The organism is Cohnella ginsengisoli, from assembly GCF_029525555.1.
GTDB lineage: Bacteria > Bacillota > Bacilli > Paenibacillales > Paenibacillaceae > Cohnella > Cohnella ginsengisoli.
In genome coordinates this window covers 150,460-208,130 of sequence record NZ_JAPDHZ010000002.1, presented here as the reverse complement: position 1 = coordinate 208,130, position 57,671 = coordinate 150,460, and the positions used below count along the sequence as shown (strand labels likewise).

48 protein-coding genes and 6 pseudogenes (2 of these 54 only partly in view) are annotated in these 57,671 nt (G+C 61.0%); 45 read left to right on the top strand and 9 right to left on the bottom strand.

The features are described 5' to 3' along the window. A protein-coding gene (locus OMP38_RS01020; protein ID WP_277563517.1) for a bifunctional diguanylate cyclase/phosphodiesterase crosses the window boundary here: on the top strand, positions 1 to 2,401 show its 3' portion. The gene continues 47 nt to the left of window position 1, outside the view; the window shows 2,401 of its 2,448 coding nt (coding positions 48-2,448); its start codon lies beyond the left edge, outside the window; it ends in the stop codon at positions 2,399 to 2,401. Between the two features lie 56 nt (positions 2,402 to 2,457). Here OMP38_RS01020 and OMP38_RS01015 read toward each other — a convergent pair whose 3' ends face one another. Together OMP38_RS01015 and OMP38_RS01010 are read right to left on the bottom strand one after the other, a co-directional pair. Beyond that, positions 2,458 to 2,748 (bottom strand): DUF2653 family protein, encoded by a 291-nt coding sequence (locus OMP38_RS01015; RefSeq protein ID WP_277563516.1) that lies wholly within the window; start codon positions 2,746 to 2,748, stop codon positions 2,458 to 2,460. A 6-nt stretch (positions 2,749 to 2,754) separates the two neighbouring features. Beyond that, a complete protein-coding gene (locus tag OMP38_RS01010) occupies positions 2,755 to 3,189 on the bottom strand; it encodes a hypothetical protein (RefSeq protein ID WP_277565128.1) in 435 nt (144 codons plus the stop codon). A gap of 147 nt (positions 3,190 to 3,336) precedes the next feature. Between OMP38_RS01010 and OMP38_RS01005 the strand changes: the two genes are divergently transcribed. After that, the gene (locus OMP38_RS01005; protein ID WP_277563515.1) at positions 3,337 to 3,891 is read left to right on the top strand and encodes a DUF309 domain-containing protein; all 555 of its coding nucleotides are present in this window, start codon (positions 3,337 to 3,339) and stop codon (positions 3,889 to 3,891) included. Here the strand turns inward: OMP38_RS01005 and OMP38_RS01000 are convergent. Further along, the gene (locus OMP38_RS01000) at positions 3,888 to 4,487 is read right to left on the bottom strand and encodes a beta-class carbonic anhydrase (protein ID WP_277563514.1); all 600 of its coding nucleotides are present in this window, start codon (positions 4,485 to 4,487) and stop codon (positions 3,888 to 3,890) included. The genes OMP38_RS01005 and OMP38_RS01000 overlap by 4 nt on opposite strands. Positions 4,488 to 4,502: 15 nt before the next feature. Then, positions 4,503 to 4,850: an iron-sulfur cluster biosynthesis family protein gene (locus OMP38_RS00995; RefSeq protein WP_277563513.1), complete on the bottom strand. Its 348-nt coding sequence runs from the start codon at positions 4,848 to 4,850 to the stop codon at positions 4,503 to 4,505. 116 nt (positions 4,851 to 4,966) lie between these two features. Between OMP38_RS00995 and OMP38_RS00990 the strand changes: the two genes are divergently transcribed. Continuing rightward, entirely contained in the window at positions 4,967 to 6,496 is a 1,530-nt protein-coding gene (locus tag OMP38_RS00990) for a carboxypeptidase M32 (protein WP_277563512.1), read from the top strand. Between the two features lie 79 nt (positions 6,497 to 6,575). On the opposite strand, the gene OMP38_RS00985 is transcribed toward OMP38_RS00990, so the two are convergent. Continuing rightward, positions 6,576 to 6,836: a helix-turn-helix transcriptional regulator gene (locus tag OMP38_RS00985; protein ID WP_277563511.1), complete on the bottom strand. Its 261-nt coding sequence runs from the start codon at positions 6,834 to 6,836 to the stop codon at positions 6,576 to 6,578. Further along, the gene (locus OMP38_RS00980) at positions 6,821 to 7,468 is read right to left on the bottom strand and encodes a cupin domain-containing protein (protein WP_277563510.1); all 648 of its coding nucleotides are present in this window, start codon (positions 7,466 to 7,468) and stop codon (positions 6,821 to 6,823) included. Before OMP38_RS00980 ends, OMP38_RS00985 begins: the two co-directional genes overlap by 16 nt. Before the next feature lie 118 nt (positions 7,469 to 7,586). Between OMP38_RS00980 and OMP38_RS00975 the strand changes: the two genes are divergently transcribed. The 20 genes and pseudogenes from OMP38_RS00975 to glnA all read left to right on the top strand — a co-directional run bounded on the left by OMP38_RS00975 (position 7,587) and on the right by glnA (position 31,197). Beyond that, positions 7,587 to 8,369 (top strand): phytanoyl-CoA dioxygenase family protein, encoded by a 783-nt coding sequence (locus OMP38_RS00975; protein WP_277563509.1) that lies wholly within the window; start codon positions 7,587 to 7,589, stop codon positions 8,367 to 8,369. Between the two features lie 136 nt (positions 8,370 to 8,505). Further along, positions 8,506 to 9,495 carry an aromatic acid exporter family protein gene (locus tag OMP38_RS00970; RefSeq protein ID WP_277563508.1) on the top strand — a complete coding sequence of 330 codons (990 nt, stop codon included), beginning with the start codon at positions 8,506 to 8,508 and terminating at the stop codon, positions 9,493 to 9,495. Positions 9,496 to 9,614: 119 nt separating this feature from the next. Further along, the gene (locus tag OMP38_RS00965) at positions 9,615 to 10,172 is read left to right on the top strand and encodes an outer spore coat protein CotE (protein WP_090112635.1); all 558 of its coding nucleotides are present in this window, start codon (positions 9,615 to 9,617) and stop codon (positions 10,170 to 10,172) included. Positions 10,173 to 11,070: 898 nt separating this feature from the next. Further along, positions 11,071 to 11,952, top strand: coding sequence for a putative amidoligase domain-containing protein (locus tag OMP38_RS00960; protein WP_277563507.1), 882 nt, complete (start codon positions 11,071 to 11,073; stop codon positions 11,950 to 11,952). A gap of 526 nt (positions 11,953 to 12,478) precedes the next feature. After that, a complete protein-coding gene (gene mutS / locus OMP38_RS00955; RefSeq protein ID WP_277563506.1) occupies positions 12,479 to 15,211 on the top strand; it encodes a DNA mismatch repair protein MutS in 2,733 nt (910 codons plus the stop codon). A gap of 2 nt (positions 15,212 to 15,213) precedes the next feature. Next, positions 15,214 to 16,650, top strand: coding sequence for a S41 family peptidase (locus OMP38_RS00950; protein WP_277563505.1), 1,437 nt, complete (start codon positions 15,214 to 15,216; stop codon positions 16,648 to 16,650). Positions 16,651 to 16,685: 35 nt separating this feature from the next. Continuing rightward, positions 16,686 to 18,765 (top strand): annotated as a pseudogene (gene mutL, locus OMP38_RS00945) (DNA mismatch repair endonuclease MutL). A 2-nt stretch (positions 18,766 to 18,767) separates the two neighbouring features. Then, positions 18,768 to 19,544, top strand: coding sequence for a class I SAM-dependent methyltransferase (locus OMP38_RS00940; RefSeq protein WP_277565127.1), 777 nt, complete (start codon positions 18,768 to 18,770; stop codon positions 19,542 to 19,544). Next, complete coding sequence (gene miaA / locus OMP38_RS00935) at positions 19,541 to 20,494, top strand: tRNA (adenosine(37)-N6)-dimethylallyltransferase MiaA (RefSeq protein WP_277563504.1); 954 nt, start codon at positions 19,541 to 19,543, stop codon at positions 20,492 to 20,494. The genes OMP38_RS00940 and miaA overlap by 4 nt, the downstream gene beginning before the upstream one ends. 52 nt (positions 20,495 to 20,546) lie before the next feature. Continuing rightward, a complete protein-coding gene (gene hfq / locus OMP38_RS00930; RefSeq protein WP_090112621.1) occupies positions 20,547 to 20,789 on the top strand; it encodes an RNA chaperone Hfq in 243 nt (80 codons plus the stop codon). A 432-nt stretch (positions 20,790 to 21,221) separates the two neighbouring features. Continuing rightward, a pseudogene (locus tag OMP38_RS34355) lies at positions 21,222 to 22,776 on the top strand (transglycosylase domain-containing protein); the annotation flags it as partial. A 492-nt stretch (positions 22,777 to 23,268) separates the two neighbouring features. Next, a complete protein-coding gene (locus tag OMP38_RS00915) occupies positions 23,269 to 23,646 on the top strand; it encodes a hypothetical protein (RefSeq protein WP_277565240.1) in 378 nt (125 codons plus the stop codon). A gap of 38 nt (positions 23,647 to 23,684) precedes the next feature. Next, positions 23,685 to 24,125 (top strand): GNAT family N-acetyltransferase, encoded by a 441-nt coding sequence (locus OMP38_RS00910; RefSeq protein ID WP_277563503.1) that lies wholly within the window; start codon positions 23,685 to 23,687, stop codon positions 24,123 to 24,125. Positions 24,126 to 24,247: 122 nt separating this feature from the next. Beyond that, positions 24,248 to 24,807 (top strand): annotated as a pseudogene (locus tag OMP38_RS00905) (ribonuclease FAU-1 family protein). Continuing rightward, a complete protein-coding gene (locus tag OMP38_RS00900; protein WP_277563502.1) occupies positions 24,804 to 25,460 on the top strand; it encodes a YdcF family protein in 657 nt (218 codons plus the stop codon). Before OMP38_RS00905 ends, OMP38_RS00900 begins: the two are co-directional and overlap by 4 nt. An 88-nt stretch (positions 25,461 to 25,548) precedes the next feature. Next, positions 25,549 to 26,568 (top strand): AAA family ATPase, encoded by a 1,020-nt coding sequence (locus tag OMP38_RS00895; RefSeq protein WP_277563501.1) that lies wholly within the window; start codon positions 25,549 to 25,551, stop codon positions 26,566 to 26,568. A gap of 62 nt (positions 26,569 to 26,630) precedes the next feature. Next, positions 26,631 to 27,933, top strand: a pseudogene (gene hflX, locus OMP38_RS00890) (GTPase HflX). 46 nt (positions 27,934 to 27,979) lie between these two features. Continuing rightward, positions 27,980 to 29,278, top strand: a complete 1,299-nt coding sequence (locus OMP38_RS00885; protein ID WP_277563500.1) for a methionine gamma-lyase family protein — start codon at positions 27,980 to 27,982, stop codon at positions 29,276 to 29,278. Positions 29,279 to 29,404: 126 nt separating this feature from the next. Further along, a complete protein-coding gene (locus OMP38_RS00880; RefSeq protein ID WP_090112609.1) occupies positions 29,405 to 29,824 on the top strand; it encodes a MerR family transcriptional regulator in 420 nt (139 codons plus the stop codon). Positions 29,825 to 29,868: 44 nt separating this feature from the next. Then, positions 29,869 to 31,197, top strand: a complete 1,329-nt coding sequence (glnA, locus tag OMP38_RS00875; RefSeq protein WP_277563499.1) for a type I glutamate--ammonia ligase — start codon at positions 29,869 to 29,871, stop codon at positions 31,195 to 31,197. A gap of 85 nt (positions 31,198 to 31,282) precedes the next feature. Here glnA and lexA read toward each other — a convergent pair whose 3' ends face one another. Continuing rightward, positions 31,283 to 31,906: a transcriptional repressor LexA gene (gene lexA, locus OMP38_RS00870; protein WP_090112606.1), complete on the bottom strand. Its 624-nt coding sequence runs from the start codon at positions 31,904 to 31,906 to the stop codon at positions 31,283 to 31,285. Between the two features lie 305 nt (positions 31,907 to 32,211). On the opposite strand from lexA, the gene OMP38_RS00865 reads away from it, so the two are divergent. The 4 genes and pseudogenes from OMP38_RS00865 (at position 32,212) to OMP38_RS00850 (ending at position 34,393) form a co-directional block, all read left to right on the top strand. Then, positions 32,212 to 32,520, top strand: coding sequence for a LysM peptidoglycan-binding domain-containing protein (locus OMP38_RS00865; protein ID WP_277563498.1), 309 nt, complete (start codon positions 32,212 to 32,214; stop codon positions 32,518 to 32,520). Positions 32,521 to 32,679: 159 nt separating this feature from the next. Continuing rightward, positions 32,680 to 32,877 (top strand): DUF896 domain-containing protein, encoded by a 198-nt coding sequence (locus OMP38_RS00860; protein ID WP_277563497.1) that lies wholly within the window; start codon positions 32,680 to 32,682, stop codon positions 32,875 to 32,877. 202 nt (positions 32,878 to 33,079) lie between these two features. Next, positions 33,080 to 33,517 (top strand): hypothetical protein, encoded by a 438-nt coding sequence (locus tag OMP38_RS00855; RefSeq protein ID WP_277563496.1) that lies wholly within the window; start codon positions 33,080 to 33,082, stop codon positions 33,515 to 33,517. A 74-nt stretch (positions 33,518 to 33,591) separates the two neighbouring features. Further along, positions 33,592 to 34,393: pseudogene (locus OMP38_RS00850) on the top strand (HAD family hydrolase). A 61-nt stretch (positions 34,394 to 34,454) separates the two neighbouring features. Here OMP38_RS00850 and OMP38_RS00845 read toward each other — a convergent pair. Continuing rightward, complete coding sequence (locus OMP38_RS00845) at positions 34,455 to 34,994, bottom strand: cupin domain-containing protein (protein WP_277563495.1); 540 nt, start codon at positions 34,992 to 34,994, stop codon at positions 34,455 to 34,457. 176 nt (positions 34,995 to 35,170) lie between these two features. Between OMP38_RS00845 and metH the strand changes: the two genes are divergently transcribed. From metH to OMP38_RS00780, 13 genes and pseudogenes are all read left to right on the top strand, one after another. Further along, positions 35,171 to 38,620 (top strand): methionine synthase, encoded by a 3,450-nt coding sequence (metH, locus tag OMP38_RS00840; protein WP_277563494.1) that lies wholly within the window; start codon positions 35,171 to 35,173, stop codon positions 38,618 to 38,620. A gap of 400 nt (positions 38,621 to 39,020) precedes the next feature. Then, positions 39,021 to 41,315, top strand: a complete 2,295-nt coding sequence (locus tag OMP38_RS00835) for a DEAD/DEAH box helicase (protein ID WP_277563493.1) — start codon at positions 39,021 to 39,023, stop codon at positions 41,313 to 41,315. Further along, the gene (locus OMP38_RS00830; RefSeq protein WP_277563492.1) at positions 41,312 to 42,769 is read left to right on the top strand and encodes a ribonuclease H-like domain-containing protein; all 1,458 of its coding nucleotides are present in this window, start codon (positions 41,312 to 41,314) and stop codon (positions 42,767 to 42,769) included. Before OMP38_RS00835 ends, OMP38_RS00830 begins: the two co-directional genes overlap by 4 nt. Positions 42,770 to 42,901: 132 nt before the next feature. After that, the gene (locus OMP38_RS00825; RefSeq protein ID WP_277563491.1) at positions 42,902 to 43,780 is read left to right on the top strand and encodes an HAD-IIA family hydrolase; all 879 of its coding nucleotides are present in this window, start codon (positions 42,902 to 42,904) and stop codon (positions 43,778 to 43,780) included. Positions 43,781 to 43,855: 75 nt separating this feature from the next. After that, complete coding sequence (locus tag OMP38_RS00820; protein ID WP_338130377.1) at positions 43,856 to 44,689, top strand: Fpg/Nei family DNA glycosylase; 834 nt, start codon at positions 43,856 to 43,858, stop codon at positions 44,687 to 44,689. Further along, complete coding sequence (locus OMP38_RS00815) at positions 44,677 to 45,519, top strand: deoxyribonuclease IV (protein WP_277563490.1); 843 nt, start codon at positions 44,677 to 44,679, stop codon at positions 45,517 to 45,519. The genes OMP38_RS00820 and OMP38_RS00815 overlap by 13 nt, the downstream gene beginning before the upstream one ends. Position 45,520: 1 nt before the next feature. Then, positions 45,521 to 45,880, top strand: a complete 360-nt coding sequence (locus OMP38_RS00810; RefSeq protein ID WP_277563489.1) for a cyclic-phosphate processing receiver domain-containing protein — start codon at positions 45,521 to 45,523, stop codon at positions 45,878 to 45,880. Continuing rightward, positions 45,877 to 46,209 carry a thioredoxin family protein gene (locus OMP38_RS00805; RefSeq protein ID WP_277563488.1) on the top strand — a complete coding sequence of 111 codons (333 nt, stop codon included), beginning with the start codon at positions 45,877 to 45,879 and terminating at the stop codon, positions 46,207 to 46,209. The genes OMP38_RS00810 and OMP38_RS00805 overlap by 4 nt, the downstream gene beginning before the upstream one ends. Next, complete coding sequence (locus tag OMP38_RS00800; RefSeq protein WP_277563487.1) at positions 46,206 to 46,979, top strand: ABC transporter ATP-binding protein; 774 nt, start codon at positions 46,206 to 46,208, stop codon at positions 46,977 to 46,979. The genes OMP38_RS00805 and OMP38_RS00800 overlap by 4 nt, the downstream gene beginning before the upstream one ends. 1 nt (position 46,980) lies before the next feature. Further along, positions 46,981 to 48,072, top strand: coding sequence for an SAM-dependent methyltransferase (locus tag OMP38_RS00795; RefSeq protein WP_277563486.1), 1,092 nt, complete (start codon positions 46,981 to 46,983; stop codon positions 48,070 to 48,072). Between the two features lie 123 nt (positions 48,073 to 48,195). After that, the gene (locus OMP38_RS00790; protein WP_277563485.1) at positions 48,196 to 49,809 is read left to right on the top strand and encodes a serine/threonine-protein kinase; all 1,614 of its coding nucleotides are present in this window, start codon (positions 48,196 to 48,198) and stop codon (positions 49,807 to 49,809) included. Positions 49,810 to 49,993: 184 nt separating this feature from the next. Continuing rightward, positions 49,994 to 50,690: pseudogene (locus tag OMP38_RS00785) on the top strand (response regulator transcription factor). Beyond that, complete coding sequence (locus OMP38_RS00780) at positions 50,687 to 52,123, top strand: sensor histidine kinase (RefSeq protein WP_477100066.1); 1,437 nt, start codon at positions 50,687 to 50,689, stop codon at positions 52,121 to 52,123. The pseudogene OMP38_RS00785 and the gene OMP38_RS00780 overlap by 4 nt, the downstream one beginning before the upstream one ends. A 19-nt stretch (positions 52,124 to 52,142) precedes the next feature. Here the strand turns inward: OMP38_RS00780 and OMP38_RS00770 are convergent, their stop codons facing one another. Continuing rightward, positions 52,143 to 52,637, bottom strand: coding sequence for a C40 family peptidase (locus OMP38_RS00770; RefSeq protein WP_277565125.1), 495 nt, complete (start codon positions 52,635 to 52,637; stop codon positions 52,143 to 52,145). A gap of 240 nt (positions 52,638 to 52,877) precedes the next feature. Here OMP38_RS00770 and OMP38_RS00765 point away from each other — a divergent pair, with 240 nt between their 5' ends. The 5 genes from OMP38_RS00765 to OMP38_RS00745 all read left to right on the top strand — a co-directional run. Beyond that, positions 52,878 to 53,744, top strand: coding sequence for a carbon-nitrogen hydrolase family protein (locus OMP38_RS00765; RefSeq protein WP_277563484.1), 867 nt, complete (start codon positions 52,878 to 52,880; stop codon positions 53,742 to 53,744). Positions 53,745 to 53,759: 15 nt separating this feature from the next. Then, positions 53,760 to 54,419: a GNAT family N-acetyltransferase gene (locus OMP38_RS00760; RefSeq protein ID WP_277563483.1), complete on the top strand. Its 660-nt coding sequence runs from the start codon at positions 53,760 to 53,762 to the stop codon at positions 54,417 to 54,419. A 207-nt stretch (positions 54,420 to 54,626) separates the two neighbouring features. Then, a complete protein-coding gene (locus tag OMP38_RS00755; protein WP_277563482.1) occupies positions 54,627 to 55,391 on the top strand; it encodes a hypothetical protein in 765 nt (254 codons plus the stop codon). Further along, positions 55,324 to 56,526 carry a DUF2961 domain-containing protein gene (locus tag OMP38_RS00750; RefSeq protein ID WP_277563481.1) on the top strand — a complete coding sequence of 401 codons (1,203 nt, stop codon included), beginning with the start codon at positions 55,324 to 55,326 and terminating at the stop codon, positions 56,524 to 56,526. Before OMP38_RS00755 ends, OMP38_RS00750 begins: the two co-directional genes overlap by 68 nt. Before the next feature lie 221 nt (positions 56,527 to 56,747). Then, positions 56,748 to 57,671, top strand: partial view of a response regulator transcription factor gene (locus tag OMP38_RS00745; protein ID WP_277563480.1) — the 5' portion only. It continues 696 nt past the right edge of the window; only the first 924 of its 1,620 coding nucleotides appear in the window; its start codon is at positions 56,748 to 56,750; its stop codon lies beyond the right edge, outside the window.

The following is a 57,671-nucleotide window of genomic DNA, read 5'->3' as shown; positions in this document are numbered from 1 at the left end:
CTATTTGATCGCCGTGCTCGCCTCGTATACGACGCTAGATCTCGCCGGCCGCATCGGCAAGGCGAGTTCAGGCTACAGAACGCTATGGATCGGCTTCAGCTCGGCGATCATGGGCATGGGCATCTGGTCGATGCACTTCGTCGGGATGCTGGCCCTGCGCCTGCCGATGACCGTCAAGTATGACGGCACGCTCGTATTCATATCCGCCGCAGCCGCGATCGCAGGCTGCTTCGTCGCGCTTAACCTGGCGGCCAAGCCCCGTTTGGGATATCGCCGTCTCTTGCTGGCGGGCGTTTTTCTCGCCTCCGGCATCTGCGCGATGCACTATACCGGCATGGACGCCATGAAGATGCAAATCGTCTATTCGCCGGCGATCGTGACGCTGTCGGTCGTCATCGCGCTTCTTGCCTCAGTCGCCGCGCTATGGCTCGCGTTCGTCTATCATCGCCAGCAGAAGCGATACGCGATTCGCAAGAAGCTGGCGAGCGGGCTGATCATGGGCGCAGCGGTCGCCGGCATGCACTATACGGGCATGAGCGCGGCCGCCTTCGAAATGGACCATTCGATGATGCATGGCAGCATGGACATGTTTTCCAACCAGCGGATGATGGCATATGGCGTCGTTATCGGCACGCTCCTGACGCTCGGCTTGTCGCTCGCAGGCATCGTCATCGCCAAGCGGTTCGCCGCCAAGCAGCTGCGGATCGAAGAGAGCCAAAATTGGTACAAAGCGATCTACGACAGCATGACCGACGGGATCATCACGCTCAGCCTCGATAGGAAAATCACGGGCCTGAATCCTTCTGCTGAACGAATCGTCGGCGTGGAGCAGTCCGCGCTGCTCGGCATGCCGCTTGAGGAGCTTCTGCGCGTCGCGGTTTCCGAACGTACCGACGAGCTGGAAAACATTCTCGCTTTGGCCAAAGACGGCAAGCGCCAGCAGTACGAGTCGACCGTCGTCAACGCCAAGGGAGAAAGGTTGAGCCTGAAAGTATCGATCGCGACCGTTCGCTCCGGCGACGGAGCCGTCGGCATGTATATGAAGCTGCGGGACGTTACGGAGGACAAATCGAAAGAAGAGCATATTCGCAAAATGGCGTACGAGGACGATCTGACGGGCTTGCCGAACCGCCGCATGTGGCAGGAGCGATTGGCCGAGACCGCGTCCGAGCTGGGCAGGAATCGCAGCTGCTTCGCCGTCATGGTGCTCGATATCGACCGGTTCAAGCTGATCAACGATTCGCTCGGTCATCAGTACGGCGACCAGTTCCTGAAGGACGTGTCGGAGCGGATCGCGCTTGCGTTAGCGGGCAGCGGCGCGGAGCTCGCGCGGCTTGGCGGAGACGAGTTCGCGATCCTCGTGATGGATGCTTGCAGCAGGGAAGAGCTGTCCTCGCTTGCCGAAGAGATCGTGCTTCAGATCCAGCGGCCCTACCCGCTGCATCACCAGGACTACTACGTGACGGCCAGCATCGGCATCGCCGTATGCCCGGAGCACGGCGAACAGCCCGACCAGCTGCTGCGGCACGCGGACCTGGCGATGTACGAGATCAAAAAGCAGGGGAAAAACGGATATCGCTTTTACCAGCCCGAGCTGAACGACAAGCTGGCCGAGAAGCTCGAGCTCGAACGCGACTTCAGGCAGGCGCTGCCTCGCAACGAGCTCGAGCTCTTTTACCAGCCGCAGGTACGTTCTTCGGACGGCGTGATGATCGGCGTGGAGGCGCTCGTACGCTGGAACCATCCCCGCAAAGGCATGATCTCTCCGGGCGTGTTCATTCCGCTCGCGGAGGAGATCGCGCTCGTCGGACCGCTTGGGGATTGGGTGCTGCGCGAGGCTTGCCGCCAGATGCGCGAGTGGCACCTGGCGGGAGGGCCGCTCGTGCCGGTATCCGTCAATCTGTCCTCGCAGCAATTTTATCAGTCCAACTTGGACGAGCACATTGCGAACATCTTGTCGGAGTCCGGACTAGAGCCGCATTATCTCGACCTGGAAATTACCGAGAGCATGATGATGGACGTGGAGGTGTCGACGGCGATCCTGAACCGGCTCAGCGCGCTCGGCGTACGCATCAGCCTGGACGATTTCGGGACGGGCTACAGCTCGCTCAGCTACCTGAAGCATTTTCCGATCCACAAGCTTAAGATCGACCGTTCCTTCATACGGGATATTACGGTGAGCGAGAGCGATCGGGCGATCGTCGCGACGATCATCTCGATGGCCGAGCATTTGAAGCTGGACATCATTGCCGAGGGGATCGAGACGAAGGAGCAGCTCGACATCCTGCGCGAACAGTCCTGCAGAGAGATTCAAGGCTACTACTTCAGCAAGCCGATTCCGGCTGGCGAGATCGAGCGGAGCTTTTTCGAGCCGCTGCGCGAAGGCAAGCTGAGGGCTTGAAGCAAACGACAGAAGGGCAGGCGGTCTACGACCGCCTGCCCTTCTTGTATAACCCGCTATTCTTCGATGACGTCCGCGAAAATTTCTTCAAGCGCTTCGTCCGCCACCATCGTGATGGACGAGGGATAGACGCGGCGTCCGTACTCGGTCAGCATATATCGAACGATCGATTCCTTGAGATTAGCTTCGACCAGGTAGCGGCTGCGCCCTTCGACCCACACTTCCGCCGTGAAGCCTTGCTCTTCGTCCCACGAGAGCTCGACTTCAACGGAAGTGACGGGTATCTGCTGCCGCTCCGACGTATGCAGGCATACGGCGTTTACGATCTCGTCCGTCGTTAGCCGCATAGCGGATTACCAGCGGCGATGGGAATCGTTCGGACCTTGCGGCTGATGCTGTCTGCGACGGCGCAAGGAATTCACGATGCCCATGATCAGGACGACGACGAAGAAGAGGGCGGCCAGATTGACGAGCAGGCCCAGGATGTCTCCGAAGAAGCCCATGCCGCCGAACATGCCGCCGAACAGCATGCCGGCGATGCCGCCGATCATGAGGCCTTTCATGAAGCTGCCTCCGCTCGTAAATCCGCGCTTAGGCGTCGTCGCGCCGGCCCCCGCCGTCGTTCCGGGACTTTTGTTCGTGCTGCTGGATACGTTGTCCTGCGCCTTGGCCGGCGTCTTGGTGTAAGAACGCTTGCTGGAGCTGAACCCCTTGCGCGCGGCGTCCGCTGCGTCGGCCGGAATGACGACGGCCGCCGTGAAGGCGAACAGCGTGAACACGAGCAACATTTTTTCCACATACGCTGCGATTCCTCCTGTGTATATGAGATGCGTTCGGTAATACGGCGAAAATCGTGCGCGGTTTCATTTTTCTGCTTTTTTTCGTATGCTTGTTGCTGACGGAAGCCGAATGGAAGGAAGGAGCGCGCAATCGCCATGATGTCATTATTCCCGATTCCCGAACCGTTCGTACATTATTTGGCACAATATCACGGCACCCGCGATTACTTCGAGTGTCACGAGATCATGGAGGAATATTGGAAGGAAAAAAAAGAAGCCGCCTATGAAGGCAGCTGGCTGGTGTTAATCCGAATCGCCGTGATGCAGTACCATGCGCGCAGGGGCAACGGCAGCGGAGCCCTGAAGCTGCTCGCGAAGGCCGATTCGGAGATCGAGCCGGACCGCATGGACGAGCTTGGCCTGGACGGCCGGCAGCTCAAGCGGATGCTGGGACAGCGAAGGGATCGCTGGATCGACGCGGACTGCGTCGTCTACGACGATTTCAATCTCCCGATCGCGGACCCCGCGCTGCTGGAGGCTGCCGTACGCAAGACCGAGACGCTCGGCGCCATATGGTTGTCCCCGGGAGTGACTGCGGATGCGAATGTCGTTCACCGTCATCTCGTTAGAGACCGGACGGAAGTCGTTGTGGCGAGAGAAGTCTCGATCCGCAGCCGGCAAAAGGAACGGAGTTCCGAAATGACCGATTAGTCGAGCAGCGAGCTTGCATCGGTCTGTGCCGACAGATAGGCATAACCGTCCGTAACAAGCTCGAGTTCGCCAGTTACCGGGTCGATGATCAGGCCGTGGACCGGTGTGCCGGGCGGCAGAAGCGGATGGTTGCGGACGATTTCGACGCTATTTTCCACGCTGCTTTTGACGTTTTCGAAGCCGGTCAGCCAGCGGGTAAAGTCGACGCCGGAGTTGTGGAGCATGCGAATCGTGTCCTGGCGGATGCCGCGCTTCATCATATGGCCGACGACGACTTTCGGATCGATGCCCGTCATGCCGCAGTCCTTGTGGCCGATGATCATGACTTCGTCGCCCTTGAGCTCGTAGAGCGCGACGATGACGCTGCGCATGATGTTGCCGAACGGCGCGGTGATGATGGCGCCCGCGTTTTTAATGATCTTGGCGTCGCCGTTGCGAATGTTGAGCGCCTTCGGGAGCAGCTCCGTCAGTCGCGTATCCATGCACGTGACGACGACGAGACGCCGGTCCGGCGCGTTGTTGTTGGTGTACTTTTCGTATTCGTTGTTGGCGACGAACTCACGGTTGTAGCTAAGTACTTCATCCAATTTGGTCATCTTGAGTGGCTCCTATCAGCGAGTATGAGTGCTTGCGGAAGTTCTCAGGTCGACGGTGCCCAGCGAATTCGTGTAAATCTGGCCGTCGCTCGACAGCTTGAAGCTGCGGTTCGCGCCGTCGTAGGAGATGCGCAGAACATCGTCGAAATAAACCGCGTGACGCGGCTCGTACCATAGCTCGATCGGCTCGCCGTCCGCGCGAAGGTCGCCGGGGGCCGGCTCGTCGACCGCCCATAAAAACGGCACGCCGTTCACGGCGCAGCCGCAGCCTTCGTTGTCCGATACCAGCTTCCAGACGCGGACCGGCGGGTCGAACTTCGCTTGCAGCGCGGCGGCCGCCTCGATCGTCCATTCGATTCTCATCGCTCTTCGCTCCTTTCGGCTAGCGTCATAAGACCGTTATGTTGATTATAGAGATCGCGGCAGGTATGATCAAGGGGGTCTGCTATTTAATTGGAAATGGAAGGGATGAGATCGGAATGAGCGAAAATGCCGCAACGAAGGATTCGGCGATCGTCCGGTTTCGTGCGCTGACGACCCAGATCAAGCATTACGAGGAGCTGCTCGGCGTCGTCTATTGGGACATGCGGACAGGGGCGCCGCGTAAGGGCATCGCCCAGCGCTCTGAGGCCGTCGGTACGCTTTCCTCGGAGATGTTCAGGCTGTCCACGTCCGCGGAGATGGGCGAATTGCTGGACGAGCTGGACGGGGCTGGCGCGGACGGCGAACTGACCGACGTCGACCGCAAGCTGATCAAAGAGACGCGCAAGGAGTATGAGCGGAACCTGAAAATTCCGCCGGAGCTTTACCGCGAATACGTCGTGCTCACTTCCCAGGCAGAGACGGAATGGGAAGAAGCCAAGGCTAAAAGCGACTTTAAAGGCTTCCTTCCCTATTTGAAGCAAATCATCGACTATAACCGCCGCTTTATCGCGCTCTGGGGCGTGAAGGGAACGCCGTACGACACGCTGCTGGACATGTATGAGCCGGGGACGACGACGGCGGACCTGGACCGCCTGTTCGGCGAGCTTCGCCATCGGCTCGTGCCGCTCGCGGCGGACATCGCGCAGCGCGGAGACAAGCCGGATACGGCATTTTTGCAGGGCAAGTTCGACAAGGCCGCGCAAAAGCGCTTCAGCCTCTATACGCTCGGACAGATGGGCTACGACTTCGAAGCGGGCAGGCTAGACGAGAGCGTGCATCCGTTCGCGACCGGCCTAAGCACCGGCGACGTTCGGATCACGACGCGATATCTGGAGGACGATCTGACGAGCGCGCTGTTCGGCACGATCCACGAGTGCGGGCATGCCTTGTACGAGCAAAACGTCGATCCCAAGCTGAACGGCACGCCGCTGTGCGGCGGCACGTCCATGGGCATACATGAATCGCAATCGCGCTTGTGGGAAAATATGATCGGACGCAGCCGCGGATTTTGGGAGCGTTATTTGCCGGAGCTCAAGAAGGAGTTCCCCGCGCAGCTCGAAGGCATCGAAGCAGAGGCGTTCTACCGCGGCATCAACGTCGTCGAGCCTTCGCTGATCCGCATCGAGGCGGACGAACTGACTTACAACCTCCATATCATGATCCGTTACGAGATCGAGAAGATGCTGTTCAATGAGGACCTTGAACCCGAACGGCTCGAAGAAGTATGGAACGCCAAGTACAAGGAAGCGCTCGGCATCGAGCCTTCGAACGCGGGCGAAGGCGTCCTTCAGGACGTCCACTGGTCGGGCGGCATGTTCGGCTACTTCCCTTCGTATTCGCTCGGCAACATGTATGCGGCGCAAATGCTGAAGACGGCGGAGCGCGAGCTGCCGACGCTTTTCGAGGATATCGCAGCAGGACGCCTGCTGCCGCTCAAGGAGTGGCTCACCGAGAAGGTGTACCGCCACGGCAAGATGCTCGAGCCGGGGGAGATCATCGAGCGGATCACCGGGGAGCCGCTGCGATCGGATTATCTGTGCGACTACCTGGAAGAGAAATATAAAGCGATCTACCGGCTTGGTTGATCATCGGTATGCGCAAAAAGGGATGAACGGGGTTATCCTGTTCATCCCTTTTTTGCGTTGCAGGACTCAAGGCGCGGACTTACTCGCCGACAGGCAATGTCGCCTTGCGATACTCGGCGGGCGGCATGCCGAAGCGATCTGAAAATACGCGCGTGAAATAGTGAACGGACTGATAACCCGTGAGGTCCGCGACTTCCTTGACGTTGAAGAGCGTCGTCTTGAGCAATCCTTCCGCGGTGAGCATTCGTTCCCGGGTGACGTAGTCCACGAGCGATTGGCCGAGCTCTTCTTTGAAAATGCGGGATAAATGGCGCGCGGATATGTTCAGGTAGCCGGACACTTCCGCGAGTCCCAGCGAGCCCGAGAGATTGTCGCGTATATAGCGCTTAGCCAGCTGGACGAGATGCGTGCGGGAGCGGGAGGATGCCTTCGCCTTCGTTGCGGGCGTTCCGTCCTGCCGCCGAACGTTCCCTGAAACGATCGAAGCAGCATCGCGCACAAGCTGTTCGTTTGCGGCTCGCCGTCAGCCTGATGCTTCAGAACATGCCGGTACAGCGCTCGCCATAGCAGCGCGGTCACGCCTTCCGGATCCGCGACGACCGGCGAAGGGCTGCCAAGCAGCTCGTCCTCATACTGCTTGGCTTCGGGCGCCGCCGCTGCGGCGACGACCTCGAAGGCGACAAAAAACAGCTTCAGGCCGGTTTGGCTGCGGATTTGGTGCCAATGCCCGGGCAGCGAAGCGAAGAGGGAGCCGTTTTCTAGTTTGTAGGTAATCTCGTCGTCCTCATATTCGCCATCGCCTTCCAGCACATAGCAAATTTCATGAAAAGAATGCCGGTGAACGGGATTGTCGTAATGCTGCCACGCGAGTCCCCAGTTGTAAATTTGAAAGTCGAAGCCGTCCCCGCCGGTGCATCTTCTGTAGTTCTCGTTCAAGATCCGGGTCACGAAAAGGAAGTTTTCTTCGGTCAACGCAGTCACCTCTTGGCGTGATTGTGCAAACGGACGTCCGGCTTTTGCAAATACAGGCGGCCGATAATTCCCTATACTGATCGCATTCTAAGCGTTTACGCCAAAGGAGGAATTTCGAGTGGATAAGCCGATTAAATCAGAAGACGTACAATTTTACAAGGATAACGGGTACTTGCTCGTCCGCGGCGTCTTTTCGTCGGCGGAGGTGGAAGAGATGCGAGGTGCCCTGAACGGCATTATCGATCGTGCCGCCAAGTCGAAGTACGACGGCAACGCAACCTGGCAGGGCGACTATCTGCCGCCTGAGGAACTGAAGAAGCTGGTGCTCAAAGGCTTCCACGACGTTCATTATCACGACGCCTCGTTCACCCGCGCAGCCATTCATCCGAACATGACGTCCGTGTTGTCGCAGCTGATCGGTCCGAACGTTCAGCTTCACCACAGCAAGATGCTGGTCAAGCCGCCCGAGAAAGGCGCCGCCTTCCCGCTGCATCAGGACACGCCTTATTTTCCGCATGCGGACCACACGATGCTCGCGGCCAGCGTCCATCTGGACGATTCGGATATGGAGAACGGCTGTCTGTGCGTCATTCCGGGCTCCCACAAACAAGGGCTGCTGCCGCATGTCGGCCGCTATTATCTGGATCATCGCGAATATCCATTATCCGCTGCGACCCCATGTCCGGCATCGGCGGGCGACGTGCTGTTTTTCAATTACTTGACGATCCACGGTTCCGACGTGAACCGCAGTACGCGCAATCGGCGCAACGTCCTGTTCCAGTACCGCGATCCGATGGACCTGCCGACCGAAGACGTTCACGTGAACTGGGGTCAGGGATTGATGGTATGCGGGGAAAATCCCATATATAAGGCTTACCAGCCCGAATACCAATTAAAATAGTACGTCGCCGACGCGTCGAACGGACGCGAATAATCGGACCTGAAGTCCTTTAAGGGGGCGGAGGGTCTGTTTTTTATGCGAAAAAAACGGGTACGATGGAGGAAACAAGCATACGCGCGACATCGGAGGAAATGGCATGGACGTTACGAAAGGGGCGCGCGCGCTTTACCGCCTAGTCGGCTTGCGCGTCATGAAAACGGCGCTCGCCACGGTAGCGGCGATCTACATCGCGATGCTGCTGCATGTGGACAATCCGCAGGCGGCTGGCGTCCTCGCCATCCTGGGCGTCGATACGACCCGCTGGCGCGGCATCATGACGGTATACGCACGATTCGCGGCTTCCCTCATCGGACTGGCCGTCGCATCGGCGGTGTTCGTCTTGGCCGGATTTTACGTGTGGACGCTGGCGCTCTATATTCTGATCGCGTTCCCGCTGCTCACGCGCTTTAAGATGAAGGAAGGCATCGTGACCGGAGCGGTCATCGTCTTCCATCTGTTCCACAGCGAGGTCGTTTCTTGGCATACGATCCGCACGGAGTTGGCGCTGCTCGCGATCGGACTCGGGTCGGCGACGGCGTTCAACCTCGCGTACATGCCGAAGCAGCGCAAGTCGCTTGAGTCGCTTCGGCAGACGACCGAGGACATGTTCGTCGCAACGCTGGGCGAATTGGCCAAATTTTTGCGCGATCCGGCGACCGTATGGAACGGCGACGAGCTGCTCCGGGCGGAGGCGGCGATCGAGGAAGGCTTGCAGGCGGCGAAGCGTTCGCAGGAAAACCGCCTCAGCCGGCAGGACGAACCGTGGCTGTCGTACTTCGCCATGCGGCGCGAGCAGCTCGACATGATCCAGCTCATGATGGAGAACATCGCCTTCGTATCGTCGAGCGTGCCGCAGTCCGAAGCGATCGCGTCGCTGCTCGACCGTCTGATCCAGGACGTGCGGTCCGAATTTTACGAGGGCAAGGCCGAACGGGCGCTGGACGCGCTGGAGCGGGAGTTCAAGGCGATGCCGCTGCCCGCGACGCGGGAGGAGTTCGAGATCCGGGCGGCGCTGCTGCATCTGTGCAGGGAGCTCCGCCGGTATTTGACCGTGGGCCGAAGAGGAAAAATGCGCAGGTCTTCATGAACAAGGACCGGCATACAATCATAGAGACGAAGCGTCCATGCAAGGATACGTTTTTGTCACTCTAGACGAATGTCCTGCATAGACTTTAATTGAATTGATTGTATGGAGGAGGTCATTGCATGACGCTCGCGGATAAACGGCTGCAGCGAAGGGAAATCATCACGAAGGCAGTCTGCGGCAAGGGCCGCAAATTCTCGACGATAACCCATTCGGTCACGCCGCCGCACCATCCCACCAGCATTCTCGGGGCATGGATCATCAATCACCAGTACGAAGCGGTTCGTTCGGGTGACGGCATCGAAGTGGTCGGGTCTTACGATATCAATATCTGGTATTCGTACGACAAAAACTCCCAGACCGACGTCGCCAAGGAGACGGTCTCGTACTCGGAGCTCGTGCCGCTCTCGTATGTAGACCCCCGTCATCGGAGCTCCACGGAAGAGGTCTCTGCGGATGCGACGCAGGAACCGAATTGCGTGGAAGCGTTGATCGGCGGAGGCGGTACTTCCGTGCTTATTCGCGTGGAGCGCGAATACGCGGTCGAGATGGTCGCGGAAACCAAAGTTTGCGTGGTCGTGGATCCGAACTACTTCGAAGACGGCAAGGACGCGGACTTTGCATTGGACGACGGCGATTACGAAGACCTCGATGCCGACCTGCTTGAAGACGATCTGTAAGCGGCCCGCCGCGGCCGATACTTATGTCTATGCAGAAGCGATGGAAGTGTCGAGGGCGGATGCCTGCTTCGTTCGGTAAAATCGTCTTGATGCCGGTAAAATCGCGCGGATCGCTCGGGCTTCGGCCCGTACGCGGTTCCGGCGGCGGTCCCGGCGCGGGGACAGGGACAGAATCAGGGAAGGGTCATCCGGTTTCGACGTACAACCGTCGGCGGGACGGCCCTTCCCGTGTTGTTCGGGGGGACGGCGATGAGTGAATCCGGCTCGAAGTACGGCATGAACGCGGCAAGATCCTTTGAAAACGGTGGTTGGGCGGCTGGCGAAGGGCACGTCAATAGCCGTCAGGCGGCGCGAGGGGCGGTATGGGTCGACGGCAAGGGCGCGGTCGGCGCGCTGCTCGCGGCGGCCGGACTGAAGCGTCTAGGCGCCGACAGCCGGCCGGGTCCTTCTGACGTGATCGTGCGCTTGTCGGGCGAAAGGACGGGCTTCGCGCGTTCGAAGGGAGCCGCGGATGCGGGACATGCCGGGACTTGGACCTGGAACGCGGCGGCCGGCGAGGTCGGTTCTCTGTCGGCCGCGGAGCTCGAACGGCGGCTCGCGCGCGAGGGTCTGGCCGCGGCGCTTCAAAGCGGCGGCGCGAACGGCGGGAGCGCAGGCTGGCGCCGGCGCGTCGGCGCGCCGGGGACGCTTAGCGCTCCGTCGCAAACGTACGTCGTCACCGTCTTCGGCCTGGAGGCGCCCATTGTCCGGCCGGAGCCGGGGGAGCATGCGTCCGGACGAGTGCTTGCCCGCCGGCTGGGCAGAGCTTCCGCTCGCGCGATCTATGCGCTCGGGCTCGAGCTCGGTACGGTGACCTGGCAGATCGACGGGGCGGGGCGCCGAGGGGGTCATCGTCGGCTTGGACATAGCGATCGGAGAACCCGACGAGGGGGGGGCGCGCAGTCTGGCCGAGGCGGCGTCCGCATTCGCGGCGCGATGGGCGGAAGAGGCGGCGGGCGGCACGCCGGAAGCGCTCATCGGCGCGGATCCGGAATTCGTCATGCTCACGGGCGCGGGAAGGGTCGTGCCGGCATCACGGTACTTCGGTCCGGGGGAGCGGACCGGCAGCGACTCGGTCGTCGTGCGGGGCGTGCAGCGATGGCCGCTTGCCGAGCTGCGGCCCAGGCCGTCGCGGGACCCCGCCGCGCTCGCGCAGCGCATCCGGCGCCTGCTTCAGGAAGCGTCCGCGCGGACGGCCGGCGCCGGACTGCGCTGGCGCGCGGGCGCCGCGCCGGTCAAGGGCTTGCCGCTGGGCGGGCACCTGCACTTCAGCGGCATTGCCCTTACGGCCGAGCGCCTGCGGGCGCTCGACAACGCGCTCGCGCTGCCGCTGCGCCTGCTCGAGCCGAACGGCGCCGGACGTCGTCGGCCGCGCTACGGCGCGCTCGGCGACGTCCGGACGAAGTCGCACGGCGGCTTCGAATACCGGACGCCGCCGAGCTGGCTCGTGTCGCCGCGGCTCGCGCTCGGCGTATTGTCGCTCGCGAAGCTGGCCGTGGAGCACTCGCGCGAGCTAAGGGGCAGCCGCCCGCTCGATGACGACGCGCTGCGCGACGCCTTCTACGAAGGGCGGCTGGCGCCGCTGCGGCGGGCGGCCGCAACGGTCCGCGGCGCGCTCGAATCGCTGCCGGCTTACGCGAGGCACGGCGAGGCGATCGGCTTTCTTTTCGACGCGATCGAGGCCGGCAAAGTATGGGACGAGAGCGAGGATATCCGGCGCAGGTGGCGGATTCTGGAGTGAAGGCATGACCTTGCATGGCTAAGTTCGTCGAAAGGATTGGCCATCGTCCGCGTCATGCAGTCCTCAAATCGTAAGCGCTTGGATTTCAAACTTGCACAGCATGCGTCTTGCCGATCGATAGGCTTTTTGCCAGTATGAAACCGAAGAGGGATTTCTATCGTGCGTAAGTACATGATCGAGCTAAGCTCTCTCTTCGCTCCGCCTATCGCGCAATCGTGCAGGATTTTCACCCGAAACGAACAGGCTCTCGCTCTTAGGGGAACGCTGCCATGCACTTTTGCGCGATAGATCGCAAAAACCCGCCATATTCGGTCTTGGATAGTGTACTTTTGCAGGGCAGCACTTGCTAGAATGCGTTTGGGCATCGCTAAAGCGGCAGGCGGCCGGCGGGCGCGCGGCCGCTTTTTTCGATGCGTGCAAAGCCTGTCGCCCCTAGTTTCTGCCAGTTTCCGTGCCGACCACGACGAACCTCGCAAAGCTTGGTATAATAGATGGATGAGTTCAGTGCGACAAATTGGAGGATTCTATGGCCGGCTATACCCCGATGATGCAGCAGTATTTGTCCGTGAAGGAAGAGGCGAAGGATGCCCTTTTGTTTTTCCGCCTGGGCGATTTCTATGAAATGTTTTTCGAAGACGCGCTTACGGCGTCCCGCGAGCTGGAGATTACGCTGACCGGCAGGGGGGCGGGGCAGGAAGAGCGCATTCCGATGTGCGGCGTCCCCCATCATTCGGCAGAAGGTTACATAGCAAGGCTGGTTGACAAAGGCTACAAGGTCGCGATTTGCGAGCAAGTGGAGGATCCCAAGGCGGCCAAGGGCGTCGTGAGGCGCGAGATCGTGCGCATCGTCACGCCCGGCACCGTGATGGAGACGAAGTCGCTCGCGAGCGGCGCGAACAACTTTATCGTCGGCGCCGCCGAGCTCGCAGGCCGATTCGGACTCGCGGCATGCGATCTGACGACCGGCGAGATGTACGTGACTTCGTTCGCAGCTTCCGCGGAGCCGGTTAAAAACGAGCTGAACGTCTATCGGCCCTCCGAGGCCGTCGGCGACGAGCGGGCGCTCGCTATTTTGGAAGAGGCGTCCCGTGCGTCGGGCAGAGCGCTGGTGACGACGGTCAGGTCGCAGGCGCAAGAGCCGGGCGAACGATTAGCCGAACAGTTCCCCGAAGAGCGGTGGGACAGGCACGAGCCGGTGAGAAAGCTGGCCGTCGCTCGCCTCGCCGAATATCTCGGCGAGACGCAAAAGCGGTCGCTTGCCCACGTGCGGGCGGTCAAAAGCTACGATCCGCAGCAATTCATGGCGCTCGACGCCTTCACGCGGCGCAACCTCGAGCTGACCGAAACGGTGCGGGACCGCGCGCGCAAGGGCTCGCTGCTGTGGCTGCTCGACCGCACGCGCACGGCGATGGGCGCGCGCCAGCTGAAGCGGTGGATCGATCAGCCGCTGCTCGACCGGGATGCGGCTGACGAGCGGCTTGACGCCGTCGAGGCGCTGCACGGCAACTGGATGCTGCGCGAGGACCTGCGCGCCGCGCTGTCGGAGATTTACGACCTGGAGCGGCTGGTCGGACGGATCGCCTACGGCACGGCCAACGCGCGCGACCTGAACGCGCTCGGGGCGTCGCTCTCGCGCATTCCGGCGCTCAAGGCCATTTGCGCGGAGCTAGGCTCCGGACCGCTATCCGCCTTGTCGCGGTCGCTCGATGCCTGCGAGGATCTGGCGCTTTCGATCGCGGACGCGATCGCGGCAGAGCCGCCGGTGTCGGTGCGCGAGGGCGGACTGATTCGGCCCGGTTTCCACGAGCGGCTTGACGAGCTTCGCGAGGCGAGCAAGAACGGGAAGACCTGGATCGCCGAGCTCGAGCGGCGGGAGCGCGAGGCGACGGGCATCAAGTCGCTTAAGATCGGCTTCAACAAAGTGTTCGGGTACTACCTCGAGGTAACGCGCGCCAATCTCGGCACGCTGCCCGAGGGCCGGTACGAGCGCAAGCAGACGCTGGCCAACGCCGAGCGCTACGTCACGCCGGAACTGAAGGAGAAGGAATCGCTCATCCTCGAGGCTGAGGAGCGTATGGTGGACCTGGAGTACGAACTGTTCGCCGCCCTGCGCGACGAGATCGCCCTTCATATCCCCAGGCTGCAGCAGCTGGCCGAACGCGTGGCGAGCCTCGATGTCCTGCAGTCGCTTGCAGAGGTCAGCGCGGAGCGGCGTTACGTCAGGCCGACCTGGAGCGAAGGCTACGATCTGAACGTATCGGGCGGCCGGCATCCCGTCGTGGAAGCCGTCACCGAAGGGAGCGCCTACATCTTGAACGACGCTTCGCTTACGCGCGAAGGCGGTCCGATCCTGCTCATCACGGGTCCGAACATGGCGGGCAAGAGCACGTATATGCGGCAGGTCGCGATGATCTGCATCATGGCCCAGATCGGCTGCTTCGTCCCTGCGGCCCGCGCCGAGCTGCCGATGGTCGACCGCATCTTCACGCGGATCGGCGCGGCCGACGATCTCGTTGGCGGGCAGAGCACGTTCATGGTGGAAATGAAAGACATCCAGATCATGACCGAACAGGCAACGGAGCGCAGCTTGGTTATCATCGACGAGCTCGGCCGAGGCACTTCTACGGACGAGGGCATGGCGATCGCCCAATCCGTCATCGAATACGTGCACGACCGGATCGGCTGCAAGGCGCTCGTCTCCACGCATTACCACGAGCTGGCCCACCTGGAAGAGACGCTCGGCGGTCTTCGCAACGGCTGCATGGCCGTCAAGGAAAGCGCGGACGGCGTCACGTTCCTTCGCAAGCTCGTGGCCGGCGCGGCGGATTCCAGCTATGGCATTTACTGCGCGCAGCTCGCCGGCTTGCCGGATTCGATCGTCCAGAGAGCGTACGGATTGCTCGAAGCCGCCGGCGCGACGCCGAGCCGAACGGAGAGCGCGCCCGACGGCGCCGTTCCTTCGCCGGCTTCGGTCCCGACGTATGCCGCGGCAGCGTCGCTGCCGGCGCAAGCGGCCCCTGCGTCTGTCGCCGAGCGCGAGCCGACCGAATTGACGGCAGCGGTCGCGGGCATCCAACAGCTGTCGATGTTCGAAGAAGCCGCTGCCGCGGCCGAAGCGAAGTCGGCGAAGGCGAGGCCGTCCGAGGCCGACAAGCTGCTCGACAAGATGCGCAAGCTCGACGTCATGCGCATGACGCCGCTGCAGGCGCTGGAATGGCTGAACGACGCGCGCAATCAACTGATCGGAAAAGGGGATTGAATTTGAGAAAACAAAAAGGAACGGCGGGCAAGCTGCTCAAGACGGCTTTGTGTCTGGCATTGTCCGTCCTATGGCTGCCGGCCGTCGCCGGCGCCGCTACCCAGGACCAAGTAAACGAAGTGCGCCAGCTGCTGGAAGAGTACCATATCAGCAAGCCTACGGACGATAAACTGAACGAGTCCGGGATCGAAGCGATGATCGGCTCGCTTGACGATCCGTACACGCAATATTTTTCCCCGGAAGAGCTGCAAAGCTTCTCCAACGCGATCAACCAGTCGTTCGTCGGCATCGGCATCGTCATGTCGCAGGACGACGGGATCACGTACCTGGAGGACGTCGTGCCGGACAGCCCGGCCTTCAAGGCCGGACTGATGCCGGGCGACGCGCTCGTCTCGATCGACGGCGCGCCGACCGCCGGCAAGTCGATCGACGCGATCCAGGTCATGGCCGCAGGCAAGGAAGGCACGACCGTTAACGTCGGCGTCAAGCGAGGGATGGTCAAGCTGCAGTTTTTGGTCTCGAGGACTTCGATGCAGCTGCCGGTCGCGACGTCGCGCCTGATGGGCGCCGGCGTCGGCTACCTGCGCTTGGATTCGTTCTCCGCAGATGCCGCCGCCAAGTTCAAAACGCAGCTGCAATTTCTTGAAGGGCAGGGAATGACTTCCCTCGTCGTCGACCTGCGCGGCAACGGTGGCGGCTACGTGGACCAGGCCCAGCAGATCGGCGCGCTGTTCGTCGCCGACGGCATCCTGGCGCACGTGGCCGACCGCGACGGCAAGGACACGCCGATCGAGCTGCACGGCGAGAAGCGCGGCTATCCCGTATATATTCTCGTCGACGGCGGCAGCGCGAGCGCGACGGAGCTGCTGTCCGGCGCGCTGCAGGAATATGGCGTCGCGAAGCTGGTCGGCACGAAGACGTACGGCAAAGGCGTCATCCAGCAGCTCATCCCCGTCGCGTCGGGCGGCACGCTCAAGGTGACCGTGCAAGAGTACAAGACACCGGGCGGCAAAAAGGTGGACAAGGTCGGACTGACGCCCGACGTGGCCGTCACGGGAAGTCTCCAGCAGCTGCTTGCGGCTTATCGGCTTGCCGGAGGCGGGGACGTCAGGCTGACCGTCGGGAGAGGCGCGCTCGTTGTCAACGGCATTCGCACGGCCGACGCCGGCTCCGTCATCAAGAAAAACGGCGTCTGGTACATTAGCTCGAAGCTGGGGGCCGTCGCCTCCGAAGCGAAGCTGAGCTACGATGCCAAAGCCCGTCAGATCGTGCTCGACAAGGCCGGAACGACGCATCGGCTTAACGCTTCGGACAGCCACGTCATCGTCAAAAACGGCGTCAGCTACATCGACGTGCGGCTGCTGTCCAAGTGGTTCGCCAATCTGACCTGGGCGGCAGTAGGCGACGGCACGGTCACGCTGTACGATTCCGCGGCTTAACGACCGCTGCCTAAAGCAAGGAAGGGGGGACGAATATGGGGATCATCATTCAGCTGGACGAGCATCTATCGAATCAGATCGCGGCGGGCGAGGTCGTCGAGCGTCCGGCTTCCGTGCTCAAGGAGCTGATCGAAAACGCGGTGGACGCCGGCGCCAAGCACGTCGACATTACCGCGGAGGAGGGCGGTCTATCGTTGATTCGGGTCGTGGACGACGGGGCGGGCATCCAATCGGACGACCTGCTCGTCGCCTTCCAGCGCCACGCAACGAGCAAGATCGCGAGCGGACGAGACCTGTTCCAGATCTCGACGCTCGGCTTCCGGGGCGAAGCCCTGCCGAGTATCGCGTCCGTCGCCAAAGTCCGCTGCCTGAGCGCCTCCGAATCGGGCGGCCTCGGCCGGCTGCTCGAGATCGAGGGCGGTACGGTCAAGCGCCACGAGGACGCGGCCTCCCCGAAAGGCACGGACATGTCCGTCAAGGAGCTTTTTTTACAACACGCCGGCCCGGCTCAAATACATGCGCACGATCCAGACGGAGCTGTCGCATTTGTCCGATGTCGTTTACAGGCAGGCGCTCGCGCGTCCGGACGTCGCGTTTACGTTCTCGCACAATGGCACCGTCCTTTTACGGACGCCGGGGAACGGCGATCTGCGGCAGGTCGTCGCCGCCATCTACGGCACGGGACCCGCCAAGGCGATGCTGGAGGTTCAGGCTGACGGCCCCGATTTTTCGCTGTCCGGCCTTACCGCCATGCCGATCGAGACGCGCGCGAGCCGAACCGCGGTGACGATCATCGTCAACGGAAGGTTTGTGCGCAGTCCGGCCGTCGTCCAGCCGCTGCTTCAGGCCTATCATACGCTGCTGCCGATCAATCGTTATCCGTTGTCCGTGCTGCACCTGCGGATGCATCCGTCTCTTCTTGACGTGAACGTTCACCCCGCCAAGCTCGAGGTCCGCTTCAGCAAAGAAACCGAGTTGCGCGCGTTCGTCGAGGCGGCCGTCAAGCAGGCGCTCGAGACCTACGCCTATATCCCTTCGGGCACGGCCGTTCGCAAGCCGAAGCCCGAGACCTGGCAGCAGGAGCAGATCCGGTTCCAGCTACCGCCTGTCGAAGCGAAACCCGCGGCGCATCAGAGCGATTCGCGTACGGACGCCGAACAAACGCAGGCAGCCCGACCGGAGGCTTCTGCGAGCAGCGAGGCAAACGGGACCGGTCCGAATTGGCCTGCAGAGGGCCGTCAGACGCTCGAATCGTCCGCATTAATAATAGATGCGGATTCAACTTTATCCGGATACGGGGAAAGAAAACGGGACAGCGCCGCCAGCCGACCGCCGTACGCTCCGCCCTCCGTTGCTCCTTCTCCCGGCCCGCGCCAGAATGCGGTTCGCGAATCGCGTCCGGCCGACGGCGGCTATGCCGCGCCGGTGCGCGATCCATGGAACGACAGGAGCAGGGGGCAGCAGCCGGGCAAGCTCCCCGATCAAGTGTGGCGGGCGGCGTTCGGCGCCGCCGCCGCGGATACGAAGCCCGAGTTTCCCGAGCTCTATTGGATCGGCCAGCTGCACGGCACGTACATCGTCGCCCAGAACGACGGCGGCTTGTACCTGATCGATCAGCATGCCGCGCACGAGCGCATCCATTACGAGATCTATTACGAGAAATTCGGCGATCCGGCGGCCGCGAGCCAGGAGCTGCTGCTCCCGGTCACGCTGTCGTTCGCGCCGGACGAGTATGCGGCCATCCGAGGCAAGCTCCCCTGGTTCGAACTCGCGGGCGTATATCTCGAAGACTTCGGGGGCAATACCTTTATCGTACGGGCCGTGCCGCACTGGCTCCCGGAAGGGGACGAGGCGGACATCGTGCGGGAGATGGCGGAGTGGATCTTGAAGGAGCGGGGCATCGATCTTCACAAGATCCGCGAGAAAGCGGCGATCCTGTGCTCCTGCAAAGCTTCGATCAAGGCCAACCAGGCGCTGACGCGCGAAGCAGGCGAGACGCTGCTTCGCAGGCTGGCCGCTTGCAAGCAGCCGTATACCTGTCCGCACGGTCGGCCCATCGTCGTCAGCTTCACGACGTACGAGCTCGAGAAAATGTTCAAGCGGGTGATGTCTTGATCGTGACGACCGCGGAAAAGCCGGACGCGGCGCTGGGCGCATACGCTCGCGGGCTGGCGGACGAGCTCGGCTGCCGCTTCGCCGACCGGCGCCGCGAGACGCTGGCAGGGCTCGCCCGCAAGTACCCGGATGCCGCCAGCGGCATCCTTGTCGCGGGGCCGCAAGGCTTGCGGTTCGCGGCGGACGGCGCGGAGCCGCTCTTCTACCATCCGAGCATGGCGCAGATCAGGGTCAAGCGGCTGCTCGAGGGCGGCGGCGACGCGCTCGTCGAAGCGTCGGGCGTGAGGCGGGGCGACGTCGTCGTCGATTGCACGGCGGGTCTCGGCGCCGACGCGCTCGTTCTGTCATACGCCGCCGGCGCGGATGGCAACGTGACGGCCATCGAAGCGTCGCGCATTCTGTTCATGATCGTTAGAGAAGGGCTGAAGTCGTACGAAAGCGGAATGCCCGAGCTCGACGAGGCCATGCGCAGGGTGAACGTGATGCATGGCGAGCACTTGCAGGCGCTGCGCGTCATGCAAGACTGCAGCGCGGACATCGTATACTTCGACCCGATGTTCGCGAAGCCCGTTCTCGGTTCGGCTTCTTTAAGACCGCTCCGGGCTTACGCGGAGGACAGGTCCCTCGCCGCGGAGGCGATCGCGGAGGCTCGGCGGGTAGCCCGCCGAGCTGTCGTGCTGAAGGACCACAAGACGAGCGGCGAATTCGAACGGCACGGGTTCCGGCGCGTACGGACTTCCTATTCGGCCGTTGACTATGGAGTGATCGGGATTCAATGACGAACAATAAGCCTCCGCTGATCGCGCTGGTCGGACCGACGGCCGTCGGCAAGACGGCGGCGAGCCTCGCGATCGCCAAGACGTTCGATTGCGAGATTATCAGCGGGGATTCAATGCAGGTATACAAGGGGATGGATATCGGGACGGCCAAGCTGCCGCTTGCCGAGCGCGAGGGCGTCCCTCACCATCTGATCGACATCAAGGATCCGGCCGAGCCTTTCTCGGCGGCGAACTTCCAGGCGGCCTGCGGGGAGGCGATCCGGGACATTCAGGGCCGCGGACGCATTCCCTTTATCGTCGGCGGCACGGGATTGTACGTCGAGTCGGTCTGCTACGGGTTCGGCTTTCAGCCGTCGGGCAGCGATCCCGCATTCCGCGCGTCGATGCAGGCGGTCGCCGATACGGATGGCGCCGAAGCGCTGCACGCGAAGCTATCGGCCGTCGATCCGGCGACCGCGGCCAGACTCCATCCGAACGACGTCCGGCGCGTCATCCGCGCGCTTGAGATTCAGAGGACGACAGGACGTCCAGCGTCGGAGCAGCTTGGCGAGGCGCGCGGAGACCGCAAGGAATCGCCCTATAACCTCGTGCTGCTCGGACTCCATATGGAACGGGCCAAGCTGTACGCGCGCATCGACCAACGGGTAGACGACATGCTGGCGCATGGACTCGAGGAGGAAGTGCGAGGGTTGCTGGCGGAAGGACTGTCCTCGTCGTCCGTTGCCATGCAGGCGCTCGGCTACAAGGAGATGGCCGCCTACCTCGAAGGCCGCATCGCGTACGAAGACGCGGTAACGATGCTCAAGCGGGATACGCGGCGATTCGCCAAGCGCCAGCTCTCCTGGTTCCGCCACATGCAGGACTTGGTTTGGATCGACGCGGACGGCGCCGCAAAAATCTCCGATCTTTATCCAATGATCTATGCTATAATAGCAGGAAAGTTAAAATGAGCTTTGAATATAATCTTACACAAGAAATTAATGGCGATGGGGGATACCGGTAATGAACAAGTCCATAAACATCCAGGATACGTTTCTGAATCAACTGCGCAAGGATAGCGTGCCCGTCACCGTTTACTTGACCAACGGCTTTCAGATTCGCGGCGTCGTCCGCGCCTTCGACAACTTCACGATCGTCATCGACAGCGACGGCCGGCAGCAGATGGTGTACAAGCATGCCATCAGCACGTTCATGCCGCAGCGCAACGTATCCCTTCAGCAGCAGGACGCCGGGGCCAACGCTTGACGCGTGCGCAGCTCCGTTAACGAAACCTTTCGCCCCCCTTCAGCGTCTAATTGAATAGCCAGGCCACAGGGCAACCCAACACTTGGGTTGTTCTTCTTTTTGAGCGGGTATGGTATAGACAGAGAAAAATCGTACTGTAAAAGGGGAGAAAGCCATTGGCTCAGTCAGCACCGAAACCGTCCCGCAGCGGGAAAGGCGGCAAGCCCCCCGCGCAAGCGCGGGCGGGGCAAAGTCGCTCTAATTTGGATCATCTGCATCGCCGTCTTGGCTGTTCTTGCCGCGGCGGTCGCGTACTTGCTCGTCATTTTGAACGGCGAACGCGTATTGTCGGCCAACCTCAACAAGCTCGATCTCGACCGTTCGACGATCGTAGCCGACGCAAACGGCAACCAAATCGCCAAAATATCGATCGCTGGCGGCAACCGCGAATACGTGCAATACAAAGATATTCCGCAAGCCGTCCGCGATGCCTTCGTCGCGGTCGAGGACAAACGGTTCTACGAGCACGGCGGCGTCGACTTGTTCGGCATCGGCCGGGCGCTCGCGAAGGACGTCGTCGCCCGCAGCATGGTCGAAGGCGCCAGCACGATCACCCAGCAGCTCGCCCGCAACCTGTTCCTGAACGCGGACAAGACGTGGTTCCGCAAAGGCACGGAGGCATCGATCGCGCTCGCGCTCGAACGGCACAAGACGAAGGAAGAGATTCTGGAGCTATACTTGAACCGGATCTACTTCGGCAACGGGCAATACGGCATCAAGACGGCGGCGAAGTTTTACTTCGGCGTCGGCGATCTCGACCAGCTGAAGACCTGGCAGATCGCCACGCTGGCCGCGATTCCGAAGGGACCGAGCATCTACAATCCTTACAAGCATCCGGACAACTCCATGGAGCGCCGCGGCGTCGTGCTGCGTCTCATGACGGATCAAGGCCTCATCACGGAGCAAGAGCGCGAGGATGCCGCGGCGATCGTCTATAAGCCTTCGATGGCGATGACGAATACGAGCAAGTTCGCCAGCTACACGGATTATGCGATCGACGAAGCGCTCGAGAAGCTGAATCTGACGGAGGAAGAGCTGCTGTCGGGCGGCTATACGATCTATACGACGATCGACACGGCTGCCCAAAGCGCGATGGAAAGCGAATTTTCCAAGGACGCCAACTTCGAAAAAAGCGAGGACGACACGCCGATCCAGGGTGCGATGGTCATCATGGACCAGCACGACGGCTCGCTCAAGGCGATGGTCGGCGGCCGAGACTACCAGAAGAGCGGGCTCAACCGGGTGGAGAGCCAGCGGCAGCCGGGTTCCTCGTTCAAGCCGATCGTCTCCTACGGACCGGCGCTCGAGACCGGGAAATTCACGCCCGATTCGACGCTGCGCGACGACAAGATCTGTTACAACAACGGCAAATATTGCCCGAAGGATTCGAACAAGAACCCTTATGTCGGGGCCATCGCGATGAAGGATGCGATCAAAGGCTCGATCAACCAGCCGGCCGTCTGGCTGCTTAACGAGATCGGCGTGTCCACTGGCGTCAAGTTCGCCGCCAAGCTCGGCATCGATCTCGACAAGGACGACCGCAACCTCGCGATCGCGCTCGGGGGGGCTGACCAAAGGCGTGACGCCTGTGCAGATGGCCCGCGCCTACGGTACGTTCGCCAACGGCGGACAACTGCAGGACGCGCACGCCGTGCTGAAGATCACCGACGCCTCCGGCAAGCCGGTTTATACGTTCAAGGCGCCGGGCGACAATCAAGTGATCAAGCCGATGACCGCGTATTACGTGACCGAGATCATGAAGGGCGTCGTCAGCGGCGGCACGGGAACGAAGGCGCAGATCGGCGGCCGGACCGTCGCCGGCAAGACCGGCACGACGCAGCTCGGGCTCAAAGGCGTCAGCTCCAGCGGCAACCGCGACGTCTGGTTCGTCGGCTATACGCCGGAATACACGGCGGCGGTCTGGATGGGCTACGACAAGACCGATACGAAGCATTATGTCAAAAAGAGCAGCGGTCAGGCCGCAGCGCTATTCTCCAAAGTTATGAAGAAGGCGCTCGAGGGCAAAGCGAAGCAATCGTTCCCCGTGCCGGATCAAGCGAAGGAGCAGCCTACTCCGACGCCGACGGAGAACGCGGCGATTACCGATCTGACCGGCGTATACGACTCCCAGCAGGTATCGGTAGCCTTGAACTGGACCGCCGTACCGGGCGACGATATCACGTACAAGATTTATCGCCAGGCGAGCGGAGAGAACGAGTTCAAGCTGCTGGTCGAGTCCGTGACGCCGTCGGCCGAGGATCTGTCGATCATGCCGGATACGACATACACGTATTACGTGAAACCGTACGATCCGAAAAACGGAACGGAGGGCGCCGAGTCGAATCGCGTCACAGTCGAGGTGACGTCCGAGCTCGAGCCGACGCCAACGCCGACGCCGACCCCAGGCGAGCCGACGGAGACGCCATCGGACGGCACGGACGTGCCGGATGAAGGAGACGGCGGCGATCAAGGCGAGCCGACGCCGGACGGCGGGCTACCGACGAACACGGAGCAGCCTTCTTCGACGCCGACAGCGACGCCTACATCAACGCCGACGCCAACGCCGACGCCTCAGGCGACGGAGTCGACAGGCCCTGTCGCCCGCGCGACAACCTCGCCGACGGTGCTGCCGACGAGTACGGCGACCGCCGACCCGAAGGTCAAAAAAAGAGAAGAAGAAAAAAGACGAAGCCGGGGCGGCAACCGATGCCGCGACCGGCACTGCGGATCAGGTCGCTCCTTAAATCCGTATCGACCCCGCTCTGCTTCAGACAAGCGCGTCCGCGCTTGTCTTTTTTTCGTTTATTGTACAAAATAGGTTCATTGCAGAGAGAGATGAAGCGGGAGGAATCGCGAGTGGAATGCAAATTGGTAACCGAGCAAAGCGAATTGGAACAATGTTTGGCCGTAAGGACGGAAGTATTCGTGCAGGAACAAGGCGTTTCGCCCGAGGAAGAGGTCGACGAATACGATGCGTCCCCCTCCGCCTGCAGACACTTTCTGGCGACGGACCACGGAAAACCCTTAGCGGCCGCCCGCTGGAAAACGTTTGAACCCGGAATAGCCAAGCTGCAGCGCATCGCCGTCAGGCTTCACTACCGCGGCCGTTCGATCGGCCGTCTGATCGTGACGGCGATGGAGCGGGATGCGGCGGAGATGGGGTACGAGCGCGCCATCCTGGACGCGCAATGCAGCGCCGAGCCTTTTTACGCGAAGCTAGGCTACGCCACGATTTCCGAGGAACCTTTCTATGACGCCGGCATTTTGCATGTCAGGATGAGCAAGGCGCTGCGGTAATTTTGCCGATTGTCGGAGATCCCGCAATAGCTTCAGTGGCGCAGGGAGGGCTTAACTGGTTCAAGAAGGCAAGTTGTGGTAAGCTTTGTGTAAACCTGATTATCGTGAACGAGAGAGGATTTATGAAACGAAAATTTTCCGACCGGGCCAATTGGCGCCGCATCTTGAAAAAAAATTATGCATGCATCCCCATGGACGAACCTTATTTCCGCGGGTTTGTGACGCTCTACCGGATTCAAGACCTGCGCGATCCGCTCTGGAAAGAGTATAACGGCAAGCGGATGTGCCTGGCGGACAAGGGATATTTGTGGACGCAGCATTATCCGCGGGGGAGCACTTCGTCGTGACGACGATGTTCGACCAGCGCGGCCAGGTCGTTCAATGGTATATCGATATTTGCAAGACGCAAGGTCTGACCGACCAGCAGGTGCCTTGGTTCGACGATCTGTATCTGGACATCGTCGTGCTCCCGACCGGAGAGACGCTATTGTTGGACGAGGACGAGCTGGAGGATGCGCTGGGCGACGGCCATATTACGCCCCGCGACTCGGCCATGGCGCATCGGACCGCGCAGCGGCTCTTGTCGCTGATTCGTCAGAAAAAGTTTCCTTATTTCGATATGAGCCTTAAACACCGCAAGCTGTTTCTCGAACGTCTCGGCTGGGAGAACGTTACGCCGTGAGCGGGGCCGCGAATCGCGAACGAAGCGCGGCCGGATCTGTCGTCCGTCTGCGCCGAAAGCGTCTTCGAGCGGCCGCCTATGTAGTGAGCGCCGGCATGCTGGCGCTTTTTCTTTGGTGCGGCAGTCTGTTTGTCGTCATCGGGCGATTCGAAGGCGAACCTGCTAAAGGGTTGCCTGCAACCTCGGACGTCGGAATCGTGCTTGGCGCGTCGTTGTGGGACAACAAGCCGAGTCCGGGCTTGCAGGAGCGTCTCGACCAAGCGATGACGCTCTACCGGGCGGACGTGTTCAGCCGCTTTATCGTCACGGGCGGACTGGACGCCGGAGGCGCCGTGCTCACCGAAGCGGAAGGCATGCGCGATTATTTGCTGCAGCGGGGCGTACCCGCTTCGGCGATTTTGATCGAGCCCAAGGCGACGAGCACGTACGAAAACCTGAAGTTTTCGAAGGCGATCATGGAGGCGCATGGGTGGCGTACCGCTGTCATCGTAACGCATCAATATCACGGGTCCAGATCGCTTGACATCGCCGAGGCGCTTGATTACGAGCGGCCGCAAGTGAGCGTGACGGATTCGAAGGTCATGAACATGGCTTATCACCGGACTCGCGAAGTGCTGGCCTACACGAAGTGGCTGCTTCAGAAGTGGCGCTGAGCTTGCAGTTGCATGATGCCTGACCGGCCCGAATAGACTGATAATGCGGCGTTCGCGCCGACTTTCGTCTGCGGGGTGTGAGCCAGTCATGAATGCTAGAGCGCAGGGCGAGCGGGATAGCGCCGCCGCGGCGAGGCCCGCCAGACAAATCAACGTGGTGCTTCGCAGCCAGGACGCGGCGCCGGCCGGTGCCGCGTCCAGTCCGGAGGCGCTCGCCGCGGGACGCGGTCTGCCATCCACAGGTCCTTGGGCCATGTGGCAGCAGGAGCTTGAGCGCATGGTCGGACTCGACAACGTCAAGGAGCTCGTCTATGAGATTTATGCGCTGCTGCAGATCGCCCAGTACCGGGGCGATGCGGGGCTTCATAGCCAGTCGCACGTATACCATATGATTTTCAGAGGCAATCCGGGTACCGGCAAGACAACCGTCGCCCGGCTGCTCGCCAAGCTTTTTCAGAGCATGGGTCTGCTGACCAAAGGTCATTTGGTCGAGGTCGAACGCGCCGACCTGGTCGGCGAGTATATCGGCCATACCGCGCAGAAGACGCGGGATCTCGTGAAAAAGGCGCTCGGCGGCGTATTGTTCGTCGACGAGGCCTATTCGCTCGCCCGGGGCGGGGAAAAGGATTTCGGCAAGGAAGCGATCGATACGCTCGTCAAGGCGATGGAGGACCATCGCAATCAGTTCGTGCTCATCCTGGCAGGTTATCCGCTCGAGATCGACATGTTCATGATGACGAACCCGGGGCTCCCGTCCCGGTTCCCGATCCAGATGGATTTTCCCGATTTTACCGTGGACCAGCTGCTGCAGATCGCCGAAGGGATGGCGAGAGAACGCGATTACGTGCTGCTGCCCCAAGCGGTCGCCAAGCTGAAGCAGAACGTGCTTCAGGAAAAAGAAGCGGCGGGACATCCGTTCAGCAACGCCCGGTACGTGCGCAATATGCTGGAACGCGCGATTCGCAACCAAGCGGTGCGGCTGCTCCAGCAATATCCGTCCGCGTCGCCGTCGAGGCAGGAGCTGGTCGGCATACGCCCGGAAGATTTGAAGCCGCTGCCCGCGGCCGGGACGCCGGCGGGACCCGCGTTCGGCTGGGGCTTCAATTAGAGCGCGGCAATGCGGGTATAGTATAAGGTGACGATTCGAAGCACTGGAGGCAGCCGATAGAGATGAAGCCTAATACTTACGATACGGGTGCCGATCGAGGCGAGCGCGCGCTGCTCGTCAGCCTGGTTACCGAAGCCGTGCGACAATCGGGCGCGGATCCGGCGCATTCGATGGACGAACTCGCGAATCTGGCGGATACCGCGGGCGTCGAAGTCGTCGGCCGCATGATGCAGAACAGGGACGTGCCGGACGCGAGATGGTTCGTCGGCAAGGGCAAAGCCCAAGAAATCAAGGCGATGATTGCCGAAGAAGCGGCGACGACGGCGATCTTCGATCAGGAGCTGTCCGGCGTGCAAGTGCGCAACCTCGAAGAAGAGCTGGACGTCAAGATCATCGACCGCACCCAGCTCATCCTCGATATTTTCGCGGGCAGAGCCAAGACGAGAGAAGGCATCCTGCAAGTCGAGCTGGCCCAACTGTCGTATCTGCTGCCGAGATTGTCCGGGCAGGGCAAAAATCTGTCCCGGCTCGGCGGCGGCATCGGGACGCGGGGACCGGGCGAGACGAAGCTCGAGACGGACCGCCGTCACATTCGAGGACGGATAACCGAGCTGAAGCGCCAGCTCGAGGGCGTGATGGCGCACCGCAAGCTGCATCGGGAACGCCGCAAAAAAAACGGCGTCGTCCAGGTCGCGCTCGTCGGCTATACGAACGCCGGGAAGTCGACGCTGCTGCGGCAGCTCACGAGCGCCGACGTATTTGCGGAGAATAAGCTTTTCGCCACGCTCGATCCGACCTCCCGCGCGCTGTCGCTGCCCAGCGGCAAGGAAGTGCTGCTCACCGATACGGTCGGCTTCATTCAGAACCTGCCGCACGATCTCGTGGCGGCGTTCCGGGCGACGCTCGAAGAGGTCAACGAAGCGGACCTGCTGCTGCATGTCGTGGACGCCTCGTCCCCGATGCGGGACCGGCAGCGGGCTGTCGTGGACGAGGTGCTGTCAGAGCTGGGCGCCGGCGGCCAGCCTTCGCTGCTCGTGTACAACAAGATCGACGAATGCCCGCCCGCGGCGATCGGACTGCTCGCGGGAGGCCCTGACGCGCTGCGCGTCAGCGCGTTCAGCGCGCGGGACATGGACTCGCTCGTGCGGCGCATCGAGGACAAGCTTCTGGGCGACGTCCGGCTGCTGTCGCTCCCCCGCGGAACGCGGCGAGTTGGCCGCGCTTGCCTACCGCGTAGGCGAAGTGCTCGAACAGGGGACGGACGAGGATCGTTTGCTGCTTAAGCTTCGCATCAATCCGGCGGACCTGGAAAAGTACGGACGGCCGCTTGAGCATTATTTTGTAGAAAACATGAATTCGGTCTAATCGTAAGCGCGAACCGGTTCGGAAATGGGAGCAAGGAATGATGAGGATGAACGACGGCAAGGACAACCTGCAATCGGAGCAGGAATGGCAGCGGCTGGCCGACCGGGCGGAGAAGCTCGCGGCCGGTCGGTTCGCGGAGACGGACCGCATCGCAGAACGGAACAACTGGAAGGTCATCCGCGCTTTTCGCAAGCATAAAGTGAGCGATTACCATTTCGCCTCATCGACGGGCTACGGCTATAACGACAGGGGACGCGAGGTGCTCGATCTCGTATACGCAGAAGTATTCGGAGCGGAGGCCGCACTGGTGCGTCCTCATTTTGCTTCGGGCACGCACACGATCTCGACGGCGCTGTTCGGCGTGCTGCGTCCGGGCGACGAGATACTGTTCGTGACCGGCGAGCCGTACGATACGCTGCGCAAGGTCGTAGGCAAGCCGGGGGACGGGATCGGCTCGCTTGCCGACTGGGGCATTAAGGCGAAGTCGATTCCGCTGCAGGCGGACGGCGGCGTTGACTTTGCCGCGGTCGCCGCTGCCGTGACGCCCCGCACGCGCGTATTCGCGATCCAGCGCTCCCGCGGCTACGAATGGCGGTCTTCGTTCACGATCGACCGGATCGCGGAAATGGTGCGCATGCTGCGGGAATTGAAGCCCGATGCCATTATTTTCGCGGACAATTGCTACGGCGAGTTTACGGAAGACCGCGAGCCGTGCGAGGTCGGCGTCGATCTGATCGCCGGCTCGCTCATTAAAAATCCGGGCGGCGGACTCGCCGCGAGCGGCGGATATATCGCGGGCAAGACGGAGCTCGTCGAGCAGGCCGCCTTCCGCATGACCGCGCCCGGCATCGGCGCGGAAGTCGGCGCCATGCTCGGCACGACGCGGTCGATTTACCAAGGGCTGTTCCTGGCGCCGCTGCTCGTCTCCCAGGCGGTTCGCGGCAGCATCTTCGCGGCGGCCGTTTTCGAGCAGCTCGGCTTCGAGACGAAGCCCGCATGGGACGAGCCCCGTACCGACCTTATCCAGGCGATCGCCTTCGGCTCGGAGGCGCCGCTGATCGCTTTCGTCCAAGCGGTGCAGCGCGCGGCCGCGGTGGACGCCCATGTCGTCCCCGAGCCGTGGGACATGCCCGGCTACGAGCATCCGGTCATTATGGCGGCGGGCACCTTCATTCAAGGCGGCAGTCTGGAGCTGTCCGCGGACGCTCCGATCCGGGAGCCTTATATCGCCTATATGCAGGGCGGCTTGACCTACGCGCACGTGAAACTGGCGGTGAGGGAAGCATGGGAGACGCTGCGGGATCGCGGCATGCTCGCAGGGATGTCAGTTCGGCGGGATCAATAACCGAGCCTGCAGACGGCCGCGTATGCTCATTGGAATTAAACCTTACATTCCTTGACACGTTTTGCGGCCCGGGGTTACAATGGAAGAGGTTGCAAATTCCGCGCCCAGATGGAAGGTTGATACGAAATGGCTGGCGACGAAATACGCAGAAATATGGCGCTGTTCCCGATTGGCATTGTCATGAAGCTGACCGATCTGACCGCCCGGCAAATACGATATTACGAACAACATGAATTGATTCAGCCCGCGCGGACTGCCGGCAATCAGCGTCTGTTCTCGTTCAACGACGTCGAGCGTCTGCTCGAGATCAAGGCGCTGATCGAAAAGGGCGTCAACATCGCCGGCATCAAACAGGTGATGAATCCCGTAGGGGAGAGCGCGGACGACGCGACGATCATCAACGAGCTTTCCGAGGTCAAGCGTCGCGAGATGACCGAATCCCAGCTTCACCGGATGCTCAAGCAGCAGATCATGTCCGGCAATAAGCGCCCGGGCCAAGTATCGCTTATTCAGGGCGAGCTGTCCCGATTTTACAAGAACAAGTAGCATTACGTAGCTATACCCACAACGACCATTCTCAGGAGGCTGTCATGAGCTACTCGCGCGAGGATATCATTCGGATCGCCAAGGAAGAAAACGTACGCTTCATCCGCTTGCAATTTACCGATCTGATGGGCATCATCAAAAACGTGGAAATTCCCGTAAGCCAGCTCCAGAAGGCGTTGGACAACAAAATGATGTTCGACGGCTCCTCCATCGAAGGCTACGTGCGGATCGAGGAGTCCGACATGTATCTATATCCGGACCTCGACACCTGGGTCGTTTTCCCGTGGGTCACGGAAGACCGCGTCGCTCGCCTGATCTGCGACATCTATATGCCGGACGGCACGCCGTTCGCCGGCGATCCGCGCGGCATTTTGAAGCGCGCGCTCGAAGAGGCCGAAGAGCTCGGCTATACGTCGTTCAACGTCGGACCGGAGCCCGAGTTTTTCCTGTTCCAGACCGACGAGAAGGGCAATCCGACGACCGAGCTCAACGACCAAGGCGGATATTTCGACCTCGCGCCGACCGATCTCGGCGAGAACTGCCGCCGCGACATCGTGCTCATGCTCGAGGAGATGGGCTTCGAGATCGAAGCCTCTCACCACGAGGTCGCTCCGGGACAGCATGAGATCGACTTCAAATACGCGGACGCCATCAAGGCGGCCGACCAGATCCAGACGTTCAAGCTCGTCGTCAAGACGATCGCGCGTAAGCACGGACTGCACGCGACGTTCATGCCGAAGCCGCTTTACGGCATGAACGGCTCGGGCATGCACTGCCATCAGTCGCTGTTCAAAGGCTCGGAGAACGCGTTCTATGACGCAAACGACCGTCTCGGACTAAGCACGGTGGCGCGTCATTATATGGCCGGCATCCTGCAGCACGCGCGGGGCATGGCCGCCATCACGAATCCGACCGTCAATTCGTTCAAACGCCTAGTTCCTGGCTACGAAGCGCCTTGTTATGTCGCCTGGTCGGCAAGCAATCGCAGCCCGATGATCCGTATTCCGGCTTCGCGCGGTCTCAGCACGCGCGTCGAAGTCCGCAACCCGGATCCGGCGGCCAATCCGTATCTGGCGCTGGCGGTCATGCTGAAGTCGGGACTCGACGGCATTCGCAACAAGACTGCGCTTCCGGCGCCGGTCGACCGCAACATTTACGTTATGAGCGACGAAGAGCGGATCGACGCCGGCATTCCGAGCCTGCCGCTCAACCTGCGCGAAGCCCTCTCCGAGATGCTGCGCGACGAGGTCGTCTGCGAAGCGCTCGGCGATCACGCGCTCACGCACTTCTATGAGATGAAGGAAATCGAATACGACATCTATCGCACCCAGGTTCACCAATGGGAGCGGGATCAGTATTTGACGACTTATTGATATTCGGCCGGAACGAAGAAGCCTCGGCGATCGCTTAGCGATGCCGAGGCTTCTTCGTGTTCAAGTTAAGCGGAATGTATATTTCTTAACGGATGCTGCGGATTAAACCGATGACTTTGCCCAAAATGCTGACGTTGTTCAAGCGCAGCGGCTCCATCGTGCTGTTCTCCGGTTGGAGGCGAATATGGTCGCGCTCCTTGTAGAACGTCTTGACCGTCGCTTCGTCCTCTTCGGTCATGGCGACGACGATATCGCCGTTCGTGGCGGTCTGCTGCTGGCGTACGATGACATAATCGCCACTGTGGATACCGGCGTCGATCATGCTGTCGCCTCTGACGGAGAGCATGAATACCGTCTGCTCGCCGACCATCTGGGCGGGAAGCGGGAAGTACTCTTCGATATTCTCCGTCGCGGTGATCGGCACGCCCGCCGTAACCTTGCCTACGAGCGGGACGGAACGGACCGACTGCGCGAACTGGATGACCGGATCCTGCTCGCCGTCCGTAATCTCGATCGCGCGCGGCTTGGTCGGATCGCGGCGAATCAGGCCTTTCTTTTCGAGACGGTCGAGATGGCCGTGCACGGTAGAACTCGATGCGAGCCCTACGGCTTCGCCGATCTCGCGCACGGACGGGGGATAGCCCTTGTCCTTCACTTCGTTCTTAATAAATTCCAATATGGCGGATTGACGGTTGGACATCTTCGACACCTCGAAGCCCTCCTACTGACTTAAAAATTCATATGACAAATTATAACACAGAACCGGAGTTCGTACAAACATTCGTTCTTAGAGAACCTGTGTTCGTAAAACGGTTGACTCAAACGTATGTTCGTGATATCCTCATATCAGAACAAACGTTTGGGGTGGATGAGATGGTACAAGTACAGCTTATCGGTTCGGATTCGTTGAAGTCCAATGATTATACATATGGGAATCGAAAGACGGGAACAGGTCGGGCATCCGGCTCTGCTGCTCGGTCCAAGAGCACGTCTTTATCGAGCGTTATTCAATCGTTGGTTACCATTAAAGGGCTTCGATTGATATTGATTCCGATCGTCGCGCTTCTGATTTACGCCGGACTGTCTATGATGAGCGCGTCCGCCGAGCCCGAATCCATTCGTCCGGCCACGGCTGCCGAAGCGACCGTGACGGTTGATAGCGGAGACACGTTGTGGTCGATTGCCGAGGATGCCAAGCCCTCCGGCATGAAGACGGTGGCCGCCGTACATCTGATCATGAAGCGCAACGGACTGACTTCATCCTCCATCTCTTCGGGTCAACGCTTGGTGCTTCCGGCCAAACTGTCAGATTCATCTCATTGAGAACAAATGTTCTGAATGCTGCTTTGTTCGCGATATGACCATTACTTGAATAATCTATCTTAACCGACCGATGCATATCGGTCTTTTTGCTTTCGCCTCGCCTTGACATTCCCTTTGCGATATTGTCAAATGAGAAGAGGCAACACGGGAGGTGACCCTATGGAATTCGACAAGCTGATCGCTCGGATTAACGAGTTGGCACATAAGCACAAGACGACCGGATTGACCGAGGAAGAGACCGTCGAGCGGCAGAAGCTGCGTCAGGTTTACTTGGATAACTTCAAGCGTAACTTCAAACAACAACTCGATCAGATCGAATGGACGGACGAACCTCCGGCAAATACGATTAAGCATTAATACGCATTCGCCATGCATCAATAATTAATGGCATTAATGTTAGGTGTGCGGCCTTATTCATGCGGCAACGCGGCAAAGCCGGCTTAATGCCGGCTTTGTCTATACATAGGAGGGTATGCAGTGTCACGTTCATGGGAACGCGCCGTACAGCGCAATTCGAAGGAAATCAACAAGCGCCGCAAAAAAAGAGGGCAAGCAGAGCTTGTCCGCGCCGGCGGCTCAGATCGACCGCTTCAAGGGGCGGAGTTTCATTATGCCGTTTACGCTCGTGCTGCTGATCGTGTTTTACATTCTGATGTTCCAGCCGTGGTCCGCCGACTTTAAGTCGAGCGCAGGCATGTTTTGGGCGACGGTCGGTTGTTACGTGCTTCTTGCCGTGTTTTACTTCCTTCGCAGGCCTTACTTGGCCGTCTCGAAGGATAGGCTGGAGACGCGCAAATTCGCGGGATACAAGACGCTTAAACCGCTAGAAGTGCGGAAGATCGTTCAGATGCCGGGCTACATCGTCATCGAACCGGTCAAAGGCGGCAACTGGGTGTTCTCCAAGCTGATGAACCGGTACCCGCTGGACGCGATGTCCGTTCGTCTCAAAGAGTTCGCAGGCCAGCATCAGATCGAGTGGGAGACGCGCGCCAAGTAAGGGAGCCAGAAGCTGGAATCTAGAATTTCTATAACATGCTTTTAAAGAATCGCGCACGGGAGAGATGGACGGGAATGAAGATTCAAGCGGTTATGTTCGATTTGGACGATACGCTGCTTTGGGATGACCGAAGCGTAAAGCAAGCTTTCGAGGCGACATGCGAGCTGGCTTCGCGGGAAGCCGGCGTTGATGCGGCAGCATTGGAAGAGGCGGTAAGACGCGAAGCGCGCGCGCTTTACGAAACGTACGATACGTTTCCTTTCACGCAGATGATCGGGATCAACCCGTTCGAGGGCTTATGGGGGGAACTTCAAGGCCGGCGAACATGAAATGTTCAGGCGGATGGAGGCGATCGTGCCGGACTACAGGCGGGAAGCTTGGACGCGCGGGCTCAAGGCACTCGGCGTAGACGATCCGGCGCTCGGCGCTAAGCTTGCGGAGGAGTTTCCGGCTCATCGCCGGAAGCTGCCGCTCGCCTACGAGGAGACGTTCGAGGTGCTTGACGCGCTCAAGAGCCGTTACAAGCTCCTTCTCCTGACGAACGGCTCGCCCGACTTGCAGGAGGAGAAGCTCGCGATGACGCCCGAGCTGATCCCCTACTTTGACGAGATCGTCATCTCCGGGCAATTCGGAGAAGGCAAGCCGTCGCCGAGATTGTTCGCGCACGCGCTTCAGCGGCTCGGACTTCAAGCCGGCGACTGCGTCATGGTCGGCGACAAACTGACGACGGACATCAAGGGCGCCAACGGCGTCGGGATGATCTCGATCTGGATCAACCGGCACGGCGTCGTTCGCAACGACGAGATCGTGCCGAGCTACGAGATCGCGAGTCTGAGCGAATTGCAGCCGCTTCTGGACAAGCTCTCCGCGGAATGACAAAGCGCCGGATCCCCGAGAAGAAGGGTTCCGGCGCTTTTTTTAATGCGAAGAATACGAATTATTTGACGAAAGCGGGATCCTCGTAAGGATGCGCGATCCAGCCCTCGGTCTCGATGAACAGGCGAACGGCGACGACCTTCTTGGACTCGGTCAGGGTGAAGAAGTGAACGCTGCCTTCCGGTACGGAGATGACGTCGCCGGCGCTCAGGATGACGTCGAAGTATCCGGTCGCTTCGTCGCCGCGGATGATGAAGATGCCTTCGCCGGCCGTGATCGCCCGTACTTCGTCTTCGGTGTGCGTGTGGATCTGCTCGAACTTCTTCAGCAGCTCTTCGATGTTCGGCGTGGACTCGGACAGGACGACGATGTCCCAAGTCTTGTAGCCGCGGCGTCCCGCCAGGTCGCGAATCTCGGCGTCGAAGGTGGACAGGATCTCGGCCTTGTCCTCGGCGCTCAGGTCGAAGTTTTCTTGCAGGCGCTCAGGCAGCTTGGCCGGATTCCAGTGTTCGTAAAGCACGCCTTGCTTGTCGAGGAAGGAACGGACGTTGTCTTCTCCTTCGATCAATTCGTTCGTATTGCGCACGCGAACTTTTGCCATTTTCAATTCCTTCTTTCCCACTATGAATTTAAGTATTTGTTGATTCAATTATAATCCTTGCCACGCTGTTTGTCGACACATCCAACCTGATCTTTTCGGGAATAAAACATTCTGCTACTATAGAAGTTAATGCTTTTACCCATGAAGTTACCCGGAAAAGGATGATACGTCTAAATATGACTTTAACCGATAAGAAAGCCCCATTGCAAGAGCAGTTGAAGAAGCGGATTCTGATCCTCGACGGCGCCATGGGCACGATGATCCAGCAGGCGAACCTGACGGCTGCGGATTTCGGAGGCGAAGAGCTCGAGGGCTGCAACGAAATGCTCGTGCTGACCCGTCCCGACGTCATCCGCGACATCCATGAGCAATATCTCGCGGCGGGATCCGACATTATCGAGACCAACACGTTCGGCTCGACGTCGGTCGTACTTGCGGAGTACGACATCCCCGAAAAGGCGAGAGAGATTAACTTGGCCGCGGCGAAGCTCGCGCGCGAAGCTTGCGACAAGTATTCGACGCCGGATAAGCCGAGATATGCCGCAGGCGCGCTCGGTCCGACGACCAAGACGCTGTCGGTAACGGGCGGCGTGACGTTCGATCAGCTTGTAGAGGATTATCGCGAGCAGACGATCGCGCTTATGGAAGGCGGCGTGGACGCGATCCTGATCGAGACTTGCCAGGACACGCTTAACGTCAAGGCGGCGAGCATCGGCGTCCGGGCGGCGTTCGGCCTCATGGGCCGCACGCTCCCGATCATGATCAGCGGTACGATCGAGCCGATGGGCACGACGCTGGCCGGTCAGAACATCGAATCGTTTTACGTCTCGCTCGAGCACTTGAACCCGGTCTCGTTCGGATTGAACTGCGCGACCGGTCCCGAGTTCATGCGGGATCATATCCGTACGTTGTCCGCGATCGCGAAGTCGGGCGTCAGCTGCTATCCGAACGCCGGTCTGCCGGACGAGAACGGGCATTACCACGAGTCGCCCGAATCGCTGGCGCGCAAGCTGCGCGCATTCGCCGAACAGGGCTGGATCAACATCGCGGGCGGCTGCTGCGGCACGACGCCGGCTCACATCAAGGCGATCGCGGACGCGATGGCCGATGTCGCGCCGCGCGTTCAGGCTGGCGAGCATCCGCCCGCGGTATCCGGCATCGAGACCGTCTATATCGAGAGCGAAAATCGTCCTTACATGGTTGGGGAACGGACGAACGTGCTCGGCTCCCGCAAGTTCAAGCGGCTCATCGCCGAGGGCAAGTACGAGGAGGCATCCGAGATCGCGCGCGCCCAGGTCAAGAGCGGCGCCCATGTCATCGATGTCTGCTTGCAGGATCCCGATCGCGACGAGACCGAGGACATGAAGAAGTTTCTCGACTTCGTCACGAAAAAGGTCAAGGCGCCACTTATGGTCGACACGACCGATCCGGCGGTTATCGACATGTCGCTGAAATACATCCAGGGCAAAACGTTAATTAACTCCATTAATCTTGAAGACGGCGAGGAGAAGTTCGAAAAGGTCGTGCCGATTCTTCACAAATACGGCGCGGCCGTCGTCGTCGGCACGATCGACGAGCGCGGACAGGCGATCACCCGGGAGGACAAGCTCGAGGTCGCCATACGCTCGCACGATTTGCTGGTGAACAAATACGGCTTGCAGGCGGAGGACCTCATTTTCGACGCCCTCGTCTTTCCCGTCGGCACCGGCGACGAGCAGTACATCGGCTCCGCCAAGGAGACGATCGAAGGCATCCGGCTCATCAAGGAGCGGCTGCCGAAGTGCCAGACGATTCTCGGCGTCAGCAACATTTCGTTCGGTCTTCCCGAGGCCGGCCGAGAGGTGCTGAACTCCGTGTTTCTGTACGAATGCACGAAGGCGGGGCTCGATTACGCGATCGTCAATACGGAAAAGCTCGAGCGCTACGCGTCCATTCCCGATCATGAACGCAGGCTCGCCGAAGAGCTTCTCTACAATACGAACGACGCGACGCTTGCCGAATTCGTAGCCGCTTTCCGTGACAAGAAGGTGGAGAAAAAGGTCAAAGCCGAGAACTTGCCGCTGGAAGAGCGTCTGGCCGGCTATGTTGTCGAAGGCAGCAAGGAAGGGCTCCACGCCGATCTCGACGAGGCGCTGGCAAAGTACGCGCCGCTCGACATCATCAACGGTCCGCTCATGGCCGGCATGTCCGAGGTCGGGCGTCTTTTTAACAACAATGAGCTGATCGTGGCCGAGGTGCTTCAAAGCGCGGAGGTTATGAAGGCGTCGGTCGCGCATCTGGAGCCCCACATGGAAAAGGCGGACTCCGCCGTGAAAGGCAAAATCATGCTGGCGACGGTCAAGGGCGACGTGCACGATATCGGCAAAAACCTCGTCGAGATCATTCTCTCGAACAATGGCTACAAGATCGTCAACCTCGGCATTAAGGTGCCGCCGGACCAACTGATTGCCGCGTACCGCGAGGAGAAGCCGGACGCGATCGGGCTGTCGGGCCTGCTCGTCAAAAGCGCGCAGCAGATGGTGCTGACCGCGCAGGACTTGAAGAGCGCCGGCATCGACGCCCCGATCCTCGTCGGCGGCGCCGCGCTGACGCGCAAGTTCACGAAGACCCGGATCGCGCCCGAGTACGACGGCGTCGTTCTGTACGCCAAGGATGCGATGGACGGCCTCGACATCGCCAACAAGCTGAGCGATCCCGCGCAGCGCGCCGCGATCGAGCAAGAGCACCGGACCGCGCTCGCCACGCTCGAACGCGAGGAGGAGAAGCCTGCGATGCCCGCGCCGACGCGCGCCCGCAGCGCAAGCGTGTCGCCGGACGCGCCCGTGTTCGCGCCGCCGGACTACGATCGCCACGTCCTGCGCGATTATCCACTCGCGCACGTGCTGCCGTACGTAAACCTGCAGATGCTGATGGGTCACCATCTCGGCCTCAAAGGCAACGTCGAGGAACTGCTCAAGGCGGGCGATGAGCGCACGACCCAGCTGAAGGACACGATCGACGGCATTATGGCCGACGCGCAGACGAACGGCTGGCTGAAGCCGCAGGCGATGTACCGCTTTTTCCCGGCGCAGGGAGACGGCAACGATATTTTGATCTACGATCCGGCCGACCGCAAGACGGTAATCAAGAAGTTTACGTTTCCGCGGCAGGCGGTGGAGCCGTACCTGTGCCTGGCGGACTTCCTGAAGCCCGTGGACAGCGGCGTGATGGACACCGTCGGCTTCCTCGTCGTGACGGCGGGCAACGGTACGCGAGAGCAGGCGGAAAAGTGGAAGGAGAGCGGCGACTATCTGCGTTCGCATGCGTTGCTGGCGACCGCGCTCGAGGTGGCTGAAGGCATGGCGGAACGGGTGCATCAGATCATGCGCGACAATTGGGGCTTCCCCGACCCGGCCGACATGACGATGAAGCAGCGCTTCGGCGCGAGGTATCAGGGCATCCGGGTGTCTTTCGGCTATCCCGCTTGTCCGGACTTGGAAGACCAAGGACCGTTGTTCGAGCTCATGAAACCGGAGGATATCGGCGTCCAGCTGACCGAGGGCTTCATGATGGAGCCGGAAGCGTCGGTATCCGCGATGGTATTCGCGCATCCGGACGCGAAGTACTTTAACGTCGACAAGGCATGAGGCATTTAATAGAGGCCGGAAAAATGGCTGTCCCGATCGAACGCGCGATCGGGGCGGCTTTTTTCCGTTGTCGCGAAAAACAGGAAATGAACGATCATTTCCCCGGAAAGCGCAGGATGCGACACTGAGTAACGCCAATCGCCCGTCCGTTAGCCTCTTTTTCGACCGGACTCCGCTGTTAGCGCTTCCTTTCGACATAATTATTACAATTGCGCGACAATTCAAACAAATGAACGCTAATATATTGCTCCTTCATTTCCCGATCGAATAGGACCGGAAAAGTTCCTCGTACATAGTCTATGAAGCCCGTTGAAGTACGAACGTACATTCTGTACAATGAAAGTTACATCTAACAAGCGAAACAAGCGAACGAAACGCAAAAGAAATGGAGCGATGCGGCATGAACCCTTTAACGGGAAAAGCGGCGACGATGGAGGAATGGCTGGAGCATCTGAAGCTGAACCGGGAGATCATGGAAAACGTGACCTACTGGCATACGCAGCCTGCCCGCCCCGCGCGGACCGCGCCCTTTCCGCCGGAGCTCGATCCGAGGCTGTCCGCGGCGCTCGGCGCGAGAGGCGTCGCATCGCTCTACACCCATCAGTCGGCCGCTTTCGAAGCTGTCCGCGCCGGCCGTCACGTCGTGACCGTCACGCCGACGGCATCCGGCAAGACGCTCTGCTACAACCTGCCGGTGCTGCAGCGGCTATTGACCGATCCGAGCGCGCGGGCGCTGTATTTGTTCCCGACGAAGGCGCTCGCCCAGGATCAAGTGGCAGAGCTTCAAGAGCTAGCCGACGCGATGAAGGTCGACATCAAAACCCATACGTACGACGGCGATACGCCGCCTACGGTCCGACAGGTTATTCGCAATGCCGGCCATATCGTCGTGACGAACCCGGATATGCTCCACTCGGCGATTCTGCCGCATCATACGAAGTGGGTCAAGCTGTTCGAAAACCTGAAATACATCGTCATCGACGAGTTGCACGCCTATCGCGGCGTGTTCGGCAGCCATGTGGCCAACGTCATCCGCAGACTGAAGCGAATTTGCCGATTTTACGGCAGCGCGCCGCAGTTTTTGTGCGCGTCCGCAACGATCGCCAATCCGCGGGAGCACGCCGAGCGGCTCATCGAGGAGTCGTTCGCGCTCGTCGACGACAACGGCGCGCCGGCCGGCGAAAAACACCTCGTCTTTTACAATCCACCCGTCGTCAACCGCCAGCTCGGCATCCGGCGTTCGAGCGTGCTGGAGTCGCAGAAGCTGGCGGCGCTGCTCCTTAGAAGCGGCATTCAGACGATCGTGTTCGCGCGAAGCCGCGTACGCGTGGAGATCTTGCTCACGTACTTGCAGGAGCTGACCAAGCGGGAGTTCGGGACCAAGTCGATTCGCGGCTATCGCGGCGGCTACCTGCCGAAGCTGCGGCGGGAGATCGAAAAGGGGCTGCGAAGCGGGGAGATTCGCGGCGTCGTCAGCACGAACGCGCTCGAGCTCGGCATCGACATCGGCCAGCTGCAAGCCTGCGTGTTGAACGGCTATCCCGGCTCCATCGCGAGCACGTGGCAGCAGTCCGGGCGGGCGGGACGCCGTCACGGCAGCTCCGTCACGTTTCTCGTGGCCAGCAGCAATCCGCTCGATCAGTACCTGATCCAGCACCCGGATTATTTTCTCGGCAGGCCGCCCGAGGAAGCGCGCATTCATCCGGACAACCTGCTTATTTTACTCGATCACATCAAGTGCGCCGCCTACGAGCTGCCGTTCGAAGCGGGCGACACGTTCGGCGGGGAGAAGCTCGTCGACCTGCTCGAATTTTTGGCGGAGGAAAAGGTGCTGCACGAGAACGCCGGACGCTGGTACTGGATGGAGCAGGCATTTCCGGCCCACGGTATCTCGCTTCGCTCCGCGGCCCAGGAGAACTTCGTCATCATCGACATGACGGAAGGGCATCGCGTGCTCGGCGAGGTCGACCGGTTCGGCGCGCCGACGCTCATCCACGAGGAAGCGATCTATCTGCACGAAGGCGTCCAATATCAGGTCGAGAAGCTGGACTATCCAGAAAAAAAAGCCTACGTGCGCGAAGTGAACGTGGACTACTTCACGGATGCGAGTCTGGCGGTCGAGCTGAAGGTGCTGCACGTGGACAAGGAGCGCGAATCGCCGGGCGGCGCCATCGTGCGGCAATACGGGGAGTTGATGGTTACGGCCAAGCCGACGATTTTCAAAAAGATGCGCTTGCGGACCCATGAGAACATCGGCTCCGGCCCGATCCACCTGCCCGAGGAGGAGCTTCATACGAGCGGGTACTGGTTTTCGTTCTCGGAAGAGGCCGCCGCCGTCCGCAGCGCGAACGACATGCAGTCCGCCCTGCTCGGGCTCGCCAACGTGCTCGTCCATCTGGCGCCGCTGCATCTGATGTGCGATCCGATGGATATCTGCGTCGTGCCCCAGGTGAAGGCCGTGCATACGAAGCAGCCGACGATTTACTTCTACGACCGGTATCCGGGCGGCATCGGCCTCAGCCAGCGCTTGTACGAAAAGCATGACGAGCTGCTCGCGGAGGCCGGGCGCCTCATCGAGGGATGCGGGTGCCTTAGCGGCTGTCCGGCCTGCGTCGGGCCGATCGAGGAGGTCGGCCTGCTCGGCAAAGACCTGGCCCTCGGGCTGCTGCAGCGAACGGCAGGTGCGGCGGGATGAGCAGCCTGCGCGACCGGCTGGACCGGCTGCGAGCCCATTCGGCTTCGTCCAAAGCGGATGAGTCGCTTGGCGGCGCGGCGGCTGAGGCGGGGAACGGAGTGTCGTCTGCGGGCGCAGTCGGATCTTCCTCGCGTTCGGGGGCTGATGCTCGAGGCAGCGCCGGACCGTCTGCCGGCAGGGAACGCACCACTAAGGATACTGAAGATAAAGGCATATCGGGAAGCGGACTCCATCCTGCGCTCGCCGCGCTTCACGTCGAGGAGGTCGCCGGCGAGTACGGCAGCTTTTTGCGCCGCCGCGCGGTCTATCCCCTCGAGCACCGGCACGGCCATTACGTGCTGTCCGAGCTCATTCACTGCGCCAGAAGACTGAAGCCGATTGCGGTTCGTCAGAACCGGAAACGAGGAACGCCTGCGGCGGACGCCCTGCCCGAGCCTATGGACATCGAAGCGCAGCGGCTTTTGTTCCTCGACACCGAGACGACGGGACTCGGCGTAGGCTCGGGCAATTTGCCGTTCATGATCGGGTTCGGATACGCCGACGGCGAAGCGGGGACATTTACGGTGGAGCAGCTGCTCATCCGGCATCCCGGGGAAGAGCGGGCGATGCTGGCTTACCTGCTGGGCAAGTTCGCAGGCGTTACGCACCTGGTTACCTACAACGGCAGGTCGTTCGATTGGCCGGTGTTGACGAGCCGCTTCGTGCTGAACGGCTGGCGGCCGAGCGGCGTCGAGCCAGGGCATCTCGATTTTCTGCATCCTTCCCGCGCCTTATGGAAAAACACGCTGCCGTCCTGCCGGCTCAGCCGCATCGAAGAAGACCGGCTCGGCATCGTGCGCGGCGAAGACGTGCCCGGCTCGCTCGCGCCGGAGCTGTACATGAAGTACCTTAGCGACGGGGACGCGTCACATCTGCGCGGCGTCTATATCCACAACGAGCGGGATATTTTGACGCTGGCCAGCCTGACCGTCCACTTCGGCGGCGTGCTCGAGGGCCGGCTTGGCGCCGAATGGGCGCTGCCCGAGGAGCCCGAGGAGCTGTTCCGCACGGCAGCCTGGCTGGCCGATCACGGCGGAGAGCAGCACGCGGAGCGGCTGTTCGCAGCGCTGATCGCGGAAGGCACGCCGGGCGGACGGTGGCTGCTGCCGGCTGCCGCGCGCCTCAAGCGGCTCGGACGGCACGACGAGGCGGCCGGCCTGTGGGAGCGGGCCGCACGCCTCGCCGAATCGCGGCTGCTGCCTTCCGCCGAAGCGCATATCGAGCTGTCGATGCATTACGAGCATCGTCGCAGGGAGCCGGGCATCGCGCTGGATTACGCATCGCGCGCGCTTGATCTGCTGCAGCGGCGAACTTCGCTCAGGCAGAGCGACCGCATGCGGGCGGAGCTCGACGCGATCAGGCACAGACTGGCGCGGCTTCGCCGCAAGATCGAAGCGACAGGCCGGCTCGGCTGAGTTTTCCGGGGCGGCCCGACGCTTCTTTCTATATGCGGATGGTTGCAGAGTACTCGACAAAAGGGTATTGTGATTCATATAAAAGCTGGCAGCATCATGAAGCGCACGACAGCGTCAAAGGAGCCGAAATCCATGTCGCAACAAACCGAGCTGCTCCGCGAAGAACGGTTCTCAGGGCGGCCGAAGGCGGTGCTGCTCGACCTCGACGGCACGCTGTACAGAGGAGAGACGCCGATCGAAGGCGCTTGCGAGTTGGTCGAGGAGCTTGAAGAAGCAGGCATCGCCTGCTGGTATTTAACGAACAATTCGACGCGCACGCCCGAGCAGGTGGCGGCGCATCTGCGCGGCTTCGGCATCCCGGCTGACGCAACGCGCGTTATTACGTCCGCGGCAGCCGCCGCGCATTACGCCAAGAAGCGCCATCCCGATGCGACCGCGTTCGTCATCGGCGAGCACGGACTTCGCAGCGCGCTCGCGGAGGCGGGCATCGCGATGCCGGACGAAGCCGAGCTGGCCGCGGGCGCTAGCGTGAACCTTGTCGTTCAAGGACTGGACCGGGATTTGAACTATGGACAGTTGACCGCGGCGCTAGGCTATTTATTGTCGGGAGCCGACTACTTGCTGACCAATCCGGATCGCAGGCTGCCCGTCGGCGACGGCTTTCTGCCCGGTGCGGGGAGCTTGGCCGCCTTGCTGGAGACTGCGAGCGACGTGACTCCGGTCGTCATCGGCAAGCCGTCCGGCATTATGATGCGGTACGCGCTGGACTTGGCGGGCATCGAAGCTTCGGAGGCCTGGGTCGTCGGGGACAACCCGCACACCGATCTTGCAGCCGGCCTCTCGGCCGGTTGTCCGACGGTGCTCGTCTTAACCGGCGTATGCGGTCGGAACGACTGGCGTCAGCGCTGCGAGCGCGCAGGCGCCATGCCGGATGCGGTATGCGAGGGTCCCGATGAAGTGCGCGCATTGATTTCCGGGATGAGGATAGCCGGCGGACCGGCAAATACATAATTTCGATACGGATTCGAAAAAAAGTTAGACGACAGCAGGCCATCCGCGCGATGGCTGGAGAAGGGATGAACGATCATGCCGGAATGGCCGGAAATGGACACCTACCGAAGATTGCTGTCGCCGCTCGTATGCGGGCAGATGATCAGGGAGGTCGTCGTGAACCGCGAGAAGACGATTAACGAATCCCCGGAATCGTTCATAGACGCGTTGAAGGGCAAGCGAATTTTGTTCGTGGAGCGAAAAGGCAAGCACCTGCTCTTCCATCTGGACGACGGCAATCGGCTGCTGCTGCATTTGATGCTCGGCGGCTGGATGTTCTTCGGACAAGACGGTCCGAAGAGCGACGATCACTATCAAGTCATCCTGACGCTGGACGACGGCAACCGGCTGTTTTTCGCAGGCTTGCGGCTCGGATTTCTTCATCGGCTCAGCGCCAAGGCGGTGCTGGAGCGTCTGCACGACTTGGGGCCGGATCCAATGGACCCGCGCCTGACCGAAGCGGCGTTCGCGACGCGGTTGAAGAAAAGGCGGGGGCGGCTTAAGCCGGTTCTAACCGATCAAAAGTTTCTCGCCGGCATCGGCAATTGCTATTCGGACGAGATCTGCTTCGACGCCATGATCCACCCGGCCTCGCAGATTTCGGCGCTGAATGAAGAGCAGATCTCCGCGCTGTACGCGTCCATGCGCAAAGTGCTGATGGAAGCGTCGTCCGGCGGCGGATATATGGAGCATCCGTTGACGGAGAAGGACGAGACGACCGGCGGATTTCTGGACAAGCTGCGGATTTACGATCGCGGCGGCGAGCCATGCCCCCCGTTCGGGAGACGAGATCGTGCTGGAAACGCTGGCGGGTCGAAAAATGTTCTACTGCCCGGCGTGCCAGAAGGAAGCCTAGCATGCCGGCCGTAGGCAGCCATGTCAGCACGCGGCGCGGACTGTACGAGGCCGCCCGCGCCGCGGCGCGCATGGGCGGCGACGCCTTCCAGTACTTCCCGTCCAACCCGCGCACGCTCTTCTCCAAGCCCGTCGACGAGGCGGACGCGTCCCGCTGCGCGGCGTACTGCAAGGAAGAGGGGATCGTCTCGCTCGGCCACTCCGCCTACGCGATCAATCCCGCCTCGACCGGCGACTCCGCCGCCCAAATGGAGCGGTGCGTGCTGGGCGATCTGGCGATCGCCGAAGCGTGCGGATCGATCGGCACGGTCATTCATTTCGGCGTCATCCGTGGCGGCGATCCCCTTCAGGGTTATCGCGACATGATCGCCTGGCTCGACCGTACGCTGGCCCGTTGGGACGGCAAGGCGAAGCTGCTGCTCGAGAATCAGGCGGGCAATCATGGCGATGCCGGCAAGACGCCGGAGGAAATGGTTCAGATTCGCTCGCTGTCCGCTTATCCGGACAAGATCGGCTTCTGCCTCGATACTTGTCATTTGTACGCCAGCGGCGAATGGAACGGCGCGGATTGGGCCGATTTTCGCAAGCGCGCCTCGAAGCTCGGCTACTGGGAGCATCTCGCAGCCGTGCATTTGAACGATTCGCGCTATCCTACGGGCTCGCGCAGGGACCGTCACGCGCCGATCGGAGAGGGCTATATCGGCGACGATAGCTTCCGGGAGCTGCTATCTTCTCCCGAGATACGCCGGGTGCCCGTCGTCATGGAGACGCCGCCGGAAGCGGACGGCACGCATGAAAAGCAGATCGCCCGCGTCCGCAAGCTGATGAGCGAGGGGGACGATTAACGTGATTAACGTTTATTTGGACGACGTTCGGCCTTGTCCGGCAGGGTTCGTGCCGGCGCGCACGGCCGAGGAATGCCTGCTGCTGCTTCGCGAATGCGAGGTGGATATCCTGTCGCTCGATTACGAGCTCGGATACGGGCATCCGAACGGCTTTGCAGTCGTCGCCGGGCTAATCGCCGCCGGCACGTTTCCGCGAGAGGTGTACGTTCACTCCTCCAGCATGATGGGCCGCGCCCAGATGGTCAGGGGACTGCGCGAAGCCGGCATTGCCGGCCTGATCGTGCACGACGGGCCGATGCCCCCGTCGGTACTCGAAGCGGCGGCCAAAGGCGCGAAGACGGGGAAGGACGAATCGCCGTGACGGAATGGGAAGCGAGGACCTGGCGGCGGGAAATCGAAGCGTCGGAAGGCGCGCTTGCGCTTTTCGTCTATACGCCGCTATGCGGCACATGCGCGCTCGCGAGACGAATGCTCGAGGTGGCCGAAGCGTCGCTGACGGACGTTCGGATCGCTTCGGCGAACATCAACCTCATGCCCGGAATGGCGGAAGCTTTTCAGATCGAGAGCGTTCCCTGCCTGCTGCTAAGGCGTCAGGACGGCGCATGGAATAAGGTATACCGGTTCGGATCGGTCGTGGAGATCAGGGCGCGGCTCGCCGAATCGTTCGGGGGAGAGGGAAAACGATCATGATCGAACTTAAAAATATCGTATGGCGCCGCGAAGAACGGGAGATCTTGCGCGGCGTCGACCTGACGGTCAAGGCGGGAGAGCGCTGGGTGCTCCTCGGCCGCAACGGCTGCGGCAAGTCCACGCTGCTCGAGATGATCACGGGCTATTTGTTCCCGACGAGCGGTACGGTCGACATTCTCGGCAACCGCTACGGACGCGTCGACGTGCGCGAGGTGCGCAAAAAGATCGGCAACATCGGGCCGTCGCTGATCGAAAAGCTCATTCCGCGCGACCCGGTCTGGGAGATCGTCGTCGGCGGGATGAACGCTTACTTGCGCATTTACGAAGAAATTTCCGAAGAAATCAAAGCGAGGGCGCTGGCGGAGCTTGACCGCGTCGGTCTCGGTTCGCGCGCCGGGCAGCCGTTCGGAACGCTGTCCCAGGGCGAACGGAAAAAGGCGCTGCTCGCCCGGACGATGATGGCAGACCCGCAGCTGCTGATCATGGACGAGCCCTGCGCCGGACTTGACCTGTTCGAGCGGGAAAAATTTCTCGATTCGCTGGAATCGCTCTCCAAGCGCGTCGAGGGTATCTTGTACGTGACGCATCATATCGAAGAGATCGTGCCTTTGTTTACGCATGTGGCGCTTATGGCCGAAGGGCGTATCATCGCTGCCGGTCCCAAGCGAGAGGTGCTGACGGCCGAGCTGCTGCGCGACGCCTACGAGGTGCCGGTCAACGTGCGTTGGGTAGAAGACAGACCTTGGATTACGGTTGAAAAGGAGGGGTAGCGTGACGGCATTCATCGGAACGAGCAACCCCGGATTCGCGCCTTTTGCGATGGAGGAATTGCGCAGGCGCTGGCCGGACGTCTCGTTGTCGGGCCTTGCGCCCGGCGAGACATTTAAACTTGCCGTCGCCGGCGCGGACGACCGCGAGCTGGTTCGCCAGCTCCGCATGGACGAGCCCGTTTTTTTGCGTCATTTGTTCCCGGTGCGGGAGGAGCTCGATATTCCGCAGCAAGCGGAGGAAGTCGCGTCAGCCCTCGTTCGCTTCGCGGGCTCGCTGGCCGGCGAAGTAAAAGGCGCCAAAGTCGCGGTCCAGGTACGCAAGTCCCAGGACAGCCCGTTCCCCTTCTCGTCCGCCGAGGCCCGCGACCTCATGGTGCCGGCGCTGCTGGAGTCGGGAGCGGAGACCGTATCCCGCGGCGCGAAGTGGATCGTGTCGGTATACGCGTCGAAGCGGAGCCTCTTTCTCGGCTTGTCCGCTCCTGCGGACAATTTGTCCGACTGGCCGGGCGGCGCCGTTCGGTTTCGCCGCGAGGAAGGACTCATCTCCCGCGCGGCCTTCAAGCTGCTCGAAGCGGAGCAGACATTCGACTTGCCTTTCGAACGTTTCACGAACGCGCTCGATCTCGGCGCGGCGCCGGGCGGCTGGGCGTCCGTGCTGTTGGAGCGCGGCCTCCGCGTGACGGCGGTCGATCCCGCGGAGATGGACGAGTCGCTGGCGGGTCATCCCAGACTTCGCCATTTGCGGCAGAACGCGGCCGATCTGTCCTTCGCGCCGGGGACGTTCGACCTGCTCGTCTGCGACATGAGCTGGGATCCGCACCATACGGCCCGGATCGTGAAGCAGCTGGCGCCGGCGCTGTCGGCGGGCGCTTCCGTCATCGTCACGTTGAAGCTGATGTACAAAAAAGCCGATGCAGACGATCGCCGACCTGCTCGGGTCTTACGAGGAGACGTTCGATATTCGAAGAGTCAAGCAACTGTTCCACAACCGGGACGAAGCGACGGTGTGGATGCGCAAGTAACGCCTTTGAGCGATGCTTCTCCGATCGAGGATCGGGATCGGCCTTCCCTCGAAGATCGCGGCATGCTATAATCGGAGCAATAAGAACGACATACGCACGGGAAAGCATCCCGCGCCGAACCGAATCCCTTTGGGGAAGCGGTTTTGCGCGGGTTTTTGTATTCCATGCGTTTGTTGCGAAGGGAGGTATGGGGCGTGAAGGGAGAAAATGCGCGGCGTCCGCTCCCCGCTTTCGAGCTGGGTCAGCTTGTATCGAACCGGTACAGAATCGTCGGCGGACTGGGCCGAGGCGGGATGGCCCGCGTGTATTTGGCGGAGGACCTGAAGCTGGGCGGGCGGCTGCTCGCGCTCAAGTTGACGCGTACGTACGACGGCGCCGAACGGTTTATCGACGAGGCCAGATTGCTGAGCGCCTTGCGCCATCCCGGCCTGCCTGAGATCGTCGATTACGAGCCGCCGGACGATCAGGGTCTTGCGCTGATCGTCATGACCTACGTTGAAGGCGAGACGCTCGCCGAGCGGATGCGAAGGCACGGAATGGCGCTGCCGTTTGCGAAGGCGCTGCGTTACTTGCTCCAGTTGGCGCGCACGCTGCAGTATTTGCATGCGCAGCGGCCGCTCGTCGTCTTCCGCGACCTGAAGCCGGCGAACGTCATGATCGACGGCCGGGACGACGCGATTCTGATCGACTTCGGCATCGCGAGAGAGTTCAAGCCTGGCGCGGCTCAGGATACGCTGATGCTCGGCACGCCGGCGTTCGCGGCGCCGGAGCAGCTGCGCGGCGAGCAAAGCGACGCCAGGACGGATCTGTACGGGCTCGGCGGCCTGGCTTATTACTTGCTTACGGGCGGCGGTTTCTTCAGCCGCACAAGCTCCGCCGGCCGGCCGCTTTGGCAGCGCGACATCCCGCCGGGTTTCGTCGCGTCCGTGGAGCGGCTGCTGTCCGAGCAGCCCGAAGACCGGCCGGACAGCGCCGCCGAAGTCGTCCGCGAATGGCAACCATTTGTCGCTTACGGGGAAGCTCTCGAGCCGGGCGTACCCATCGCGATGCCGAACGGCAGACAGTCCGCAGGCGGACTCGGCGCCGTAACCGGTCACCGCGGCAAAGCGGTTCGAATCGCGGCGGTATTGTCCGCTTACCCCGGGGCGGGAGCGACCTTCGTGGCGCGCATGCTGTCGTCGCGGCTGAATCGTCTCGGCGTCGCGCACGCCTTGACGGAGTGCCCCGGGAGCGAGCCCGAGCTTTACCGCTGGCTGGACGGCGGGCGGCGAATGCCGGATCGCGCGGTGTTCGCGGATCCGGCCGGCGCCGGGTCCGTGTCCCCGGCATGGCGGGAGGGGCATGCCGTTTATTATCCGCTTCGTCCCGAAGAGCCGCCCGGCGGCGCGCCGGCGCCGGGCTTCGCCTCTTGGCTGGACGGGACCGGCGCGCCGCTCGTCCTGCTCGACGTATCGGGCGCCTGGCAGGATGCCCGCGTGTCGGCCTGGCTCGCTGCGCATGCGGACGCCGTCTACGCGGTGGCCGACCCGCTGCCGGTCAAGTGGACGGAGCGACGGCAGCGCGGCTGCATGGAGTTGCTCGCGGCGTCGTATCGCGCCGGCGCATCCACGGGCTGGATCGCGAACCGCGACATGGACTTTTCCGGACGCGGCGAGTGGCTCCGCCTTTTCCCGGAACGGCCGAAGCTCGCGGTGCCGCATTTGCCGCCGTCGGAAGTTGCGTCTTGGCTGTGGCAGGGCGGTGCCGTCGCTTTGCCGAAGCGAGCGGCGGCCGACGCGGACGCCTTTTGCGCCCATCTGCTTCGTTGAATCGCCCGCCGGCCAGACGAATCGACGGAAAAAGCGCTATCCTTCCGAGTTGAAACCAGCGTCTTCCCGGAATGTATGCTTCATCCATTCGATCTCGCAAGGTCGTCATGGTACAATAGATGTCAGCGGATTCAGGCGTTTTTTCGCGAGATTCCGAAGAACGTGGGGACAGAGGTGGACGATCATGAGCGAACGTATTTTGATCATAGAGGACGAAGACGGCATCGCGCGCATTTTAGAGCTCGAGCTGAAGCACGAAGGCTACGAGGTGGGCCGCGCGGCCGACGGACGAACGGGACTGGAGATGGCGCTGAGCGGCGAATGGGATCTGCTCCTGCTGGACGTGATGCTTCCCGGCTTGAACGGCGTCGAGGTACTGCGCAGGTTCAGGCAGAACGACAACGCGGTGCCCGTCATCCTGCTGACGGCCCGGGACACCGTTCCTGACAAGGTCAGCGGCTTCGAGCATGGCGCCAACGACTACGTGACCAAGCCCTTCGCGATGGAAGAGCTGCTCGCTCGCGTGCGGAACCTGCTCCGGATTTTCAAGGCTTCGCGCGAAGGCGAGAGCGAAGACGCGCTCAAGATCGGCGACCTGACGATCGAGCTGATCACGCGCAAGGTGTATCGCAAGGACCACGGCATCGATTTGACCCCCCCGCGAGTTCGAGCTGCTGCTCTACTTGGCGCGGCACAAGGGCACGGAGAAGACGCGGGACGAGATTTTATCCGACGTGTGGGGGTACGAATATATCGGGGATACGAACGTCGTCGACGTTTACATCCGTTATTTGCGGCAAAAAATGGACAAGGGGTACCGGCATAAGCTGCTACATACCGTTCGCGGCGTAGGTTATATGCTCAAGGAGCCCGAAGTATGACGCTGAGGCTCCGCTTCACGCTCTTTACCGTTTTTTGGTTGATTTTTATTTTGATTTTGTACAATGTGTTCGTTTATTACTTCGTCATCAAGGTGACGACGCGCGGCGAGCTGCAGTTGCTCTCCAGCAAGGCAGATCTCGTGATGGAGACGCTGCGCAAAAACGAGATGACGGGCATCGACGACGCCGCGCTGCTGAAGGATATGTATAATGTCAACGAGATGATGCGCATCGTCACGCCGGATTCGCGGGTGGTGAATTCGGTCGGCGTAGACAAGCAGCTGCTCGCCCTGCCCAAGGCAGTCCGTACGGTGTCGCACTCGGACACCATTAAGGTGGACGGACACCGCGTGCTGACCTGGTCCGTGCCGATTTACGACAATCACCGCCTCGTCGGGCAGATCGACAGCGCGCGGTATTTGACCGCGCTTGACGGGTATCTTCAGATTCTCCTCGGCGCGCTCAGCGTGACGAGCGTCGGCGCGATCATATTTGCCATCCTCGGCACCTACTGGTTCACTTCCCGCTTGACCGGACCGATCGGGCAGATGGTCCAGACGATGCGGGAGATCGACCGGAGCGGCAAGCTCCAGCGGGTGAAAATGGGCCGCGAGGAGTCGGTGGAGCTTCAGCAGCTCATCCGCGCGTTCAACCAGATGATCGATCGGCTGGACCGGACGATCGAGCGGCAGAAGCAGTTCGTCGCGGACGCCTCGCACGAGCTGAAGACGCCGCTCACCGTCATCGGCAGCTACGCGGACATGCTCAAGCGCTGGGGCCGGGACGACGTCACGGTGCGCGACGAGGCGATCGAGGCGATCGCGCGCGAGACCGAGCGGCTCAAGAAGCTGACGCTTTCGATGCTGACGCTGGCGGAGGCGGAGCAGGACGACTGGCTGAACAAGAGCCGATTCGATATCGTCTCCATCGTCAATGACCTGTCCGGCGTGCTGCGGGCTACGTTCCTTCGCCACATTCGCGTACATGCCGGCTCGGGCACGGTTCAAATGGTCGGCGACAAGGACAAGATCCGGCAGATGATCCTGATCTTCCTGGACAACGCGATCAAGTACAGCAAGGAACCGATCGACGTACGCATCCGTTCGGAAAAAAATACGGTTCGCATCGAAGTCACGGACTACGGCATCGGCATTTCGGAAACGAGATTCCGTATCTTTTTGAACGTTTTTACCGCGTGGACGAGGCGCGGCATCGCGCGACGGGCGGCAGCGGTCTCGGGCTGTCCATCGCCAAGCGGATCATCGATCTGCACGGCGGAACGGTCGAAGTATTCAGCAAGCCCGGCAGCGGCACGACGATCGCGATCGCGCTCCCGTACAAATAAAGGCTTGTTTTGTCGCGGCTGCCCGAGGCGCGCGAAAAAGCCTTCGTCACGCCGCCGCCGGGCGGGGAAACGAAGGCTTATTATATAGGCGCGAGGCAGATGCGCTGCTAGAGTACGCGCTTCGCGGTTTTGTAATGGCTCTTCCAATAGGCGGCGCTCAAGCTCGTGATGGTGACGCCCGGTTTGCCGTAGGTATGAAGAATATTGTTGTTGCCGATGTAGACGGCGACATGTCCGATTTTGGAGCTGTTGCTGGATTCAAAGAAAACGAGATCGCCTTTTTTAAGCTCGGACTTGGCTACCGTCTTGCCCTTGGTCGCTTGCGCGCTGGAGACGCGCGGGAGCTTGACGCCGTATTTTCCGAAAATATATTGCATGAAGCTGGAGCAGTCGAACATCTGGGTCGAGCCGGATGGCGCGCCAAGGCGGTATTTCACGCCCAAATATTTTTTGCCAAACGTAATGATTTTGTCGGCTTTGACGGAATTAGGAGCGGCTGCGGCGGCTTTGGGTGCGGATGATAAAAGCGTACCGGAAACGGCAATGGCTACGCAAAGTCCCAGGCTGGCGATTTTGCGGATCATTCGGCTGGTCATATTCATGCTCATGTTGTGAGGCGATCCTCCGTCCGATGGGTGCGGCTCGCTAGGGCCTATTTGTTTAACCCAACTATAACAGATGCCAAACATCCTATGATTTTCCAAAAAAGAAAGAGCCGCATAATTATGCGGCTCTTGTCGATTTCTTAGAACGAGATGAGAATTCTCTCATGCGCGAAACGCGGTTTGCGAGCTGCCGCGCACCCGATATAATGAGGAGAAGGAAAGAGAGGGATGGAACCGATGAAAATGAGAGTTTCCGCCGTTCAGTTCGCGCTGAAGGATGTCGATAGCGTCGAGCAATGGAGCGCGCAGGTCAAACACTACGTTCGCAACGCGGCCGAATACGGCTCGCAGTTCGTGCTGTTCCCCGAGTTTATCACGACGCCGCTGCTCGGTATCGGCGAAGAGGCGAGCGGCGCTGGCCGTCCGATCGACACGCTCCCAGAATATACGGAACTCTATACGGGTTTGTTCTCTGGCCTCGCGCGGCAGTACGGCATGTACTTGTTCGCGGGAACGCACGTGACGAGGCGGGAAGAAGGTCTCCGCAATACGGCGTTTCTGTTCAAGCCGGACGGCAGTTGGCATATGCAGGACAAGCTTCATATTACGCCGTCGGAGGTGCAAGCTTGGAACGTGCAGCCCGGCGACGGCGTCGAGGTGATCGACACGCCGTTCGGCAAGATCGGCCTGCTCACTTGTTACGACATCGAATTTCCGGAGATCGTGCGGATGGTGCGCGCCAAAGGCGCGAACGTCATTTTTTGCCCGTCCTGCACCGACGACCGGCACGGCTTTCACCGGGTGCGGTACTGCTGTCATGCCAGAACCGTGGAAAATCAAATCTACGTCGTGACGACGGGAACGGTCGGCTCGCTGACCCGCGTCGACTTCATGCGCGCGAACTACGGACAGGCCGCCGTCATCGCGCCGAACGATATTCCTTTTCCGCCGGGAGGCATTCTTAGCGAAGGGGATATGAACGCGGATATGCTGATCACGGCGGATCTCGACCTGTCGCTGCTGGACGAAGTCCGCGAAGCGGGCTCCGTCACGACCTGGCGGGACCGCAGGGTCGATCTGTATACGGATTGGCAGCAGCAGTAAGAATGGAGGATCGACATGCGCAAACGCATCATCGTATCGGACGGGAGCCGGACGGCCGAGGCCGAGATTCGGCCCTATACGCGGGATGACTTCAGGGCGTTGATCGAGGTTCAAGCAGAAAGCTTCCCGCCGCCGTACCCGCCCGAATTGTGGTGGAACGAAGCGCAGCTCGAGGAGCATGTGAGACGATTTCCCGCAGGCGCGCTCTGCGTTGCCGTAGACGGCCTGATCGCAGGCTCGATGACGGCGCTCAGGCGCACGCTCGCGCACGGCGACGGGCACATCTGGGCGGAGGCGACGGATAACGGCTACATTCGCAATCACGAGCCGGACGGAGATACCCTTTATGTCGTCGATCTTTGCGTCAGGCCGGCCTATCGTTCGCTCGGACTCGGCAAATGGCTCATCCAGTCGATGCACGAGACGGTCGTTCATCTCGGCTGCCGTCGGTTGCTGAGCGGCGGACGTATGCCCGGCTATCACAATCACGCGGATCGAATGACGCCCGAGCAGTACCTGGAGGAAGTGAAGTTGGGGCGGCTTCGGGATCCGGTCGTCTCCTTCCTGATCCGGTGCGGACGGATCCCGGTCGGCGTCGCGCACGGCTACCTTGACGACGAAGAGTCGCGCGGCAACGCGGCGCTCATGGAGTGGCGCAATCCGTTTATCGTTTAGATTGCGCCGCTCGCGTACAAGCCTTCGAGACACCTTCTTGCGGGAAGGTGTTTTTTCTCGCGCGCCAGGCTGGGACTTGCGTTAAATAGCAAAAAATTCCCGAAATCCTTCAAGCCGTTCCCCCCGCGAAAAACACTAATATAGGGGAAGGCGCAGCGGCAGCGGAGCCGTATGCCCATTACGTGCAGACGCGGAGGAGACCGATTCATGAACAAAGATATTAAGCCGCCGAAGGGTCTTGCCAGCCTGGAGCGATTCGATCTGCTGCCCCTGCTGCGGGACGGCGTTCAGGTCCACTACGAAGGCAGCATCGACAAACAAGGCTACAACGCGGATTGGGACTGGCTATTGTACAAGGACGCCAACGAGTACGTGATCTTCGACGTCGACGGTCCGGGCTGCATTTACAACTTCGTGCAGCACCGGTATCCGGACAGCCCGGAGCCGACGTTTCGATTTTACTTCGACGGAGAGGCTTTGCCCCGGTTTGAAATCAGGCATTCCGAATTCGGATCGAAAGCGCCGTTCGTCGCGCCGCTCGCAGGCGCGTATCTCGGGCCGGAAGAAGGCGGTCGCGGCCCGATCCGCGTCGTGCGCAGCTTCGTGCCGATGCCGTATGCGAGTTCGTGCAAAATTACGACCGATCTTCGCTTGAAAGGCGCGAACAAAGGCGACGGCGGATGGGGACATGTCGTCTATCATTCGTACGCCGAACCCGATGACGAGCTCACTACGTTTACCGGAAACGAATCGTACGAACGCGTCCTTGGCCCGTGGTCGCGCGTCGGCGAAGATCCGAAGCCGGACATCGCGTCCGCTGCGACCGTGCGACGGGATCTGACGATATCGGCGGGGGAATCGGCCGTCGTCTTCGAGGCGCAGGGGGGCGGGCTGCATCGTCTCGATGCTGGCAGAGACGCCAGGCATCCGCGCGAACGATCTATGGATCCGAGCGACGTGGGACGGCCATGAGAGGCCCGACGTAGATTGCCCGCTCGGCGCCTTTTTCGGCAACGAGCTCGGCGTCAACGCGATCGGCGTGCTCTCTCACGGCACTCGCGCGGACGGCGTTTCGTACAACTATTTCCCGATGCCGTTCTGGCGGGGCGCAAAGGTCGAGCTCGTCAACAAGAGCGCAGAGACGCTGCGAATCGCCAGGTGGGACATCCGTTGCATGACTGAGGAAGCCTCCCTCTCGAGATACCCGGAAGGCCGCGCGGGCTACTATCGTTCCTCGTCCTACCGTGAATCCGAGGCGACGCGCGGAGCGGATGCCGTCATCGGGCGGATCGAAGGAAAAGGGCATATGGTCGCCGCGCAGGTCACGGCGCTTGCCCGCAAGCCCGGCATCGTCAGCTGCGAAGGCGACGTTCGCGTCTTCATCGACGGCATCGCGACGCCGCAGGTCGAGAGCGACGGCTCGGAGAGCTACGTCTGCTACGGCTGGGGCTTCCCGACCCCGCCGGAGACGAATCCCTCGAGCGGGTACGACGGGCTGCCGGACAACCCCTGGTCGATGGTGCGGCTGTGCGCGGGCGATTGCTATCCATTCAGGGAAAAGCTCGTGTTCGGCATCGAGTCGGGAGATTATAACAATCAATATTTGCGGCATTCGGGCATTTTGTTCTACTACGGCGTAAATTCGCCCGGCATGCTGCTCACCGACGAGCTCGACGTCGGGGACCGGGGCTCCGAGGAAGCGCACGGTTACGCGGCAATCGGCGGACGCGGCAGCTATACGCTGGAGAGCGGCTATGAGGACGGCACGCGTCGCCTGCTGAAGGATTTGGGCAGAGAGACCGAAGGCTACAGCGAGTTCACGGTCGCGATCGATCCGCGCAACGTCGGCGTCCGGCTGCGCCGCAGGTCAGACCAGATCACGGGCCGGCAGCGGGCGCGCGTATTCGTCGACGGCGAGCGCGTCGAATCTCGCAGCTGGTACTTCGCCGACCGCAACCCGTACAAGCGCTGGCTGGAGGATGAATTCGAGATTCCTTCCAGATATACGGCGGGCAAGACGGATATTACGGTGCGGCTTGTTTTCGAGCAGGAGGGCGAAAACAGAGCCTGGAACGAATTTTATTACTGGATTTACTCGCTCGTATAAAATGAAGGCTGGCGCGGTTTCGATTCGCCGGCCTTTCGTCGCTTGGGCGAAATCAAGGAAATCGTAAAATCGTTCAACCTCCGGCCGCCTTCTTCGTCTTATGATGAAAACACTCGAATCTCGATATCGTGCGTATGGCCCGGATGCTTGTCCGCGGAAAGCGAATCGGTTATAGTCGAGGTCAAACGAAGGAGAGCCGCTCGGATCGGAGGGATGCCGCGATGTACAAGGTGATGATCGTCGAGGACGAGATGCTCGTCCGCGTCGGACTTAAGAGCTCCGTCGACTGGAGCAAATACGGCATGGAGGTCGCGGCCGATCTGCCGGACGGACAGGCGGCTTGGGACTACTATGCGAAGGAAAAGCCCGATATCGTCATTACCGATATCCGGATGCCGCGGATGGACGGCATGGAGCTGATCGAACGGATCCGCGAGGCCGACAAGGAGACGCGCATCGTCGTGCTTTCCTGTCTTGAGGAGTTCGATCTGGCGCGACGGGCCATGTCGCTTGGCGTCTCCAATTATATATTGAAGCTCACGATGACCGAGGCGGAGATCGGCGGCGTCCTGGAGGGCGTGCGCCGCAGCCTGGACGAACAGCGCGCGCGCGGCCAGCCGGGCGAAGGCAAGCCGCACCCCTCCAACCTGGATCTGGTGAAGGAGAAGATGCTCAAGGATTTTCTGTTTTACAACATTTTCTCGGCCGATGAATTCGAACGCTTCGTCGTCCAGCACGGCTTGCGCCTCCAGCCGGTCCGGCTCGTCGCCTGCAAGATGGAGCTCGACCGCTTCGCGCGGATGCAGGAGAAGTTCAAGGACGAGCACGGACATCTGATCAAGATGACGCTGCTGAACGTGCTCGGGGAGATCGCGTCCGCCGCGCGCCGCGGCGAAGCGTTCTGCATCGACGACAAGCATTACCTGATTCTGTTGTCTTTCGAGGACATAGCGTCCGAGCAAGCGATCCAGCAGGAATCGCATGCGATGCTCGGCAGCATTCAGGAGGCGATCTCGACCTACTTCGGCGCGTCGGCGTCGTTCGGCGTGAGCGGCATCCGAAGCGGCTACAAAAACCTGCCGGCGCTATATGCCGATGCCGGCAAGGCGCTGAGACATAAATTTTTGACCGGCACCGGCCAGCTT

Excerpts from the sequence above, each read along its gene's own strand:
- OMP38_RS00765 (WP_277563484.1), top strand. The coding sequence starts at position 52,878 with ATGAAAATGAGAGTTTCCGCCGTTCAGTTCGCGCTGAAGGATGTCGAT.
- OMP38_RS00885 (WP_277563500.1), top strand. The coding sequence starts at position 27,980 with ATGAACGACGGCAAGGACAACCTGCAATCGGAGCAGGAATGGCAGCGG.
- OMP38_RS00760 (WP_277563483.1), top strand. The coding sequence starts at position 53,760 with ATGCGCAAACGCATCATCGTATCGGACGGGAGCCGGACGGCCGAGGCC.
- metH (WP_277563494.1), top strand. The coding sequence starts at position 35,171 with ATGACTTTAACCGATAAGAAAGCCCCATTGCAAGAGCAGTTGAAGAAG.
- OMP38_RS00825 (WP_277563491.1), top strand. The coding sequence starts at position 42,902 with ATGTCGCAACAAACCGAGCTGCTCCGCGAAGAACGGTTCTCAGGGCGG.
- OMP38_RS00770 (WP_277565125.1), bottom strand. The coding sequence starts at position 52,637 with ATGAATATGACCAGCCGAATGATCCGCAAAATCGCCAGCCTGGGACTT.
- hfq (WP_090112621.1), top strand. The coding sequence starts at position 20,547 with ATGAACAAGTCCATAAACATCCAGGATACGTTTCTGAATCAACTGCGC.
- OMP38_RS00965 (WP_090112635.1), top strand. The coding sequence starts at position 9,615 with ATGACGCTCGCGGATAAACGGCTGCAGCGAAGGGAAATCATCACGAAG.
- OMP38_RS00780 (WP_477100066.1), top strand. The coding sequence starts at position 50,687 with ATGACGCTGAGGCTCCGCTTCACGCTCTTTACCGTTTTTTGGTTGATT.
- OMP38_RS00830 (WP_277563492.1), top strand. The coding sequence starts at position 41,312 with ATGAGCAGCCTGCGCGACCGGCTGGACCGGCTGCGAGCCCATTCGGCT.
- OMP38_RS00860 (WP_277563497.1), top strand. The coding sequence starts at position 32,680 with ATGGAATTCGACAAGCTGATCGCTCGGATTAACGAGTTGGCACATAAG.
- OMP38_RS01005 (WP_277563515.1), top strand. The coding sequence starts at position 3,337 with ATGATGTCATTATTCCCGATTCCCGAACCGTTCGTACATTATTTGGCA.
- OMP38_RS00880 (WP_090112609.1), top strand. The coding sequence starts at position 29,405 with ATGGCTGGCGACGAAATACGCAGAAATATGGCGCTGTTCCCGATTGGC.
- glnA (WP_277563499.1), top strand. The coding sequence starts at position 29,869 with ATGAGCTACTCGCGCGAGGATATCATTCGGATCGCCAAGGAAGAAAAC.
- OMP38_RS01010 (WP_277565128.1), bottom strand. The coding sequence starts at position 3,189 with ATGTTGCTCGTGTTCACGCTGTTCGCCTTCACGGCGGCCGTCGTCATT.
- OMP38_RS01000 (WP_277563514.1), bottom strand. The coding sequence starts at position 4,487 with ATGACCAAATTGGATGAAGTACTTAGCTACAACCGTGAGTTCGTCGCC.
- OMP38_RS00815 (WP_277563490.1), top strand. The coding sequence starts at position 44,677 with ATGCCGGCCGTAGGCAGCCATGTCAGCACGCGGCGCGGACTGTACGAG.
- OMP38_RS00990 (WP_277563512.1), top strand. The coding sequence starts at position 4,967 with ATGAGCGAAAATGCCGCAACGAAGGATTCGGCGATCGTCCGGTTTCGT.
- miaA (WP_277563504.1), top strand. The coding sequence starts at position 19,541 with ATGACGAACAATAAGCCTCCGCTGATCGCGCTGGTCGGACCGACGGCC.
- OMP38_RS00755 (WP_277563482.1), top strand. The coding sequence starts at position 54,627 with ATGAACAAAGATATTAAGCCGCCGAAGGGTCTTGCCAGCCTGGAGCGA.
- OMP38_RS00800 (WP_277563487.1), top strand. The coding sequence starts at position 46,206 with ATGATCGAACTTAAAAATATCGTATGGCGCCGCGAAGAACGGGAGATC.
- OMP38_RS00820 (WP_338130377.1), top strand. The coding sequence starts at position 43,856 with ATGCCGGAATGGCCGGAAATGGACACCTACCGAAGATTGCTGTCGCCG.
- OMP38_RS00995 (WP_277563513.1), bottom strand. The coding sequence starts at position 4,850 with ATGAGAATCGAATGGACGATCGAGGCGGCCGCCGCGCTGCAAGCGAAG.
- OMP38_RS00970 (WP_277563508.1), top strand. The coding sequence starts at position 8,506 with ATGGACGTTACGAAAGGGGCGCGCGCGCTTTACCGCCTAGTCGGCTTG.
- OMP38_RS00750 (WP_277563481.1), top strand. The coding sequence starts at position 55,324 with ATGCTGGCAGAGACGCCAGGCATCCGCGCGAACGATCTATGGATCCGA.
- OMP38_RS00845 (WP_277563495.1), bottom strand. The coding sequence starts at position 34,994 with ATGGCAAAAGTTCGCGTGCGCAATACGAACGAATTGATCGAAGGAGAA.
- mutS (WP_277563506.1), top strand. The coding sequence starts at position 12,479 with ATGGCCGGCTATACCCCGATGATGCAGCAGTATTTGTCCGTGAAGGAA.
- OMP38_RS00895 (WP_277563501.1), top strand. The coding sequence starts at position 25,549 with ATGAATGCTAGAGCGCAGGGCGAGCGGGATAGCGCCGCCGCGGCGAGG.
- OMP38_RS00835 (WP_277563493.1), top strand. The coding sequence starts at position 39,021 with ATGAACCCTTTAACGGGAAAAGCGGCGACGATGGAGGAATGGCTGGAG.
- OMP38_RS01015 (WP_277563516.1), bottom strand. The coding sequence starts at position 2,748 with ATGCGGCTAACGACGGACGAGATCGTAAACGCCGTATGCCTGCATACG.